The organism is Saccharopolyspora antiqui (genome assembly GCF_052246905.1).
Taxonomy (GTDB): Bacteria; Actinomycetota; Actinomycetes; order Mycobacteriales; family Pseudonocardiaceae; genus Saccharopolyspora.
Genome location: NZ_JBQQBO010000027.1, coordinates 55,920 through 107,809, shown reverse-complemented (window position 1 = coordinate 107,809; position 51,890 = coordinate 55,920). Strand labels below are relative to the sequence as shown.

The window sequence follows — 51,890 nt, the reverse complement described above, 5'->3', positions numbered from 1 at the left end:
AGGTTCGCGGCGTTCGCCGCGAACGTCGGCGTGCCAGCGGCGGTGCTGCAGGCCGCCATGCGCAAGGTCGGTGACCGCTACGGCACGGATTCGATGGCGCCGCTGGACACCCCGCTGACCACCGAAGAAGACTGGGCCCGGCAAGTAACCGACGCGGTGCGCGAGGACACCGGTGCCGTCATCGATCTATCCCGGTTCGGCGAACGCTGGTTCGCCGGCCGACCGCCCAACAGCTCGTGGGTTCGCGCGTTGCGGGACTTGCGGGAGCGCGGTGCCTTCGTCGGATTGTTGTCGAACATGCCGCCGAGCTGGGACGAGCAGTGGCGGCGCATGGTGTCTGCGGAACTGTTCGACGATGTCGTGCTGTCCTTCCAAGTCGGCTGCCGGAAGCCGGATGCCGAGATCTTCGCGCTGGCCGCCGACCGCTGCGGCATTCCCGCAGCGGATTGCGTGCTCGTTGACGACCTCGCGACGAACTGCGCGGGAGCGCGTGCGGCCGGTTGGCACGCCGTCCACTTCACCGACTCGGCTGCCGCGGCCGCGGAACTCGACCGGCAAGGAGTGTGCGCATGACGCGATCAGTCCTGATCACCGGCGGAAATCGAGGTATCGGGCGAGAGATCGCGCGGGCCTTCGCTGCGGCCGGTGACCGGGTTGCGATCACCTGCCGGTCCGAGGAGCCAGTGGACGATTTCCTGGCGGTGCGCGCCGATGTCACCGTGCCCGAGGACGTGGAGGAGCTGTTCCGGCGGGTGGAAGCCGAGCAGGGTCCGGTGGAAGTGCTGGTGTCCAACGCTGGCATCACCCGCGACAACGTGCTGCCCAGGCTCAGCGACGCGGACTTCGACGACGTCGTGAACACCAACCTGACCGGTGCGTTCCGCGTCGCGCGGCGTGCCTCGCGGCGGATGCTCGCCGCCAAGTGGGGACGCATCGTCTTCGTCTCGTCGATGATCGGCTTCCTCGGCGCGCCGGGGCAGAGCAACTACAGCGCCTCGAAATCCGGGCTGCTCGGGCTCACCCGCTCCCTCGCCTGGGAGTTCGGCGGCCGGGGCATCACCGCGAACCTGGTTGCGCCCGGGCTGATCGACACCGATATGTCGGCCCGGCTGCCCGAAGCCCGGCGCGAGGACCTGCTGCGGATGACCGCGATGCGGCGGGCTGGCACTGCGACCGAAGTGGCCGCAGTCGTCGCGTTCCTCGCCAGCGACGCGGCGTCCTACGTGACCGGCGCGACCGTCCCCGTCAGCGGCGGCTTCGCCATGGGCTACTGACCGGAACCAACCCGAAGGGAACCTTCCTGCCGATCGTTGACAGGAAGGTTCCCTTCCGCACGTCAAGGCCCCCTGCGAAGGCCTCCGGGTGACAGGAAGGTTCCCTTGCTCACCCACCCAGGCTCGCGCGTGACAGGAAGGTTCCCTTCCACACGTCAACCGCCCGCACCGCCACAGCTGCGGAGTCGGTGACGGGTAGCTCTCACCGCCCACTTTGATGGTCGGCGTTGGCGGGGCGGCGCCAGGAAGGTTCCCTTGCTCTGGTCACGGCCGCTCCCCAAATCGAAGGTCGACGCAGAAATGCGTTTGGCCGCCGCACCGGCGGTGCGGCGGCCAAACGCCAGCGGACTAGCGGACTCCCGCCGGGACTTCCACCTCCGTGGAGTGGTGCGCTGGGCTCGCTTCGCTGATTCCGAATCGCGCGTGGATTCGCTTCAGCGGCGCGGGCGCCCACCAGTTGGCGTTGCCCGCGAGTCGCATGAACGCGGGCACCAGCACGGCGCGGATCAAGGTGGCGTCAACCAACACGGCCAACGCCAGACCGATGCCGAGCATCTTCAGGAACACCACACCCGAGGCCGCATACGTCGCGAAAGACACCGCGAGGATGGCGGCGGCGGCAGTGATCAGCGGCGCGCTGCGTTCGATGGCCACCGCGACCGCTGCTTCGTTGTCGCCGGTCCGGTCGTACTCCTCCTTGATTCGGGACATCATGAACACCTCGTAGTCCATGGACAGCCCGTAAGCGATGCAGAACATCAGGATCGGGATGCTGGTCTCAAGTGTCCCGGTGGCGGTGAACCCGAAGACGTCCGACAAATTCCCCTGCTGGAACACCCAGACCAGGGCGCCGAACATGACCGACAGGCTCAGCAGGTTCAGCACGGTCGCCTTCAACGGCAACACCAGGCTGCCGGTCATCAGGAACAGAATGATGAACGTGATCCCGAAGATGACCAGCAACGCCAGTGGCAGCCGGTCGAGCAGCGCTGCCCGGAAATCCGACAGTTCAGCGGGATAGCCGCCCACCTGCACCGCGAAGGGCGGCGGCACATCGCGGATGTTCTGCACGAAGCCCAACGGGTCGGTCTCCAGGATCGCTGTGCTGGGCACGACCGACAGCCACGTCCCGGCGTCGCTGGTGAACCGGTCGAATTCGGCTGGGACACCGGCCGCCCGTTGGCCGTCGACGAACCTGCCGGCCATCGAGTCGACCTGCGCCACACCCTCCACCTGGGACAGTGCGGCCGCATAGCCTTCGACCCCGGACCGCAGCTGGTTCGGGTCCCCGGCGTCGGAGGCGACGAGGTGTACCGCGTCGGATTCTTCGACGCCGAAGTTGGCTCTGACTTCTTCGGACACCTGCCGACTGGATGCGCTCGGTGGCAGGATCCGGTCGTCGGGCAGCCCGAACTGCAGACTGAGGATCGGTGATCCGAGCACCAGCAGGATGGCGATCACCGCGCCGCCGAAGGTCGCTGGTCGGCGCATCACGGTGAGCGCAGTGCGGTGCCAGAACCCACCATCTGTGTTCGGTTTGAGATTGCGGCGGCGCAGCAGACCGCCGCCGACGGCGCGCCCGAGGAAGGCCAGCGCGGCTGGAAGGGTGAAGAGCACTCCGATGACGCTGAACAGCACGACGAAGAAACCCGCATAGGCGAACGAGCGGAGGAATGGGAACGGGAACAGCAACAGCCCCAGCAGCGATATCGCCACTGTCAGACCGCTGAACAGCACGGTGCGTCCGGCGGTTTGAACACTGTGGATGATCGCGTCCTCTTGGGTGTCGCCGTTGCGGAGTCGCTCCCGGAATCTGTTGATGACGAACAGGCAGTAGTCGACGCCCAGCCCCAATCCCATCGCAAGGGTGATGTTGAGCGCGAAAGAGGAAACCTCGGTGACCGCGGTGGTCAACCGCAGTGCCGCCATGGTGCCGACCATCGCGAATATCCCGATGCCCAGCGTCAGCAGCGCGGCGACGAATCCGCGGAACACGAGCACCAGCAGCACGAACACCAGCGGGAAGATCAGCATCTCGGCTCGGATGAAGTCTTGTCCGGCCTGCCCGCCGACCTGGCGGAAGACCTCCTCTCGGCCGCCGACCTCGACGGTGACCACGCCGGTGTCCCTGGTGAACTGCGGGGAGAGGTCGCGGAGGATGCCGCGGGTCTGCGTCGCATCTCCCGGAATGCGCGCGAGGACCAGGGCTTGCCTGCCGTCGGTGCTGCGCAGCGCCGGGTTTTCCCCGCGTGACCAGTAGGAGCCGGCCTCGGCGACTTCCGGACGACCGCTCAGCTCGTCGGTCAGGGCGCGCCCGGCCGCGACCACTGCCGGGTCGTCCACGGTTCCGTTCTTCGCGGTGACCAGCAGCAACACGTTCGGTCCGCCGGTGCCGAACTCGCGGTCGAGCACCTCGGCGGCCTCCAGCGATTCGCTGCCCGGAGATTCGAAGCGGGACAGCGAAAGCGAGCTCAGCGCGCCGGATGCACCGACCAACGTCACTGCGAACAGGACCAGGCTGGCCGCGAGGGTCCACCATCGGCGCCGGATCGTGAACCGACCGAGGCGCGCCAACGCGGGTTCTGGGGGCGGACTGTTGCCCGAATCATGCATCGCGAAGAGTCCCTCTCTTGGCTGTTGGCGTTGCTGTCGCCAACCCGACGGAAGATACGAGCAGATACTCACATTGGAACCGAGTACGAGTAAACACTCACAAAAGTAAAGAGGAGTTGAAATCGACCGATCGGCCGAGAAACCCGCACCAGTCGCCCAGCGCGCCACGCCTGCGGGAGCAAGGGAACCTTCCTGTCATCGCCACCCACCGGCAACGCAGCGGATGCGAGGACGGTTCGCGTACCACGCCGGACACGACTGCGGCGGTTCGCACGACGACAGCAGCCTTCCCGGCGTCGCCGACGGTGGGGCTGTCGTTGCCGATGACGTGAGGAAGGGAACCTTCCTGTCACGCTCAGGCCCGACCAAAGGGAGGAAGGGAACCTTCCTGTCGTCGAGGTGACAGGAAGGTTCCCTTCCTCGCACGGCCCGGCCACGCGAAGCGGCGCGGCCTGGGACGGGGTCAGTTGGTGATGCCGAAGTTCTGGTTGCGCAGCCAGGTCGACAGGCCTTCGACTGCCATCGGGCCGTTGCGGTCGAGGTCGAAGTAGTGGCCGCCGCCCGGAACGACGAGCATCTCGGTGCTCTCCGCACCGGTGAACAGGGCGCGGTGTTCCTCGCCGCCGACGACGCGGGCGTCGTTCTCGCCGTACATGAAGTACACCGGGACCGTGATCTCCGGGATCCGCTTGATGTCGATCATCACGCCACCCAGCTGCGACAGCATGTCCTGGCAGGGGTGCCGGTTCTGCAGCGGTGCCGCCGCGTCGAGCACGGCCTGTTCGGCGTCGTTGAAGTTGCCGGGCAGGAACTCCTCGGTGCCGTTGTCGTAGTAGATGTAGCCACTCGGATCGCCGGGCGCCTCGGATGGTTCGCCGCCGGGCAGGCACTTCTGGGTGGCCGCCGAGAACCTCTCGAACGCCTGCGGGGTGAGGCCCAGGTCGGTCCACGCCATGATGATCACGGCGTCGACGTCCTGGAAGGAATACGCGGTGATCTGCGCGACCTGCCCGCCGTTGGAGTGCCCGGCGACCGCGATCCGGTCGAACGTCGGCGGGCGCAGCTGGTCGCTTTCCACGGCGTACCTGCCGGAACGCAACTGCTGGATGATCTGGTGCGTCATGTCGGCTTGGGCGCCGATGCAGGTCAGGATGCCGTCCGGCTTGTCGCTGCTGTCGTAGCCGATGCGGTTGATGGTCAGCGACGCTTGGCCGCGTTCGGCCATCTCCTGCACGTGGTTGTAGCCGTCGACGGGCAGCCGCCAGTACCACTCGCCGGAGGCGATGCCGTGCTGGTAGAGGGTGATCGAACGGTCACGGGCGGCCAGCGCCTGGCGCGGCGCGGTCAGGTGGCCGCGGATCGTGTAGGTCTTGCCGTCGGTCGGGCATCCCACCGCGGACCGGTTGATGTTGCGGACCTGGAAGCTGACCGGCACGTCGACGATGTCTTGAGCGGCAACGGTCGGCGCCGCCGAGGGGCTTGCCTGCGCGCCGGGCACTACGGCCACGCCGAGTGCGAGCATCAGCCCCACAGCGACGTTTCTCGGACGAAACAGCATTCAGACTCTCCTCAGTCCACGAGAATGCGATCGGGGTGCACATCGGCGGCCATCACGCGCTCGGCACTCGGAAGCATCACGGTTGTCCACCGTGGACTTGGTTGTCGCGCACGGGCGCGATCCGCGACTGCCGTTGGCTGCCAGACCCGATTGTGGTGCGGGGAGAATCCGCGGCCAATACTCCTTAGGAAACATGCGGGGCTGACGATCGACTCGTCAGCCCCGCATCGTCGAAGACCTCGATCAGTCGCGCAACAAGGTTTCGACTCGCTGGCCGCTGATGGACGCGTCGAGCACCTGCACGGTGTGCGCCATCGCGAGCCGCTCGCCGCGGCGCTGAAGCGCGGTGCGGATCTGCATCGAGCATCCGGGGTTGGCGGTCACCAGGAGTTTCGCCCCGGTGGCGAGGACGTTCTCGGCCTTGCGGTCGCCGAGTTCGCGCGCGGCCTCCGGTTGGAGCAGGTTGTAGACCCCGGCGGAACCGCAGCAGAGCTCGCCGCGGTTGATCTCCTTGATCTCAAGTTCGGGGATCGCCCGCAGCAGTTCTCGCGGCTGCGACCGGATGCCCTGCCCGTGCGCCAAGTGGCAAGCGTCGTGGTAGGCGATCTGCACGGGCAGCGGGTGGCGCTGCGCAACAGGTCCGAGTTCGACGAGCAGTTCGGCGATGTCGCGCACGCGAGCCGAGAACCGTTCGGCGCGCTCGGCGTATTCGGGATCGTCCTGGAGCAGACGCGGATACTCCTTCAGCGTGGATCCGCAGCCCGCCGAGTTGATGACGACGTAGTCCACACCGGACTGTTCGAAGGTGTCCAGCAGGTCGCGGGCGAACTTGATCGCTTCGGTTTCTCGTCCGGAGTGCTCGCTGAGCGCACCACAGCATCCTTGCGCCGGGGGGATCACGACGTCGCAGCCTTCGGCGGCGAGGATGCGCGCCGTTGCCGCGTTGACGTCGGGGAAGAAGGCGCTCTGCACGCAGCCGGTGATCATTCCGACGACCGCGCGCCGCTTGCCACTAGCGGGTACTCGGTGTCCCAGCTTCGGTGCCCGGTTGATCGGCGGTGCCAGGGACTCCATCACCTGCAGTCCGTCCGGCAGCTTGGCGAGCAGCCCGGTCCGCTTGAGCAGCTTGCCGACGCCGAGTCGCTGGTAGAGCGCGAGCGGCCCGCGCATCGCCTTGAGCCGTCGCGGATACGGGAACATCGTGAAGATCGCGGCGCGCAGGAGGCGTTCCCAGCGTCCGCGCTCATGGCGCCGTTCGACCTGGGCACGCGTCTCGGTGATCAGCGTGCCGTACTGCACACCGGACGGGCAGGCGGTCACGCAAGCCATGCAGCCGAGGCAGGCGTCGAAGTGCCCGACCATGGTGTCGGTCATGGGCTCGCCTTCGAGGCCTTCTTTCATCAGGTAGATGCGGCCGCGCGGCGAGTCCATTTCCTCGCCCCACAGGTCGTAGGTGGGGCAGCTGGGCAGGCAGAATCCACAGTGCACGCAGTCGTCGACGAGTTCGCGCTGCGGTGGGTGCAGCGCGTCGAAAGCGCCTGGACGGGCCGGTGTCTCGGTCATCAGATTCCTCCCACGAACCGACCTGGTGCGAGCCGGTGGTCCGGATCGAACTGGTCCTTGGTCCGACGCATCAGGGTCAACAAACCTGGCGAGGTCGGCCCCCACGGATCGATCGCGTCGCGGACGCGCTGCGGCGCCCGGACGAGCACCGCGTAGTGGCTGCGGGCACGCAGTGCCGCGACGAGTTCGGTGACGGCGGCCGGATCGGCGTCGCCGGGCAATCCGGCGTGCAGCACGCCGAGACCGGCCGCGCCACGCAGTGCCAGCGGCAGACCGCTGTTCGAGGCGGCTTCTCGCACGGCGGCCAGCAGGCGGGGCAGCGCGGCGGGCTCGACGCCCACGCGCAGGCCGATGCCGGTGCCCGGATCGAACGGGTAGCGGCCCCACCACTGGGGAGCCTGTTGCAGCACTGCGGCGCCGTGCCCGACGGCAGCGGTCAACTCGACCGCACGTGCGTGCGTGGCAGTCGGTCTGCCTTCCAGTTGCGCGCAGATCGTGATCGATCCGCTGGGCTCGGCTTGATCGAGTTCGATGGCGGTGGGCATCGCTTGGGAATGCCGGATGGTGTCGGCGGCAGCCGCGGCCGTCGCTGGGTCCTCGGCTTCGAGGGTGATCCAGCGGTGCTCAGCGGCGACCGGGTGCAGCCGGAAGACCGCCTCGGTGATCACGCCGAGCGTGCCGAAGGAGCCGGTGTAGAGCTTGCCCAGGTCGTAGCCCGCGACGTTCTTGACGACCTTGCCGCCCGCGGTGGTCACGGTGCCGTCGGCCCGCACGACCGTGATGCCGATGAGCAGGTCGCGCACCCCGCCGAAGAGGTGGCGGCACGGCCCCGAGGTGCCGGTGGCGATGATTCCGCCGATCGTCGCGGTCGGCAGCGGCTGGTCGATCGCAAGCTGCTGTCCCGCACCGCGCACCACGCTGCTGACCTCGGCGATCGGTGTTCCGGCCAGGGCGTGCACGACCAAGTCGCCCGCCGCGTGTTCGATGACGCCGTTGGCGGCCGACAAGTCGAGCAGCAGATCGACCGCGTCCGGTGCGTTGCCCCAGTCGAGTTTGCTGCCGGATCCCTTGGGCACCACCCGCAGGTCGTGTTCGGCGGCGATCTTCATGGCGATCGAGGCGCGTTCTGTTCCGTCCACAGTGGCCACCCACTGTGGACGGACGTCGGATACGGCATCAGCCGGTGTCGCGTCCCGCACGCATTCGGCGCCGAGGGCGGCCGCCAGGGCATCGCGTGCGGCATCCTTGGTTTTCGTGGGCATCAGAACTGCTCCGCCAATCCCGCCTCGGTGAGTGGGTGCACGCCGCGCCTCGGTCCGGGCACCTCACCGCAAAGTCTCGGCGTCGGGAAGACCTTGCCCGGGTTGCAGATTCCGACCGGGTCGAAGGCGCAGCGCACGCGCTGCATGGTGTCCAGGTCGTCGGCGGTGAACATCCGGCCCATGTACTTGACCTTGTCGGCGCCGACCCCGTGCTCGCCGGTGATCGAACCACCGTGCTCGATGCACAGGTCGAGGATCGCGCCGGAGACCGCCTCGGCGCGTTCGTTGGCGCCGGGCTCGGCGTCGTCGAAGAGCACCAGCGGGTGCAGGTTGCCGTCTCCGGCGTGGAAGACGTTCGCGACCCGCACACCGGACTCGGCGGACAGCCGGGCGATCCGGCCGAGCACCTCGGGCAGCGCGGTGCGCGGAATCACCCCGTCCTGCACGATGTAGTCGGGGCTGATGCGGCCCACCGCGGCGAAGGCGGATTTGCGGCCCTTCCAGATCATCGCCCGCTCTTGGTCGTCGGCGGCCACCCGGATCTCGAACGCGCCGTGCGCCTCGCAGTGCCGCTTCACCTCGGCGAAGGTGTGCGCGACCTCGGCTGCCGGACCGTCCAATTCGACGACCAGCACCGCGCCCGCGCCTTCCGGATAGCCGCACTGCACGGCTTGCTCGGCGGCTTCGATGGCCAGCGCGTCCATCATCTCGATCGCCGCCGGTGTGACTCCGTCGGCGATGATCTCCGACACCGCCGCGCCCGCCTCGTCGGTCGACGGGAATCCGGCGAGCAGGGTCTCAACCGCCTCGGGTTTGCGCAGCAGGCGCACGGTGATCTTGGTGACCACGCCGAGTGTGCCCTCGCTGCCGATGAACGCGCCGAGCAGGTCGTAGCCGGGGGTTTCCCGCGCGCTGCCGCCGAGTTCGACGATGTCGCCGTCCGGGGTGACCACTTCGAGGGCGAGGATGTGGTTGGTGGTGAATCCGTACTTCAAGCAGTGCGCGCCACCGGAGTTCTCGGCGACGTTGCCCCCCACCGAGCACACCTGCTGGCTGGAGGGGTCTGGCGCGAAGTAGTAGCCCTGCCCGGCGACGGCCTTGGTGACATCCAGGTTGATCACACCCGGCTCCACCACGGCGCGCTCGTTGGCGAGGTCGATCTCCACGATCCGCCGCATCTTCGAGGTCACCACCAGCACGCCGGACGCGTGCGGCAGCGCGCCGCCGGAAAGCCCGGTGCCGGAGCCGCGGGCGACGAACGGGACCTGGTGCTCAGCGCAGATCCGGACGATCTGGCGGACCTGTTCGGCGGTCTCGGGCAGCACCACCACGGCGGGCACGACCCGGTAGCTCGCCAGCCCGTCGCACTCGTAGGTGCGCAGCCGCTGCGGATCGGTGATCACCGCGTTCGGTGGAAGTGCCGTCTCGAACCGTTGCACGACTTGATCGAGCGCGGAGTGATCGAGCGCGACTCGTTCAGCCTCGACGCTGGTCGACTGCATGTTCAGCCTCCCGAGAGGAATTCCGATTAACGGAAGAGCCGTTCCGGTCATCGAGAACCATAGGTTGTTCACAACATAGATACAAGAGGTGGACAAGATGTCCCCACTATGACGATTGTGCCCCGCCCCACACCCAGGATCGACCGCCACACCGATCCTGACCAGAGCAAGGGAACCTTCCTGTCACCGCACCGCAAAACCGCCGCTGCCGCCGACCGGCGGGACCCACCCACGCTCGGCAGGGCAGCCGACGCCGGACCCGGAAACGATCGGGACCGCCTACGACGACTGGTGTCGGCTGGGCGACGGCCCGTGAGCAGTTCGAGCGCACCGTCAACAGCAACGCCACGCGCACCGCGTGGCGAGCCGACACCGGTTGCGCCTTGAACGTCACCCAGGTCGGTCTGGCGAGTGATGGCGACGCGAAGGTCGGCGACCGCGAGACGGCTCGCCAGCCAACCCGGCGAGCCGTCGAAGCAACGGTTCGGGGACGTTCAGCGGAAGGCTGCGGCGTTCTCCGATGCCCATCGCTGGAACGACCGGCCCGCGAAGTCGGTGACCCGCGCTACCGCATCGCGCACGCGGAGGAGCTCGTCGTTGACGTCGCCGCCCATCAGATCGAGCACCGCGGCCGCGGTCTGGTCTCCCCGGAGAGCGGCCATTTACCGGTGGGCTTCTTCCCGGCTGATCTCGTCGATGGACACTTCCTGACCCAGGGCTGCCGCGATGGCCCGACCTGCTCCCGGGCCGTGATGCGAGCTGGCCCGGTGAGCGCATACGTCCGCTCTCGGTGGTGTGGCCCGGTCGGCGCTGCTCGGGCCACCGCCGCGACCCGCGCCTCCCTGGCGTGATCCACAGCGCCCAACAGCGGGCCCCGGCCTTGAGCAGCGCCAACGCGACGGGCCGTGACAGGAAGGTTCCCATGCTCGCAGTCCGTCCCTAGCGCTCAAAGGTGGGCGAGGGTTTGGATCGACGGCAGCGCCGTGTGGCCCAGGCGCTGCACCGCGCGCAGGACGTGGTCGCTCGGATAGCGGTAACGCACCCGATCCGGGACCGCCAAACCGAAGGCGCGGAAGCCGTGCAGTCCGGCTGCGACGACCGGCGCCAGGTATGCGGGGCGGCCGTGCAGCCTGCGGGCCCAACCCGGCAGCGCCGAATACGCCAGGTGGCCGAGCGGCAGGTAGCCGAGGTTCACCGGCTGCAGCCACCACGGCGCGAACGGCCGGTGCAGGAACCGGTAGACCAGATCGGAGTCGGCTGTTCGCCGCAGCTCAGGCTGCACGCGCGTGAAGTACTCCGCCATCTCGCGGCTCGACCCGGGCACCTCGGCCGGGTCGAGGCCGACCAGTTCGGCGGCCCGGCGCTGTTCGTCGAAGTACCGGTCCAGTTGTGCATCGGTCAGCGGGAATCCGGCTCGCCGCACCACGCTGGCAAACGATGCGACCTCGGCGCAGTGCACCCACGTGAGCAGATCTGGTTCGTCTAGGCGGATCTCGGTGCCGGTTCGCCGGTCGACCGCCCGGAGCACGCGGTGCACCCGGCGGACCCGTTCGGCAGCGGATTCGGCTTCGGTCGTCGTGCCATACGTCGTGGTGGCGACGAAGTTCCCGGTGCGCATCAGCCGTCCCAGCGGATCGTCCTGGAACCGGGAGTTCTGCACGACCGCTGCTACCGCACGAGGATGCAGCGCCTGCAAGTACAGGCTGCACACCCCGGCGAGCCACATCGTCGGATCGGCGTGCAGCTGCCAAGTCACGGTTTGCGGTCCGAACAACCCTTCATCGCGCATCCACTCACCCACCCAACATCAACACCGGCACCAGCTGCTCGGCAGAGGTCAGCGACCCGTGGTGTCCGCGAAGCGCGGACTCCCCCGGCTCGACCACCGACCGGATCACCCCGGAATCACGCATGATCGCCAGCACGTCGCCGATGCGTTCGCGCACCGGATCGGCGACCACGGGCCCGAACCAGCCCTCGCCGATCACCTGCTCGCCGGTGAGCACCGCGCCGCGGTCCCCGATGATCTCCCGCCACGCGGCGTGCACGTCGGCCAGTGCACCGGGTTCGACGTAGATGTGCCGGGCGCGGGGTTCGCCGCCGAGCAGCCGGACGCCCGCCTGCAACGCCGGATCCGTGTCGGCATCGAGCGCCTCAGACGGGTCGACCGAGACCATGCCGTGGTCAGCTATGACGGCCAGCGTCGCAGCGGGAGGCAGTCGCTCCGCCAACGTCATCACGAGGCGGTCGAGCTGGGTCAGTTGCAGACGCCACGGCAACGAGCCGGGACCGTGCACGTGCCCGAGCAGATCGAGGTGACCGTGGTAGCCGTAGCACAACACCGGGGCATCGGCGCCGAGCGCGGCGAGCAACTGGGCGGCCAGTTCGCCGAGCGCGTGCAGGCCGTGGAACTCGCCACCTCGAAACGCCGCCCTGGTCAGGCCGGTGCCTTTGAATTCGGCAGGCACCGCGGTCCGGACGTCGACGCCTGCTGCGGCGGCTCGTTCCAGCATCGTCGGTGTTGGCTGGACCTGCTCCGGTGGCCAGCTGTCCAGCAGGCTGCGACGATTCCCGGCCGAATCTCGCACCGTGCCGTGCGTTCCCCAGCTCAGCGGATGCAGCAGGCCGCCGGAGGGCTCGGCGAAGGTGTAGCCGACAAGCCCGTGCTCGCCAGCGCACCGACCGGTGCCCAGCGATGTGATGCTGGTGACCGTCGTGGTCGGGAAGCCCGCCTTCAACGGCGGGGACGTCAGCAGACTCGCCATGAACGGTGCATCCGCGGCGTGCTCGCGCAGCAGGTCTCGACCGAGCCCGTCGATCAGCAGCACCGCGGCGTTTCGGCAGGTCGGGAATCCGATGGTGTCGGCGAATCCCGGCACGCTCATCGCACCGAGCAGCGACGGCAGGACATCGGACAGCGCGCGTCCGTCATCATCGGGAGAGACGATCCAGTCCATGGCGCACTGCCTCCCTCCAGGGTCAGAATCCCATTGAACGCCCGATGATCTCTTTCATGATTTCGGTGGTGCCGCCGTAGATCGTCTGGATCCGGGAATCCAGGTAGGCCTTGGCGACCGGGTATTCCGCCATGTAGCCGTAGCCGCCGTGCAGTTGCAGGCAGCGGTCCACGACCCGCTTGTTCAGTTCGCTGAGCCACCACTTGGCCATCGCGGCGTGCTCGGCATCCAGTTCACCGCGAACGTGGTCCTGGATGCAACGATCGGCGAACACCCGGCCGATCTCGACCTCGGTGGCCATCTCGGCCAACTCGAAGCGAATGTGCTGGAACTTGCCGATCGGACGGCCGAACGCGGTGCGGTCCCGGCAGTAGTCCTTGGTGATCTCCAGGATCTTCCCGGCGGAGGCGGCCGAGGCCACCGCGATCGACAGCCGCTCCTGCGGCAGGTTCTGCATCAGGTGGATGAAGCCCTTGCCTTCCGCGCCGAGCAGGTTGCGCGCTGGCACCCGCACGTCGTTGAAGAACAGCTCTGCGGTGTCCTGGGCTTTCTGGCCGATCTTGTCGAGGTTGCGGCCGCGTTCGAAACCCGGCATGCCGCGCTCCACGACCAGCAGGCTGATGCCCTGGTGCCCGGCGTCCGGGTCGGTGCGGGCCACCACGATCACCAGGTCGGCGAGGATGCCGTTGCTGATGAACGTCTTCTGCCCGTTGACGACGAAGTCGTCGCCGTCGCGCACCGCGGTCGTGCGGATGCCCTGCAGGTCGCTGCCCGCGCCCGGCTCGGTCATGGCGATCGCGGTGATGATCTCGCCCCGGCAGAATCCGGGCAGCCAGCGCTGTTTCTGCTCGTCGTTGGCCAGCTTGATCAGGTATGGCGCGATGATGTCGTTGTGCAGCGGGGAGCCGAAACCGGAAATGCCCGCGTTGACGAGTTCCTCGTCGAACACCGCGTTGAACCGGAAGTCGTCGACGCCACCGCCGCCGTGGCGCTCGTCGACGGCGAAGCCGAGCAGCCCCTGCGCCCCGGCCGCCAGCCAGGCCTCGCGGCTGACCATCCCAGCGGCCTCCCATTCCTCGACGTGCGGCACGAGCTCCTTGTTGATGAAGGTGCGGACCGTCTCGCGGAACGCCTCGTGCTCGGGCTCGAACAACTCCCTGCGCATCGGTTCACGCTTCCTTTCGATGTCCGTGCTGGTCCTGCGAGCAAGGGAACCTTCCTGTCACCGCAGCACCGGCACGACCGCAGCATGGGAACCTTTCTGTCACATCCCGGCCAAGCGCAGCCATGGTCGGCGAGCCCGGCACCGGCAGCGGGTGGGTGTGAGGAAGGGAACCTTCCTGCCACCGCACCGCCGGTCGGCGATCGCTGGCGGAATCGGCGGTCATGGCTTCCTCGGGTGGAACGCGCCGGAATCGAGCAGCTCAGACGTGATCTCCCAGTCCCGCAGCACCGCGTCGGTGTCGGCGCCGGGCTCGGCCACCGGTCCCGGCGGCGGGTTGGAGGTGCGGCTGAACCGCGGCGCGGGCGCCGGTTGCAGGGCTCCGTCGCGGCGCACCAGGGTCTCGCGGGCCGCGAGGTGCGGGTGGGTTTCGGCTTCGGTCATGGATAGCACCGGGGCGACGCACGCGTCGGAGTCGGCGAACACCTCGGTCCACTCCTGGCGGGTGCGTTGCCGGAAGGTCGTCGCGAACCGTTCCCGGAGGTGCGGCCAGTTCGCCGGATCGTCGCGGTCGGGCACCTCGCCCACCAGCCCCAGCCGGTCCAGCAACTCGGTGTAGAACTGCGGCTCCAGCGCGCCGACCGCGACGTATTCGCCGTCGGCGGTTTCGTAGACGTCGTAGTACGGCGCACCGGTGTCGAGCAGGTTCGTGCCGCGCTCGGTGCGCCAACCACCGGTTGCCAGCATGCTGAACAGCATGGCGCCCAGGTGCGCAGCTCCGTCCACAATGGCCGCGTCGACGACCTGGCCGCGACCGCTGGTGCGGGCCTCCAGCAATGCGGCGAGCACACCGACCGCCAGGTACATCGCGCCGCCACCGAAGTCGCCGAGCAGGTTCGCCGGGACCTGCGGCGGGCCGTCCGCGCGGCCGATGGCGTGCAGCATGCCGGTGAGCGCGATGTAGTCGATGTCGTGCCCGGCGGTGGTGGCCAGCGGCCCCTGCTGGCCCCAGCCGGTCATCCGCCCGTAGACCAGCTTCGGGTTGACCGCCCAGCACTGCTGCGGACCCACCCCCAGCCGCTCGGTGACCCCGGGGCGCAGCCCTTCCAGCAGCACGTCCGCGCGTTCGACGAGCGCGAGCACCGCCGCCGCGCCGCGCTCGTGCTTGAGATCGATCTGCACCGAGCGCTTGCCCCGGTTGAGCAGGTCGTGATCGCCGTCCGGTGCGGTCGGCCGGTCCACCCGCACCACGTCGGCGCCGAGGTCGGCCAGCAGCATCGCGCAGAAGGGCGCCGGGCCGATACCGGCCAGTTCCACGACTCTGACCCCGGCCAGCGGTCCGCCTGTTCCCGTCACGCCACACCTCTCCGCAGCCTGTGTCGCGCACCCCAAGAATCTCGACGCAGTCAGTGTTACACCGCTGTTGTCACAGACGTCAAGGTCGTGACCTGCCCGAAAGCACCCACATTTGGGGCAGATTTGGGGCAGACATGCTTCACGAGACATCAGGCAGGCACCCGATTGCCTGCATGGTCCTCTCCTTCATAGCAGCGTTCGTTCTGTTCCCGGCGAGCGTCCTCGTTGCTCGCGACCAGCACGCAGAGCTCCCGCCACTGCCTGCCAAAGCCGCCGGGACCGCGTCGGCCACCTGCGCGGTGGCGCGTCGCCCCTCGACGCGCCACCGCCCGAGCCCGGCGCCGGTGTCGTGAACCCCGAACCGGCACCAGCGCCGCGTCCGGCCGGTGACCGTGGCCCCCGACGCGGTCACCGGTCGGGCATCCAAGCCGGACCGGCGGCAGGAGCTTGTCGCCGGTTCATCGACTGGAAGGTGCCCAGTACCCGTGGGCATCTTCCAGTCAGCTCGGTCTGGCGCGCGGCGGTCGCCGCGGGCTGGTTGTGCGGACTGGGACACCGAAGGATGATTACCGACAGGGAGAGGATCACTACGATGCTGTACACCTGCCCCACGTGCGACGGGTCGGGGCAGCTCACTGGGCCGCCAGCCCAGGAGGTAGCGATGTCCGATACCAGCGGCGAGGGATCGGTCTGCCGGGGCTGCAAGGGCACTGGCAAGGTGCGTGTGCCTCGCCAGTTCATGTCCTTGCAGACGGGCGAGGTTTCAACTGTGATGGCCGCAGCGCGTTGCCCGCACTGCCGTGAGACTCCCGGCCAACAACGGGGCTACGGCCCTCCCGCGTGAGGATCGAAACCATGGCGGACCAGCACGACGACAGCAACGACACCGGTATCGACGCGCACGGCCCAAACGCGCTGTGCTTCACCTGCGGCGGGCTTCGCAAGATCAGCGAACCACGGCTCTACGTCGTGCAGGCCACCGAGGACTTGCAAACCGGGATGACCATGGCCGAATGGCGAACGTGCCCGCAGTGCGAAGGAAAGGGCTACCTGCCGGGCTTGCACCCGCCCGTGTGATAACGGGAACGACGAAGGCACCCCGCACCCGGTCAAGGCCGGTCAAGGATGCGGGGTGCTTTCGCGTCGTGTGGACACCCCGCTGGCAGTGCAGCAGGGCACAACGTCCCGCCGTGCCGATCGCGCTACATCCGCAGTTCGGTGTTGACCGCGCTCGCGCTCGACCAGCGAGCCGGATCACGGCATGGGGCGCTTGCGTGAAGGCTGGTCCTTGCGGGCGGCTCCGGCTGAATGTTGTCGAACACGAGTTCAAGTATGGGGGTTGCGTGCCCCGAACGCACGCAACCGGTTGGGCCGGGTAGGGGAATCCCAATCCGGTTGTCAATTACCCGGTGTTCGACGGCCTGGATCTGATCTGGTTTCTTTCATCTCCAATTGGGCGTCCCGTTAGCGGGTCGCCCAGTTGGAGGTGCTACGCGGGCACTTCTCGTGTCGGTCTGGTTCTGGCGATGAGTACAGCTGCGCCGAGCAGTGGGAGGACGCCGAGGAGTATTGGTGCGTGGATGCCTGCGGTTGCGGCCAGGACGCCCCCGGTGAGCGCGCCGATGGCGGCGGCACTGCGGCCGACCGTGAGGTAGGTGCTGTTGACGCGGCCCAGCATGCTGGCCGGGGAACGGCGCTGGCGCACGCTCATCGAGGTGACGTTGAAGGCGGCGAATGCGCCACTGATGCAGACGAGCGTGACCCCGGTGACGAACACGCTGCTGGTCAGCCCGAGCACAAGCTGCGCGGCGGCCATGGTGATCATCGTCGTGGTCAACACGCGAGTGGTGCCTATTCGAGAGGTCAGCCAGGCGCAGCTGGCGCCGGCAATGATGCCGCCGACGGCACCCAGACCGAGTAGAAGACCGTAGACGGCAGCGCTTTGGTCCAGGACCTGCGTCACATACAGCACCAGGATGGCCAGATATGCCCCGTCTGCTGCGGCGACAAGGGCCACCGCAATCACCAGGTTTCGTATGGGGCGGTCACGGCGTAGCCAAGCCAGTCCCTCACGCAGATCACGCACGGCTGACCGCAGCGGACCTGTGGACTCCGGCGGTCGCCGAGGAGCGGCGAAGACGCTTGGCAGAGTCAGCAGGAGCAGAATTGAGAGACCGAGACCGCTCGCGTTGAACGCGAACGGTACTGCAGCAGCGACACCGAAAAGCCAGCCACCAACCGCTGGGCCGGCGAGTTCGTCCCCGACCAACCTACCGGCCACTAGGCGGCCATTGGCGCGTTCAAGCTCCGCTTTGGTGACCAGCCTGGGCACAGCGGTCGCCGCCGCGGTGTCGCGCACCAAAGCACCCACTCCGGTGACAAAAGCGGTCAGGTAGATCAAGGGCAGGCTCAGGGCGCCCATGGCCACCGCGAGTGCCAGCGCGGCGATTACTATCGCGCGGGTCACGTCGACCACCACCATGGTCGCCCGCAGGTCACGGCGGTCCACTATGGCGCCAGCACCCAAACCGATCAGTATCCAGGGCAGGCCCTGAACCGCCGTAACGGCGGCCACAGCGGCCGGCGAGTTCGTCACCTGAAGCGCCAGCAACGGAAATGCCGCAAGCCGAACGCCATCACCGAAATCGGCGAGAAAGGCCGACAGCCAATACCGCGAGAACGGAGCCCGCGCCCACTCGGCGGCACTCATAGGCACCGATCGATCATCACACGAACCTGCCTTCCCGCGCGCCCCGAGACGTTGCCAAGAAAGCCTAACGGCCTCGCCGGCGCGTTGTCTGCGTGCGCACGGGGGACCAGACGCGGGACGTTACGCAGTGAGCCGAGGAGCCTTCGTTGCCCCGCATCGTCACCCAAACGGGAGGAACTGAGGCCGCTACGCCCGTGGTCGGGTCGCTCAATTGCAAGAACGCATCTCTTACGCTGGTACTTGATACAGGCGGTTGTCTCGCACGAGGGCCCACAGGACGTTGAGGCGCCGTCGGGCAAGCGCCAGCACGGCTTGGGTGTGACGTTTCCCCTCGGCGCGTTTACGGTCGTAATACGTTTTCGAGGCAGCGCAGTGCTGGATGCTGAGCTGTGCGGAGAGGTGGAAGATCCGCAGGAGACGACGACTGTAGCGTTGTGGACGGTGCAGGTTTCCGGTGATGCGGCCTGAATCGCGCGGTGCAGGAACAAGCCCAGAAACACCAGCGAGACGGTCTGCAGTGCCGAAGGAGATCACATCGCCGCCGTCGCGGCGATGAATTCGGCGCCCAGTAGCGAGCCAAATCCAGGCAGGCTCGTGATCACTGCGGCTTGATGGTGTGCCCGAAAGCGGCCTTCAATGAGCGAATCGAGCTCGGCGAGCTCGCTGTTGAGGGTCTTCAACGCCCTGACAATCCGCAGAACCATATCGGCCGCCACCTTTTCACCGGAGACGGTGGTGTGCTGGGACTCGGCTGCCTCGACTGCTTTCGTGGCGATACGTCGCGCGCTGCGGACGTCGTGAACTTCCAGCCACGACACAAGGCAACTCATACCGATCTCGCGCAACGCCGCAGGCGTTCGAAAACCCGTGAGCAATGTCAGGGCCCCTTTGGATTTACTGAAGTCGAACACGCGCTCCAACGCGGGGAAGTACTGCAGCAACTGGGCGCGCAGCCGGTTGATCGTCCGAGTGCGGTCCGCAGCCACGTCAGCGCGGCGCGCAGGCAGAAGTGCCCAAGCCATACCCGGCGTCCCTGGGGTTGACGGGACCCTACGACCGGCCCCTGTTCGACCCGCGATCAAGGTAAGGAAGTGCCCGGAACGGCCATAAGCGCCCCGCGCCGCGACCCGAAGAGGTCCACGGCGCGGGGCGCTTGCTGCTCGATTGGCTGTGTCTGCTTTCGGAGCAATGGGTTGATCGTCGCGAAACGCCCTCACCGGCTGAGGTTGTGCTGGCACCGTAGGGTCATGATCGATCGTCGTCGTCCTCGGGGTGTGTCGCGTCAGCGTGCGGTCAAATCGGCGCGTCCGTTGGGGTTACACCATCCTGCGGGCACCAAGAATCGCCGTAGGCCACGCTCGTCCTCGGCCGGTGAAGCCCGGACATGGCGCCGTCTCGACCTGACCCAGATCCTGACGCTGGGGGCAGTGCTGGCCACGTTGGCGTTGGCCGTTCCGCAGTTCGTCGCCTCACAGGCCACGCTGGAATCGACTCGCAGCCAAAGTTTGAACACCCAGCAGCAGCAGATCACCGAGCGGTTCGGCAGAGCCGTTGAGCAGTTGGGCACTCCCGACAACCTCGAAGTCCGCATTGGCGGTATCTACGCCCTGGAACGCATCGCCCGCGACTCCCAGCCCGACCACCCCACCGTGGTCAACGTGCTGACCACGTTCGTACGCGAAAACACCAAAGCACTCCGTGATGCACAAGGCAACTGCCCGGATCAGGCAGTGTCCGCTGATGTGCAGACCGCACTGACCGTCCTGGCCCGCCGCAACTCCGCCTGGGACACCCCGGAAAGCCGTGTCGACTTCACTAATGCCTGCTTGCAGGACGCCAAGCTTCCTCATTTTGTGGCGCCCCGCGCCGACCTCAGAGGCGCCGACCTCAGCGACGCCGACCTCGGCAGCGCCGACCTCAGCGACACCAACCTCAGCAGCGCCAACCTCATCGGCGCCGACCTCAGCGGCGCCAGGCTCAGCGGCACCAACCTCAGCAGCGCCAACCTCAGCAGCGCCAACCTCATCGGCGCCAAGCTCAGCGGCACCAGGCTCATCAACGCCGACCTCAGCGACGCCCACCTCAGCGACGCCGACCTCAGCAACGCCAACCTCAGCGGCGCCAAGCTCAGCGACGCCTACCTCGGCGGCGCCAACCTCGCCGTGGTGACAGGGCTTACGCGTGAGCAAGTGGCCCGAATCTTCCCCGGAGTTACCGACGTTAGAGGGATTCCTCCAGAGTGGCTGCCACAGTGAAGCGCCGTGCGCAGCCCACATCCCGATAGGGCGCAAACGGTTGCCGAGATAGAGAAAGTGCCGCGGGAACAACCAAAACACCCCCGCTCCGGTCCGATGAACCGGACGGGAGCGGGGGCGGTTGCTTGAGCCCGACCCTAGTAACGGCAGAGTTCCGGCATGACGGAGAGGTGGAAGTGCTTCGCTTGCGGCGCCGCAACGGTCATGGCGGCCGCAGTGTTGGCGATCGGGCAAGAACACGACAGCCGAAACGACGCTTCTGCCGTGGAGGCGACGCCAATCAGCGCGACTCCCGAAAAACCGCAGGTCACTGCGTTGATGAGACACCGCTGTTGTCATAGCGGTCAAGGTCCTGGCCGGGCGTTGGCCCGCACGTTCGGTGCAGTTGCGCATCACTGGGACATCCGGTGGACGCACGATCATCCGCACTGGCCTATCACGCCGACCTTGGAATTGCGGCCGCCGGGCGAAGACAGCGTCTTAAAATCGATTGCCGCGATGGCGGGCAACGAGTTTCCTAGGCGCCTATGACGTCACTCAACGCACTTCGCCGCCCGGACCGCTACCCGCGTTCGGCGGCTTATGACCCGCAGTGGGTCGTGGACAACTGCATGGGGCCGAACCCGCTGTGGCTGCTGGAGGACCTTGGTAGGGATTGCGTTCTCCGGCCCGGAATGAAAGTCCTGGATCTTGGTTGCGGGCTCGGGATGACGTCGATTTTCCTGGCGCGTGAATACGACGTCGAGGTATGGGCGGCAGATCTCTGGATCGCGCCCGAGGACAACAGGACCCGGTTCAGAACTGCCGGAGTCGCCGACCGGGCCCACCCCGTCGCAGCGGATGCTCGCGAACTTCCCTTCGACGAAGGAAAGTTCGACGCGATCGTCGGTGTGGGCAGCTACCACTACTTCGGCACAGATGACCTCTACATCGGCTACATCACCAAGTTCCTGGCACCTGGCGGTCAATTGGCCGTCGCGGTGCCATCCGTGCGGCGAGAACTACGCGATGTTGGTGGCATCCCGGATCATCTCCGCACCGGTATCGGATGGGAGGTGCTGTCGTTCCACACGCCGAACTGGTGGCGGTTCCACTGGGAACAAACCCACCTGGTCGAAGTAACCGCGGCCCGCATGCAACACGAGGGTTGGGCCGATTGGAAGTTGTGGTGCGAAGTCTGCGCCGAGCACTCGTCCGACGAAACTGTTCGCCGCGGATCGGTGAGAGACCTGCGCATGCTTGACGCGGACCGGGGAGAACACCTGACGTTCGCCCTGATCACCGCCCGCGCCCCGGCCTGAGCCAGGCTGGGCCCGCACTCCGAGGCCGGTTTCGGGCCCCGGACTGGTCATGCGGTGCAACCGCAGCAGTTCCTCAGCGGCAAGCCTGAAGCCGTCGGCCACCGGAGCGCCGAAGTTGACCAGTCCGGCATGAGGTGATCTCACGACCAGTTCCGCGTTGTGGACAACTGTTGTTGCGGACGAATTCAGTTCTCGATGGTTATTGGCGCCGGGCCCAGAACAGCGTGTGTCCGCTCGTTCCTTCGGGAATGAATTCGCTGGAGACGATGTCAAAGCCAGCCGTCGAAATCCAAGAACGATAGGTGGCGGTATCGGCGTGGCTCCACCACATGGTGGCGCCGCTCCCGAGCCAGTCGGCCTCGGATCCCCGCCAGGCTCCGTGACCGGTCGTGGTGAGCAGCCACCCTCCCGGCCTCAGCCACTCGGCGATCCGCGCGAAAAGCGGCGGCTGCTCGTCGAGTGGCAAGTGAATGAACATGTAGAGGCAGACGACCGCATCGAAGGACGCTGCGGGGAACGCCGCTGCTGTCGCGTCTGCCTGGATGAACTTCGCTCCCGGGACGAGGCGCCGGGCTCGCTGGATCTGCACCGCGCTGAAATCCACACCGGTGACCGCGTGTCCCGCGCTGGCCAAGGAACGGGCGACGGGGACGCCGCATCCGCAGCCGAGGTCGAGGATCTCGGCGCGAGCGGGGACGCGGCCGCTGAGTCGGGAGATCCAGGGAGCGTACTGGTCTTCATCCGCGTCATCCCGGCGGTAGTGGTAGGAGACGGCGTCGTAGCCGCGACGAACAGCGTCTTTCAGATGAAGACCGTCCATCCATCGGAGAATATGCGGCGAGTCCGTTGAAGGACCAGCGTTTTCCGATGGCGACCCGGCTTCTCGGCGGTGTCCGGTCCGGCAACAAACTGATCCTCTTTCGACGCGACCTCAAGACGCTCGCGCTCGACGAACTGCCCCCGACAGGCCAATGGCAGCCGTCGGCACGCGACCGGCCTGGCACAGCGGATGACACCGTTGTCCGCCGCGAGGCAGGGCTCGCCAGCGATGAGCCGCCATGCTGCCCCTTCCAGCCGTGTCGCTGACCGGGTGAGCCCCGGTCAGCGACGCACCGGCGCGAACTACGACCTGCGCAGCAGCAAATGACCTCGGCGGAATCGCTCGTCGACACCGGGCTCGCGCAACATCCGGCCGAGCTCGACGAACTCGGCCTCGCCCGCCAGCGCAGCCAGGTCGTCGATCGGCCACCGGAAAGCCGTCGCGACCTTGTGGTCGAAAGGCGCCACCGTGCCGCCCTCGGACTCGAAGAACGCGAGCGCGAGGTGACCGCCTGGCGCCAGCACCCGGCGGAACTCCCTGAAGTACGCAGGCAATTCCTGTGGCGGCGTGTGGATGACGGAGTACCAGGACACAATGCCGCTCAGCTCGCCGTCAGCCAGCTCCAGCGCGTCCATCGAACCGACCTCGAAGCGCAGATCCGGGTAAGCCTCGCGGGCAAGATCGATCATCACCGGCGAGAGGTCGATTCCGAAGGTGGCCAGTCCCAGGTCCCGCAGGTGCGCCGTGAGGTAGCCAGGGCCGCAGCCGAGCTCGGCGACCGGCCCGCCGGTAGAGGTCCGCACGAAGTCAGCGAATGCGGCGAGCACCGCGCGATCCAGCGGCAGGTTGTCGAGACTGTCTCGGGCCAACTCCTGGTATTGGACGGCTACGACGTCATAGGCTTCCGCTGTCGCGCTTAGATAAGAGGCTGTTTCGGTCACAGCCAACGACACTAGTCTCCGGCTGTCGCCGAACCCGCGCCAGACACCGGTGGTCGAGTGGACCGGGAACCGGTTGTGCCGGGCTTCGTAGCTTCGGATCACCAACCGGGCGTTGATCGTCTCGCCGTTACCATCCGGTCATGGACGCCAAGGAATGGGAGTGGGACGAGACGCTGTTCTCCGGGAGCGCCGCCCACTACGGCATCGGCCGCATGCCCTACCCGTCCAGCCTCGCCGACGCCATTCGCGATGAACTCGACCTCGACGGCACCGGGCGGCTGCTGGACGTCGGCTGCGGGCCCGGGTCGCTGACCGTGCTGCTGGCACCCCTGTTCGCCTCCGCAACAGGTGTCGACGCCGACCCCGACATGATCGCCGAAGCACAGCACCGGGCCAGCGAGGCGGGGGCCGTCAACATCGAATGGCGGCACCTGCGTGCCGAAGACCTGCCAGCCGACCTGGGCACCTTCCAGATCGCAACGTTCGCCCAGTCGTTTCACTGGATGGACCAGCCCCTGATCGCCCGCCGCGGACGCGACATGCTCAGCCCAGACGGGGCCTGGATCCACGTCAGCGCCACCACGCACCGGGGCGTGGCCGCTGAGCACCCGCTGCCGCACCCGACCCCGCCGTGGGAACGGATCGAGGACCTGGTCTCTCGATATCTCGGACCGGTCCGCCGGGCCGGACAAGGCCAGCTGCCACACGGTACCCGCGCAGGCGAAGAGACAACCATGCAGCAAGCCGGATTCAACGGCCCTACCCGGATCACCCTCGACGAGGGACGCATCGCAGACCGCGGTATCGATGAGATCATCTCGGCCGTGTTCTCCCTGTCCAGCTCTGCACCACACTTGTTCGGCGATCAACTCGGTGCTTTCGAATCCGATCTGCGCCACCTCTTGCAGGAAGCGGCCCCAAACGGCCGCTTCGCCGAACGCACCAAAGCGATCGAGGTCGTCATCTGGCGCCCCTGACGCTGTCGGCACCAACCACGCGCAATGCTCAACCGACTAGTTTCGGATCAATATGCAACTTCCGCTGCATCAGCGCGTCACACATCACCTCGGACACCGGGATCAGCCGCGAGACTCCCCCGGCCACTGCCGAGATCACACGCGCCTGATCGGCGGCCACGACGGCAGGTCGAAGCTGGTTCCAATGTGACACTGTTGGTGTTACAGCGGTTGGGGAGTAACGTTGCGGCATGCTCCGAACTGCGGACGAAGAGCTCACCATCGACGAACTGGCCGCCCGCGCCGGAGTCACCGTGCGCACCGTCCGGTTCTACTCCTCGCGCGGCCTGCTCCCGCCACCTCGACTGCGCGGCCGACTCGGCCTCTACGGTGGCGATCACCTGGCACGGCTCGATCTGATCCGCGAACTGCAGGCGCTCGGCTTCACCCTGTCCGCGATCGAACGCCACCTGGAGCGAATCCCCGCGGACGCTTCCCCGGACGAACTCGCGTTGCAGCGCGCGCTGATCGCACCCTGGACCGACGACCGCTCCGAAGACCTGGACCGCCACGAGCTCGACCGCCGTGCCGGTCGGCACCTCGACGACCGGCTGGTCGGTCAGCTCATCGAACTCGGGATCCTGCAACGGATCGCGGACTCGCCACGGCTGCGACTGCCCAGCCCCGCGATGCTCGGCGTCGGGCTGCAGATCCTCGAACTCGACCTGCCGCTGGAAATGCTGGTGCAGGCCAAGGAAATCGTCGAACAGCACACCGCGCAGATCGCTGCCGAGCTGCGCGAACTGTTCGCCGCGAACGTGCTGCGCCCGTATGTCGAGCGCGGTCGACCGGACGACGAACGCGAGCGGGTTCGAGCCGCAACCGACCAGCTTCGACCGTTGACCATCCAGGTGTTGGTCAACGGCTTCCAGCGCGCCGTCAACGACGTGATCCGCGACCACGTCTGATTCGCCCGGATCCGGTCCGCGAACGCCTGCGATTCCAGCTTTCGGCGCTGGCAAACGATGCCTCGGATGAGGTTTCATCGCGTCGTGATGCGTGTCACTCCCAATCACGCGATGAGGGGAGACCGGCTGCGATGAGCGCTGCAGAACCGTGGGCCACCGCCGCGCTGGAAACGACCATCCCGCAACTGTTCTCGCGCAATGCCGCGGACTTCCCGCGGCATCCGGCGCTGACCGACAACAGCCGCGAACCGCGCACCTGGACCTGGGCCGAGGCGCACCGCGAGGTGCACACGCTGGCCGCCGGGCTCGCGGCACTGGGCCTGCAGCCCGGTCAAACAATGCTGATCATGATGGCCAACCGTGCCGAACACTGGCTGATCGATGTCGCGGCCACCCATCTCGGCGCGGTGTCCAGCACCCTGTATCCCACGCTCAGCCAAGACCAGGTGCACTACATCGCCCAGCACAGCCGAGCCAGGATCGTCGTGCTCGACGGCGCCGACCAGCTGCGCCGCTGGTCCAAGGTCCTTCGCAACATTTCCACCGTCGAGCACATCATCGTGCTCGACGATGCGGCGATGGTTGCTGCCGATCACCGTTTCCGCACCTGGGAGCGCCTGCGGCTGCTCGGCGAACAGCGCTTGCGGGACGATCCCGAGCTGGTGCGGCGGGCCTGGACCGCGATCACGCCGAACCACCCGGCCGCGATCCTCTACACCTCCGGCACCACCGGCGAGCAGAAAGGCGTGGTGCTCACCCACCGCAACATCTGCTTCGCGGCCGCCACCCTGCACCAGGTCACGCGACCCGAGCCGCACGTGCCCCGGCTGTGCTACCTGCCGCTGGCGCACATCGCGGAGCGCATGGTCGGGCTGTACGCCGCCATCCACGACGTCGCCCACGTGCATTTCTGCGCCGATCAAGGCCAGATCCTCGCCGCGCTGACCCGTGCCCGACCAACGCTGTTCTTCGCCGTGCCCAGGGTTTGGGAGAAACTCGCCGCCGCGCTCCGGGCCGCCGTGACCGAGAACGCCACCCCGCACGCACTGCGCCAACTGCGAACCCGGATCGGGCTGGACCGCGCGGTGTGGCCCTCCAGCGGTGCCGCCCCGATCGACGCCGGCATCTTGGAGTTCTTCAGCAGCGTCGGAGTGGACATCTTCGAACTCTGGGGCATGACCGAGACGACCGGCTGCGTCACCACCAACCACGCCGACGCCCACCGCCCCGGCACCGTCGGCCGCGCCGTGCCCGGTGTGGAGGTGCGCATCGCGCCGGATGGGGAAATTCTGGTGCGCGGGCCGCTGGTGTGCGCGGGCTACCTGGAGGCCGACGGTGCGATCCAGCCAGCCGCCGATGCGGACGGTTGGCTGCGCACCGGCGACATCGGGGTGCTGGACGCGGACGGCTTCCTGACCATCACCGACCGCAAGAAGGAATTGATCATCTCGGCTGGCGGCAAGAACATCGCACCCACCGCGGTGGAGAACGCGCTCAAGAGGCACCCGCTGATCGGGCATGCGCTGGCGTTCGGTGACCGGCGTCCGTATCTGGTGGCGCTGTTGGTGCTCGACGAGGACACCGCGCCGAAATGGGCTCGCGACCGAGGCATCGCGTTCCAAGACCTCACCGAGCTGGCCGGGCATCCCGCCGTGCGGTCCGAAGTGGAGGCCGCGGTGCAAGCCGCGAACGAACGGCTGAACCGGCCCGAGCAGGTCAAGCGCTACCGGATCCTCAGCCAGTCGTGGGGTGTCGAGGGAGGCGAACTGACCCCGACGCTGAAACTCAAGCGCCGCGTGATCCACGAGAAGTACGCCGACATCATCGACCAGCTCTACAGCCCCTGAGGCGAACACCGCGAGCAAGGGAACCTTCATGTCACCGCAGCCCCGGCAAGACCACAGCATGGGAACCTTCCTGTCACCAACCGCGCTTCGGGTTGGGCGAGCAAGGGAACCTTTCTGCCGGGGTTCGGCCGGTTCAATGTCTCCAGAGCCCGTCGCGGTGAAGTCCGTCGCGGTATGGCGCTGCCACACTGCGCTTCGTGTCAGGGCTGATGGGTCCGATGCTTGTGAGTGATCGTCTTGATACTGCCGAGCCTCAACCGCGCGCCTTCTCGGGTACGAGCAGATTTCGGTACGACGGAACCAGAGAGCTTTTCGCATCCGAGGATGCAGGCGGTACCGGCCGGTCAGGGTTTTCGGCCCCAGCCGGTGATCATGCCCAGGGACAGGTCCCACGTACCTGGTGTGGTGAGGTAGCCCAGCGTTTGGTCGATGGCCGCATCGTCCACTTCGCCGGTTGCGATGATCTCTGGTCGGCATTGATCGAGGGTCAGTCGCATGAATTCGGCCATCGGGGACCCGGCGGCCATTGCGGGCAGATGTACGACTGCATCCGTGTCGACCAGCCCGCAGTCGTCCAGGGCCATGGGATAGCGGCGACCGAACTCGATGTCAGTGCCGATGTTGATGGCCAGTGCGTGCCACAGCGCAGTGATCACCCGCCGGAACGTCTCGTTCGGCGATGACGCGATGCCCAATTCGATGCCGTCGCTGAGGACCAGCCAACCGCCGGGCCGGACCCACGCGACCAGGCGGTGCAGCAACCGGTCCCGCTCGCGCAGGTGCATGAGGGTGAATCGGGAGTGGACGAGGTCGAACAGGCCGGGATCGAAGTTCTCGTCAAGCAGATCAGCTTCCACCGCCCGCACGCCGGGAGCACCGACCCGGTCGAGAAACCGAGTGTTGCGGTCGGCTGCGACAACATCGCAGCCCTTCTCGGCGAGCCAACCTGACACGGTTCCTGGCCCGGCCCCGACATCGAGGCATCGCCAACCGGGCTCGACGCCGAGGGCAGACAGGTGCCTCCGGCTGGCGGGGTCGAGTGCCCCGGCCAGGGCGAGCAGACGGTCCAGCTCATGGTCTTGCCCAGCGTGGAAAAGGCGATCACCGTAGCGCTCTGGTCCAGCAGACGAATCCATGTTTTGCTCCTCGCTGATGGGTGGAAACAAGGCCGGATCGCCGCAATTTCCAGGTGAACGCTTCCGCGATGATCATGAATTGTCGATCGGGCGATAGAGTGGCACGGCCCGTGTCGCAGACGCTGCTGCGCGCCCGGCAGGTAGGGCCACAAGGTACGGATAAGGCGCCTGGTGCATGGTCGCCGGTCCTTCGTATTACCCGCACCTCCACACGGCGAATGCGTTGAGCGCTGGGATTCTCTGCGGCGAAGCAGGACGTCGATGGTCTGCACCACGTTCCGTCGAGAAGCACAAGGGTGTTAGGCCCCGGAATGACCAACTGCAATTCGGCCGCGAAACGACGGAATCGGGAAAGCCGTTCAACACCTGTGGCCGTGCGATGATCCGCTTACTCGATTCCAACGTTGGCAGCTGACCACCTGGGCTGGTAGGTGCAGCCGCTGAACAAGACCACGCCACAGCGGGCAACACATGCCCCTTCACCAGGAAAAACGAAGTCTGCGCGGCTCAAATCGCCCGGACGCCGCATCAGCGGAACCTTCCTGCCACCGCCCGCAAGACCGCAGCAAGGGAACCTTCCTGCCAACCGAGTGCCTGATACGAGCAAGGGAACCTTGCTGTCATCAGCGCGGCGGGTTGGGCGAGGAAGGGAACCTTTCTGTCATCAGCACGGCGTCGGTGCGAGGAAGGGAACCTTTCTGCCAAATGACAGGAAGGTTCCCTTCCTCCAGCTCTGTGAGCGGCTGGGACCGATCGCGTGGCCGGTTTCATGGCAGGCAGAGGCCAGGCGGTAAGCGGTGTTCCGTCGCTCACGCCGTCGCGGGCTCGACTTCATCCGCGCGTGCCCAGCGGGTCGGTTCACCGGTGATGGCCAGGCAGGTGACCGTGATCAGGGCACCGATCACCAGGTAGGCCGCGATTGGCCAGGACTGCCCGCCTGAGGTGGTGAGTAGCGCGGTCGCCACGACCGGCGAGAGCCCACCGCCCAGTACCGAACCGCTCTGGTAGCCAAGCGATACCCCGGTGTAGCGAACCTTCGTGGCGAACAGTTCGGCGCAGAACGCCGCCATCGGCCCGAAAACGGCCGCCGAGCCCGCGTACCCCAGCGTCATCGCCAGGATGATCAGCGCCGGGCTCGCGGTGTCCAGCAGCCAGAACATCGGAAACGCGTACACCGCGAGGAAAATCCCGCCGCCCAGCATCACCCGGGTGCGGCCGAGCCGGTCCGAGAGGTGCGAGAACAGCAGGATTCCGGCGATCTGCGCCGCCGACCCGCACAGGCTGCCGAGCAGCATGACATCGCGGCTCACGTCGAGCTGCTCGGTGCCGTAGGTCAGCAGGAACGTGGTCAGGATGAAAATGAAGGTGCTGAAGCCCAGGTTCACACCCGCCGACAGGAGAATCTGTCGCCACGAACGGGAAAACGCCTCCGCCACCGGTAGCCGGGCTCGCTCGCCGCGCTGCCGGATCTTCGCGAACTCGGGGCTTTCAGCCAGTCGCAGGCGCACGTACAGGCCCACTCCCACCAGTGCCAAGCTCACCAGGAACGGCACCCGCCAACCCCAGGTGAGGAAGGCGTCTCCGGAGATCGCGGTGGCGCTGGCGAACGCGCCGGTGGCCAGGAACATGCCGCTGGGCGAGCCAAGGAAGGTCCACCCGCCGTACCAGCCGTGCCGGTGCGGGGGCGCGTGTTCGACGGCCATCAGCACTGCGCCGCCTTGTTCCCCGCCGAGGAAGAAGCCCTGCACCAGCCGCAGCGCGACGAGCATGATCGGCGCCCACACCCCGACCTGCTGGTAGGTCGGCAGCAGCCCGATCGCCGCGGTGCACACACCGGTCACGCTAAGGGTGATGACCAGCATCAGCTTGCGGCCGATCACGTCACCGAAGTGCCCGATGACCCCGGCCCCCAGTGGCCGCGCCAGGAACCCGGCGCCGAACGTGGCGAACGCGAGCAGCGCCCCCACCCACGGATCACCGGCGGGGAAGAACAGCTTGTTGAACACCACGGCCGCGGCGGTGCCGTAGATCAGGAAGTCGTAGAGCTCGATGGTGTTGCCCACTGCGCTGGCGAACGCCGCCTTGCGCACCGTGGCGCCTTCCGGCGCCGTGGGTTCCGTCGCCATCCGGCCTCCTGTCGCTTGCGGGCGCACCGCGCCCGAGTGGTCTTGCGGAGCCTCAGCACCGGATCGGGGGAACCTCAAGCACGCCGCCCGGTGTCGCGTGGTCCCGCACAACAATGACCAGCGATCCGCGAAAGGTCCACCACCTTATTGCGCAACACCCCGCTTATGGGCGACTTCCAACGCCGTCACCCAACCTGATTCCGTGACGATTCGTGCAGGAAACCGGTTCGAGCGAACCACGTTTCAGTGATCTGCGGGCGCTAAGTGCCGCAGGTGGAGCAGCCCCGGCGATAAAGGGAGGCGAACGGTCCGCTCAACCCATTCAGGAGGATCGACAAGATGGCTGCAACACGGCTGATCTCCCGCACTTTCCTCGCTTCGGCAATGCTGGCAGGCATGGCGCTCGTCCCGGCACTGGCCAACGCGGAAACCGCAGGGACCGGCAGCATGATGAATCTCACGGCTCGCGGTGAGACGCGCGGTGACGCGTTCCGCGCCGCACTGCTGACCTGCGAACCAGCAGGTGGTTCACACCCGCACGCGAGCGCCGCATGCCAGACCCTGGATGCCGTCAACGGAGATTTCAACCTGCTCAGCGGCGGTCACTCCATGTGTCCGCTGGTCTACAAGCCGGTGAAGCTCACTGCGAAGGGCAACTGGCACGGTCGACCAGTCACCTTCGAGAAGACGTTCTCGAACGATTGTGTGGCCGAGGCCGCGACCGGCAAGGTGTTCGCGTTCTGATGCGCTGTCGGGCCCCGCGGTGCGCGGGGCCCGACACTGCTGCGACCAGCGAGCACGGGTCGTTGGTCGATGATTCGGGGGAGTTACGGTGAACTCATGGCACCCGAGCGAGAAGACTGCGATTCACGCTGGCCGCAGCGGCTGTACCGGGATGGCACCGAACCCGACCCCAGGTTCACCCTCGCCAACGAACGCACCTTCCTGGCCTGGATCCGCACCGCGTTGGCCCTGATGGCTGCCGGGGTGGGCGTTGAGGCCCTGAACGCGGTCTCTGTTCAGCCGAATCCACTCCGGACCGCGTTGGCGGTCCTACTGCTGCTCTCCGGAGTGCTTTGCAGCGCAACGGCTTTCACTCGATGGATGATTACCGAACGTGCCCTGCGATGCGGTCGACCGCTACCCGCACCGCGGCTGGCACCGGTACTCGGCTACGGGCTGGGCGCGATCGGTATCGCCACGTGCGTCCTGCTGTTCGTCACCGGGTTGTGACGTGACGGAGCGGCCCAGCAGCCCCTGGGATCCGGGGCTGCAGATCGAACGAACCACCTTGGCGTGGCTTCGAACCACACTCGCCTTCGTCGTGGGCATGTTGGTGCTACTGCGGCTCATCGGCCACGTGAGCACCGTCGCAGCGGCGATTTGCGCGGTGCTCACGTTGCCGCTCGGGATCACTGTCAGTTGGCTGGTGTGGCGACGCCACCTGCACAGCGAGCGCAAGCTGCGCACGCGGCAGCCGTTGCCCGGTGGTGCACTGCCAGCGGCGGTGGCCGCTCTGTCGGTGCTCGCTGGTTGTTCGGGCCTGATCTACGTGCTGTTCGCCTGAGAGGGCGCGCAGATTGCGTGCGTGGCGCCTGGGACTCGTGAGTGGTTGTTCCGGTAAGAACCGGGATTTTCACTCCCGAGCACGTACTGCCGAGCCTCAATCTGCGCGCCTTCCAGGTCAGGCCACCTTCAGCTCGATGTTGACGTTGCCGCGGATCGCATTCGAGTACGGGCACACCTTGTCCGCCGAAGCGGTGAGTTCCTGCGCCTGCTCTCGCGGCACGCGGGGCAGGTCGACGACGAGGGTGACGTCTAGGCCGAATCCGCCCTCGTCGTTGCGGCCGATACCGACCTGCGCGGTCACCGAGGAGTCGGAGATGGTCGCCTTGGCGCGGCGCGCCACCAGCTGCAATGCGCTGTGGAAGCACGCCGCGTACCCGGCCGCGAACAGCTGCTCCGGGTTGGTGGCCGCGCCGCCGGGGCCGCCCATCTCCTTCGGCACCGCGAGGTCGAGGGCGAGGACTCCGTCCGAGGACCGCGTCTGCCCGTCCCGACCCGCACCGGTCGCGGTCGCTTCTGCCGTGTACAGCACCGTCATCGTCCTGCCTCCTGCTTCTCGTTCATCTGCTGCTGCGCGGCCGCATCCAGCGCGGCCGTCAGCCGATCCAATGTGGACCGCAGCTCGACCAGTTCGTCGATCTCCAGTCCGGTTGCGGCCACTATCCGGTCGGGAATGCCCCCGGCTCGTGCCCGCAGGTCCCGCCCCTCAACTGTCAATGCGACAGCGACGGACCGCTCGTCGGCCGCACTTCGGTGCCGCGTGATCAGACCGTGCGCCTCCAGCCGCTTCAACAGCGGCGACAAGGTGCCCGAGTCCAACCGGAGCGCGGCGCCCAGTTCTTTCACCGTGACCGACTCGCGCTCCCACAGCACCAACAGCACCAGGTACTGCGGATAGGTCAGCCCGAGCTCGTCCAGGAGTGGCCGGTACAGGCTGGTGAACGCCCGCGAGGCGCTGTAGAGCGCGAAGCACACCTGCCGATCCAAGGTCAACCGCGAATCAGTCACGAGAACCAAGGTAGCGCAAAACTAAGTTGTGCGCAATCTAATTTGGCCCAACCCGATGGCTTCCTGCGAGCAAGGGAACCTTCCTGTCATCCAAGCCCCAGACCTTGATCGGGATCGCCGGATCCAAGATCGCCGACATCTGGCCACCGCCACGGGCCCCGCCCCGCCTGCCGCGTGACAGGAAGGTTCCCTTGCTCACGTCACCGCGCCGCGCTCGGTGCGGCGGGTGACAGAAAGGTTCCCTTGCTACCGGCCGCTTGGCCGGATCGGTAGTCGGTGGCGTTGCTGGGGGCTCAGGAATCGGCGTTCGTACGGCGTCGCGCGTAGTGGCGGGCGGCCCGAACCCGGTCGCCGCATCCGGTCGAACACCACCGCCGGGCGGCGTGGGTGCGCACGAAAAGCCGGATGCAGCCGTGCGCCCCGCAGGCCGTCAGCGATCGCGCGTAGGGGCCGGTCAGTAGGTCCACCGCGTTCGCCGCGAGCGCGGCCAGCGCGGCGTCCAGCGGATCATCGGTCGACCGCTGCGCGCGGCGCGGCCCGTCGACGTCCCACACCAGTACGGGTGCGTGCAGGCATTCGTTCACCGCCGCGAGATCTTCCCGAGATGGTGTGGAATCCGACGCTCGCGCATCGAGGAGTGCGCGGACGGACTCGCGGAACGTTCTCAGCAGCTCCGCTCGGCGAGCGTCGAAGGAGGCACCGCTGGCCAGCAGCCCGTGCTCGACCAGCCACGCCCGCGCGGCGGGGGTGTCGGCCAGCTCGTCGAACGGACCGTTTGATCGGTTGATGCGGGTGTTGACCAGAGCAAGCGCGCAGAAGCGCTCTTCCCCCGGGATCACTAGATCACGGCCACCCACAACTCTCATGTTAAACATTGCGATATTCCATTAGGAAGAGCTACCGTCGCCCAACGAAGGAGTTCTGATTTCCGTGAGAGGTTCGGCATGGTCGGCAGCCCGCACGCCTCATCCACCAGCGCGCTGACCATCCGCGCCGTGGGCGGCCCGACCGCTGTCCTGGAACTCGGCGGCCTGCGCATGGTCACCGATCCGACGTTCGACGAGCCGGGCGAATACCGGAGCCCGTCAGGTGCGCTGCTCACCAAAACGGCTCCGGCAGCGCTGGCCCCTGCCGACCTCGGCCAGGTGGACGCCGTGCTCCTGTCGCACGACCAGCACCAGGACAACCTCGACAACTCCGGAAGGGCGTTCCTGCAACGCGTGCCGCTCACGGTGACCACTCCCAGCGGCGCGGCCCGACTCTCCGGTGCCGCCCACTCCCTGGCGCCCTGGGCATATCTCGACCTCCCCCGCCCCAGCGGAGGGAACCTGCGCATCACCGCCTTGCCAGCCCAGCATGGCCCGGAAGGCTGCGAGGCCGTGACCGGCGAGGTTGCCGGTTTCATGCTGACGGCGGCCGACCTACCCACTGTTTACGTCAGCGGCGACAACGCTTCGCTCGACGTGGTCCGGCACATCGCCGACCGGTTCGCCCCGGTGGACACGGCGGTGCTGTTCGCCGGTGCCGCCCGAACCAGGTTCTTCGATGGCGCACTGCTCACATTGGACAGTGCGGGGGCGGTCGAGGCCGCGAAGCTCCTGCGGGCGAGGCGCATCGTGCCGGTCCACTTCAACAGCTGGCAGCACTTCACCGAAGGCGGCGACGCACTGCGCGAGGCGTTCGAGCGGGCCGGGCTCGCCGACCGGCTCGTACTGCTCCAGCCCGGGGAATCCGCCACACCCTGAGCCACGCACAGCGCGGCAGGGTCGGCACTGATGACGGCTCCCCGGTCCGATTCAGGAACCCGTGTTCGCAGGTAGGACCACAAGTGGCGCTGCGCAATGCCCAGTTCCACCAGTGAGTCGTTGATGTGCCCAACGACGGCTTGGTTGGCCGCCCCGGTCCAGTACCCCATCGGATGGGTCGCGTCGGTGAATTCCATCTCCGGCCCCTTCCTCCGAGATCCCGCTGATGAAACCACCTAAAACCTCAACTCAAGTTGAGAGCAAACCCCCATTCTCGACCACGACGCGAACGCCCCGGGGCGCAGATTCTCGCGGCTCAGGGGCGGTTTTCTCAGCACTCGATGACGTTGACGGCCAGTCCGCCGCGGGCGGTCTCCTTGTACTTGACCTTCATGTCCCGGCCGGTTTCCCGCATGGTCTTGATCACCTTGTCAAGCGAGACGAAATGGCTGCCGTCGCCGCGCATCGCCATCCGCGCGGCCGTGATGGCCTTCACCGAAGCGACCGCGTTGCGCTCGATGCACGGGATCTGCACCAGGCCGCCGATCGGATCGCAGGTGAGCCCGAGGTTGTGCTCCATCGCGATCTCGGCGGCGTTCTCCACCTGGTTCGGGGTTCCGCCGAGGACCTCGGCGAGCCCGGCGGCGGCCATCGAACACGCGGAGCCGACCTCGCCCTGACAGCCGACCTCGGCCCCGGAGATCGACGCGTTCTCCTTGAACAGCACACCGACCGCAGCGGCCGCGAGCAGGAACCGAACCACCCCGTTGTCGTCGGCACCAGGCACGAAACGCACGTAGTAGTGCAGCACCGCGGGCACGATGCCAGCCGCTCCGTTGGTCGGCGCGGTCACCACGCGACCGCCGGCCGCGTTCTCCTCGTTCACCGCGAGCGCGAAGAGGGTGACCCACTCCAGCGGATCGTCCCGCTCGGTCAGCGAAGCGGCCAATTCCGCCGCCCGACGCCGGACTTTGAGGCCGCCGGGCAGTTCTCCGGTGTTGCGGCACCCGTTGTCCACGCATTCGCGCATGACTTGCCAGATGTCCAGCAGTTCCCGGCGCACGGTGTCCTCGTCGCGCCAGGACAACTCGTTGGCCAGCATGATGTCGCTGATCGACAGCCCGGACTCGGCGGTTCGGGCGAGCAGTTCCGCACCGGTGCGGAACGGGAACTTCAACACCGTCTCGTCGGGTTTGATCCGATCGGCACCAGTGGCGTCCTCGTCGACGACGAAACCACCGCCCACCGAATAGAACACCGCGGTGTCCAACTCGGCGTCGTCGGCGCCGAACGCGGTGAACCGCATCCCGTTGGGGTGCAAGGGCAGTGACCTGCGGCGGTGCATCACCAGATCCCGGTCCACCACGAACCTGATCTCCTGCACTTCGTCGACCAGCAACCGCCCGGTCTCCCGGATTTCCGCCACCCGGCCCTCAACCGCGGCCGGGTCGACGCTTTCCGGGCTGTGGCCCTCCAGACCGAGCAGCACCGCCTTCGGGCTGCCGTGCCCGTGCCCGGTCGCTCCCAGCGAACCGAACAGTTCCGCCTTGATCCGCTTCACCTGCGGCAACCGGCCCGCGTCGCGCAGCCGCTGCGCGAACCGCTTCGCAGCGCGCATCGGGCCAACGGTGTGCGAGCTGGACGGCCCGATGCCCACCGAGAACAGGTCGAAGACGCTGATCGCCATTGGCGCTCTCCTCCGTCGCCCGACCCGGCTACTGCGCGATCAGTTCCGCGTACTGCTCGGCGGTGAGCACCGCACCGGTGTCGGTGGCGCGCACCTCAAGCAGCCAACCCCCACCGAAGGGCTCGGTGTTGACCAGCGCGGGATCGTCCACAACGGACTCGTTGATCGCCACGACCTCGCCGCTCACCGGCGCGAACAGGTCGCTGACGGACTTGGTGGACTCCAGTTCACCGCAGGACTGACCGGCCTCGATCTGGTCTCCGACCGCGGGCAACTGGACGTAGACGATGTCGCCGAGGGCGTCGGCGGCATGTTGGGTGATGCCGATCCGGACCAGTTCGCCGCGGTCGGCAAGCCACTCGTGTTCTTCGGTGTAGCGCAGGTTCTCGGGCATGGACATGCGGGGAGGCTCCATAGCTGTCGGGGGGCACGCATGCCCGGGGTTGCTGGGCCTCCCCCTCTGTTGCGGAACCTGAGAGCTTCACCGCGGCAGTCGCGGCTTGCACCGTGGGTGGAGCGTCATCGATGACGCACGCTTTCCAGAGTTGCCTCGCCCGAACGGTCATGGGTGCCTGAGAGTTTGTGGGGAGTCTTGCTCCTTCGGCGCCCTGGCGGCTCGACGTGAGCTCGCAGGGTCTCTCCCGCACGGGGTCTAGGGCCGGTATGCGATTGTCGAGGTGCTCAGCAACGATAAACGGGCCAGCCCTGGTGTCAACGCCCTCCCCGCCCACCGGAGGCGGCCCGAGGTTCTCAGGAGGCCGGTGATGCTGGACATCCGGGCACTGGTCGAGAGAGTCGGACCGACGCTGCTGCGCGCCGTGGTCATCCCGGAGCCGACCGTCTGCGTCGGGGACGTCGTCATCGCCGAGCTTGATCAACCACCGACCGCGGCCGGCGGTGACCTCGTTCTGGGGGTGGCCGTCACGGACCGCGAACATGCGGTGGCGCTGACGCGGGTGTGCGGCGCACAGGATGCCGCGGCAGTGCTGCTCAAGCCGCCGATTTCCGCTGATGACGCCGTCGTCGCGGCTGCCGAGCAGAGCGGGGTGGCGCTGGTCGAGGTTCGGCCTGGTACCGCCTGGGCGCAGCTGGTCTGGCTGATCCGTGCCGCGTTGGCCGGAACCGGCATCGAGGAGGCCGATGCGCGCGGCGCCGGTGTGGGTGATCTGTTCCGGCTCGCCGATGCGGTGGCCGACGTGGTGGACGCGCCCGTCACGATTGAGGACGCGCACTCCCAGGTGCTGGCGTATTCCGCGCGGCAGGATCTCACCGATCCCGCGCGGGTGTCGACGATCATGGGGCGCAAGCAGCCCGACGACGTGCTCGCCAAGTTCCGGGCTCGCGGCACGTTCCGGCAGCTCAGCAAGGGCAGTTCGGCGATCTTCGTGCCCGCCCAGCAGGACGGAACCCTGCCCCGGTTGGTCGTGCCGATCCGGATGGGCGGTGAGCTGCTGGGGTCGATGTGGGCGGTGGTTCCCGGCGAGGTGTCCGAGGAGCGTTCTACCGCCTTCGCGGACACCGCACCGCTGGTCGCGCTGCAACTGCTGCGGTGGCGCGCGGTGGCGGATTCGGAGCGGCGCCGATCCGCCGAACAGGTGCGGCTGCTGTTGGAAGGCGGTGAAGGCTGGCGGGCCGCCGCCAACGACCTGGCGGTGCCCAACGAGCCGCATCGAGTCGTCGCCATCGAAGTGCCATCGTCGGCCGGCCCCGCGGAGGGGCATCGGTTGGCGATGTGGGAGTGGATCACGCGCGGGATCGGGCGGCGCCCGCTGGTCACCGAGATCGGCACCCTGCTGTATGCGCTGGTTCCCGACCGCGCCCGCCCCGGCGGCTGGCCGGACTTGCGGGAAGCCCTCGCATCCCACGACGTGTCGCCCCGTCCGCTCATCGCGGTGGGCACCGCGGTGGCTGTTGCCGAGCTGGCCCAGTCGCGGACGCAAGCCGAGGAGCTGATCGGCCTGCTGCGGACCGGCCTGTTGACGCAGCGGGTGGCGGTGTACGAGGACAACTGGCATCTGCTGGTGCTCAGCCGCATGGCGGGCGCGGCGACGGATGCCGGAATCGGCGCGCTCGGGCCGATACCGGTGCTGCGCGACCACGACCGCACGCAGGGCACCGACTACCTGGCCACCCTGCACGCGGCGCTGCGGCACCCCGGCGATCCCCGGCAGGCGAGCCGCGAGCTGCGCGTGCACCCCAACACCTTCCGCTATCGGATGAAGCGACTCACCCAACTCGTGAACGTCGACCTCGAAGACCCCGACGTCCGATCCGCGCTGCTCGTGCAACTACTCGCCGAGCACTGGGCGCAGCACGGCTGAAAGCAAGGGAACCTTCCTGCCACTCCCACCACACCGAACCGCCCGGCGCCAGATGGGAGCAAGGGAACCTTCCTGTCACCCGCCACTCGACCGCGGGCGACGGTGCTGTGCGAGGAAGGGAACCTTCCTGTCATCAGTGGGCCCGCGGCAACCCGCGTGACGTGCAGCAAGGGAACCTTTCTGTCATCCGTGGCCGGAAAGTGCTGCTGCGGGCCTGGTCGGTGCCTTTGTGAGGAAGGGAACCTTGCTGTCGCGGACCCGGCAGCTTCGGGTTTCGGGCAGGAAATCCGAACCCATTGGTGTAGCGCTGCGGTGCGCCGGGCGCGTTGTGCTGCGAGCACAAAGCGGTCGGGTCAATCTCATCCGGCGGGAATGATGCGCCCCTGGCAACGGCGGCGGATCGTTGGGCCCAACAGCGACGAAAGGAAGCCGCCGTGAAGATCTCAGTGCCGCGCGAGATCAAGAACAACGAGTATCGGGTCGCGATCACACCTGCGGGTGTGCACGAACTCACCTCCCGTGGCCACGACGTTTTCGTCGAGACGAGCGCGGGCGCGGGATCATCGATTCCCGACGAGGACTACCTGGCGGCGGGTGCGAAGGTGTTGCCCAGTGCCGATGAGGTGTGGGCCGAGGGACAGCTGGTCCTCAAGGTGAAGGAACCGATCGCCGAGGAGTACCCGCGCATGCGCCGGGACCAGGTGTTGTTCACCTACCTGCATCTGGCTGCTTCCGCCGAGCTGACCGACGCGATGCTGGCGTCCGGGGTCACCGGGATCGCCTACGAAACCGTGCAGACCGGCGACGGCAGGCTGCCGCTGTTGGCACCGATGAGCGAGGTCGCCGGGCGCCTCGCCCCGCAGGTGGGGGCCTACTCCCTGATGCGTCCCTGCGGTGGGCGCGGTGTGCTGCCGGGCGGTGTTCCCGGTGTGCACCCGGCGCGCGTCGTTGTGATCGGTGGCGGTGTCGCGGGCCTCAACGCGGCCCGCGTCGCGTTGGGCATGGGTGCCGACGTCGAGCTTCTCGACACCAATGTCGACAAGCTCCGCGAAATCGACCGCGACTTCCACGGCCAGATCCGCACGGTCACTTCCAACCGGTACACGGTCGAGCAGGCGGTGCGGGCCGCCGACCTCGTCATCGGTGCCGTGCTGATCCCGGGCGCTAAAGCGCCGACGCTGGTGTCCAACCACCTGGTGTCCGAGATGAAGCCGGGCAGCGTGCTGGTGGACATCGCGATCGACCAGGGCGGCTGCTTCGCAGACTCCCGTCCGACCACGCACGACGAGCCGACCTACCGGGTGCACAACTCGGTCTTCTACTGCGTGGCGAACATGCCGGGTGCGGTTCCGAACACGTCGACGCACGCGCTCACCAACGTCACGTTGCCGTACGTGGTGCGCATCGCTGACCAGGGTTGGCTGCAGGCTTGCCGAGCGGACGCCGCGCTCGCAGCGGGTCTCAACACCCACGACGGCAAGCTGGTCAACGAACCGGTCGCCGAGGCGCACGGCCGCGCCAACACCCCGGTGAGCAGCATCCTGTCCTGATCAGTCCACCGAATCGCGAGGAAGGGAACCTTCCTGTCAGATCTGCCAGGAAGGTTCCCTTCCTCGCATCCGCGTGACGGGATGCTGGACGTTGTGGGAGAACCAGGTCCGCGAGTGGCAGGAAGGTTCCCTTCTGCTCGTCAACGGGCCGCATCAAGCTGCCACCAACCGGTTCAGCCGGGTCTTGGCCAGCGGTTCAGGGAGAAGAAAAGCCGCGCCGAGCGGGTTTGCAGTCAGGCTGGAAAAGGTTTCCACTCGGGCGAAAACTTCGTGCGCGCGGCCTGCGGAATGATCAAAAAACAGAATGCAGCCGGACAAAACGGGCTCAAACAGCCGGACGGGGCGGCCCGCTCAACCAGCCTGGGGGTCACCGGGAGCAGGCCGCCACTTTCAAGTGTAGGACACGATCGCCCGTTTGCCGACGACGTGAGCCGCAGCACAGCGGGGATTTTCAAGCCGAATCGATAACCACTCGATGGGGTGAGCATTGCGGGGTGCCGGTGCAGGCGTGCCTCCCCACTGCCGATGTCACCCGATGGAGTCAGCGCCGGGGTGGTTCGTCACACGATCTCTGCGCGCAACACCGACGCACTCGAAACACTCGACGACGGTGGGAGACGACATGATGCACGTGGCGCTGCGAAAGGCCGTCCTCGACCGACTCGACAGGTTGGATCAGGTCACCGCGGACAACGCACCCGAGGTGCTCCTGCCAGTTGCCCGGTCCGAGCTCTACCGACTCACCGAGGGCCTGCGCGCCCTGCTCGACGAGCACAATCCCGGCGAGGACGGCCGATGCCCGTCCTGCCAGGGCACACTGCGGGCCCGCCCCTGGCCGTGCACGGTGTGGCTGACCGCGCACCGGCAGCTCATCAGCGACCATTCCGGACGACCCGTGCCCAACCGCGGCACCCTCCTGGAGTCACTGCACCGGAGGTTACGACCGAGGTCTGCGGAGGCAACGTCGGCCGTTGCGGTCATCCCGCGGCCGATCGTCTCCTCCGTCGGCCGCGGACCGAGCGACTGGGACACCAACGAGTTCACCCGTCCCGATCTGACTGTTCCCCCCACCCCGCCGCCCATGGGTGGTCACCTCGAAACCGACCACAGCAAGATCTATCGAGCGTCGGTGATCGACCGGTCCGTTCGCTGGCCGTAGCCCGGCGCCGCTGAGAACCCGCTTGGAAAACCACGACTCCGCACCTGAACACGGGTAGTTGTCCGGCAGGATGGGCACCGACGAGTGAACAGGTGACGATGGAGGGCGTGTGCACGACGGCAGTGGCCGGATCATTGTGCAGGGTCTCAGCAAGAGCTTCGGGCCGGTCAACGCAGTGCAGGACCTCAGTTTCACGGTTCGGCCGGGGACGGTGACCGGGTTCCTCGGCCCCAACGGGTCGGGCAAGACGACAACGCTGCGGATGCTGCTCGGCCTGGTCACCCCGACCTCGGGCACGGCAACGATCAACGGTTTGCCGTTTCGCCAACTGCAAAATCCGGCGACGGTGATCGGCGCCGTGCTGGACGCGCAGAGCTTCCACCCCGGCCGCACTGCCCGCCATCACCTGCGGTGCTATGCCGCCGCGATGAACGTCCCAGATGCGCAGGTCGATCGTGCTCTTGAGCTCGTCGGTTTGGCCGCTGCCGGGCGACGAAAGACCGGCTCGTTCTCGCTGGGGATGCGTCAGCGCCTGGCGCTGGCCACCGCATTGCTCGGCGACCCGCAGTTGCTGGTGCTCGACGAACCCGCCAACGGGCTGGATCCGGAGGGCATCGCCTGGCTGCGGAACTTCCTGAAGGCCTTCGCCGCGAGCGGCCGAACCGTGCTGATGTCCAGTCACTTCCTCAGGGAGATCGAGCACACCGTGGACCAGTTGGTCATCATCAGCCACGGACGCTGCGTCTACGACGGCCATCTCGATCAGCTTCGCGCCGCACAGCGTTCCCGCGCGCTGGTGCAGGCCGCCGATCCCGACAAGCTCGTCGACAAGTTGCAGGAGGCCGGTTTCGGCATCGAATACCTCACGGACGGCAGGCTGGCGGTGACCGGTGCCGACTCCCGTGCCGTCGCGGACCTGGCGTTGGACGCCGGGGTAGCGCTGTACGGGATGCAGGATGAACGAATCGGCCTGGAGCAGTTGTTCTTCCAGCTCACCAGCGGTCAGTACACCGGTGTTCTGCAGCCTGGAGCCGAGCAGTGGTCCGCACCGAGCGGTCGTGAACCCTCCGGCGGAGGCCACGGGTTCGGGGGGAATGCCTGATGGGCGGGCTGGTCAAAGCGGAGTTCCGCAAGATCTTCACGACGAGCCTGTGGTGGGCGCTGCTCATCCCGGTGGCGTTGCTCGGCTTCGGCGCGGGCTGGTTGGGCACTGCGATCGTCGGGATCATCAACACGGTCGAGGAGTTTGACCGGTCGGTGCCTCTCGGGCTGCTCTCGGTGTCCATGTCGACGAACTTCAGCACCGTCTTCGCGATGCTCTTCGGCGCCATGGCGTTCGCCGGTGAGCACCGGAACAAGAGCATCACCACGACGTACCTCACCGGTAATCCGCGTGGTGCCGTGCTGGTGGCGAAGCTCGCCGCCTACGCGGCTGTCGGTCTGCTCTACGGTCTCGCGAACGTCCTGTTCGCAAGCCTCGGGGGCCTGCTCGGTGCCGGTCAGGATTTCGGCAATTTCGGCGGCCTGACCGACTGGCTCAGCGTCGGTGGGGTCGGTGTGCTCGCGATGGTGCTGTGGACGCTGCTCGGGGTTGGTTTCGGCGCGCTGGTCGCGAACGCCGTGCTCGCGATCATCGTTGCGCTGGTCTACAAGTTCGTGGTCGAGTTCATCCTGTCGTTGAGCCTGATCGATTCCGCTGCTGCCGGTATCGGTCCCTACCTACCGGGTGCTGCTGGCAACGGGATCGTCGCGAACCTGGCGGTGCCGCTGTTCGTCGCGGCCGTGGCCGGGCCTGACGAGCCGAACACCCCGCGTGCGGCGTTCGAGTTCTTGCACCTGTTCTTCGGCGGCAGTTACGGCCACCCCTGGTGGGCGAGTCTGCTGACCTTCGTCGGCTACACCGCCGTGTTCATCACCGGTGGATGGCTCATCAGCCGACGCCGCGACATCACCTGACGCGCACCCTGAATCCGTTCCAACACTGGCTCCCTCCGTGGGGCCATGCCGTCGCCACCCGCCGTGGGAGCGGTGCAAGGGAACCTTCCTGTCACCTGCCCCAGCGCGCCCATCGATGCGAGGAAGGGAACCTTCCTGTCACTTCACGCGCTGGTCGTCGCCTCGGGGGTGACAGGAAGGTTCCCTTGCTCTCGCCACCCCGGGGGGTTGGTGGGGGTCACAACGATGGTCGGGATGGTCTGCGTGGTCGGTGAGTCGTCATAACCTGGCGGGGTGAGCGACTCCGGTAATCCCCGCCCTCCAGTCCGCGGTTGGATCCGTCGCCTCTTCACCGCCTGCCGACGGCATCCGATCGCCTTGACCTTGGCGATGGGTGCCTCCGTAACGGCGGTCGGGCTGGAGGCGCTGGTTCCGCTGCTGACCAAGCTGGCGGTCGACGATTCCGTCGCAGGCACCACCAACCGCTTGTGGTGGATCGTGTTCGCGCTGGTCGCGCTGGGTGTGTTCCGCTTCGCCGCGGCGTTCGTCCGCCGCTACAGCGCCGGGCGGCTGGCCCTCGACGTGCAGCACGACCTGCGTCGGGCGGTGTTCGCCGCGATGCAACGGCTGGACGGCGGAAAGCAGGACGCGCTGCGCACCGGCCAGGTGGTGTCCCGATCCATCAGCGATCTGCAAATGGTGAACTCGCTGCTGTCGATGCTGCCGTTGGCAGCCGGGACCGTGGTGCTCGCGCTGTTCGCGATTGCGGCAATGCTGTGGTTGTCGCCGCTGCTCACAGTGGTGTCGTTGATCGTCGCGCCGCTGATCGCGGTGGTTTCGGCGCGCAGCAAGAAAACCCTGTTCCCGGCTACCTGGTCGGCTCAGCAGCGGGCCGCCGACATCGCGCAGCACGTCGAGGAAACCGTCACCGGTGTACGGGTCGTGAAGGGCTTCGGCCAGGAGGAGCGGGAGGTTGGGCGGCTGCAGACCCGTGCGCGGCGGCTTTTCGCTGAGCGGCTGCGCGCCGCGCGGATGACGTCGACACCGGCGGCGAGCCTGGCCGCGCTGCCTGCCGCTGGGCAGGTCGGTGTGCTGGGTCTTGGCGGCTGGATGGCGCTGCAGGGGCAGGTCAGCCTGGGCACCTTCGTCGCGTTCGCCGGTTATGTGGCGATGCTGGCCGGTCCGGCGCGGATGTTGTCGAGCGTCATGATCCAGGCGCAGCTCGCCCGCGCCGGGGTGGAACGCATTCACGAGCTGATCGATTCGCAGCCGGAAGTGCAGGAGAAAACCGAGGCCGCGGCGCTGCCGGAAGGCCCGCTGGAGGTTCGGCTCGACGACGTGAGCTTCGGCTACACCCGTGATCAACCGGTGCTCCGCAACACCTCGCTTCGCGTCCGCCCCGGCGAGACGGTGGCTCTGGTCGGCCCGGCGGGGTCTGGCAAATCGACGGTGTCGCTGCTGTTGCCGCGCTTCTACGACGTGCATTCGGGAAGCATCACGATCGGCCCGGCCGAAGACCTGGCGAGCGCCTTCGACATCCGCGACCTGCGCTTGAGCTCGCTTCGGACGGCTGTCGGGGTGGTGTTCGAGGAGGCCTTCCTGTTCTCCGACACCATTCGCGGCAACATCGCCTACGGGCGTCCGGATGCTTCGGAGGCGGATGTGATCGCGGCGGCGAGAGCGGCCGAAGCGCACGATTTCATCACCGCGCTCCCGGACGGTTATGGAACGACGGTCGGGGAACGCGGCCTGACGCTGTCCGGTGGGCAACGTCAACGGGTGGCATTGGCGCGGGCGTTGCTTTCGAATCCGCGCATCCTGGTGCTCGACGACGCCACTTCGGCTGTCGACCCGGCGACCGAGGCCGCGATCCACGACACCCTCCGATCGGTGACTGCGCAGCGCACCACTCTGCTCATCGCGCACCGGCGGTCAACGCTGGCGCTGGCCGACCGGATCGCGGTGCTCGACGAAGGGCGGGTCGTCGACATCGGCACCGAGGAGGAACTGTTCCAGCGATGCGAACTGTTCCAGTCGCTGCTGGCCGGTCCTGGGGAATCGATCGACAACCGCAGCGACGGCCAGGTCGTGCCGAGCGCGGAAGGCACCACACCGGAACTGTGGCCGACGCCGGACGACGACGAACTGGCGGACGCCAACCGCGCCGCGCCGATGGCCGGTTCGCACGGCATGGGCGGCATGTCGATACCCCCGACGCAGGAACTGATCGACGGCATCCGAAAGCTGCCGGTGGCGACCGACCAGCCGGATCTGCGCGGCGAAGATCCCACCGCGGCCGACCCCGATTTCAAGCTGTCCCGGCTGGTGCGGCCGATCCGCTGGGGACTGCTGCTGACCGTTGCGCTGGTGGCCGGGGACGCCCTGACGTCGATCGCGCTGCCGTCGTTGGTCCGCCAGGGCATCGACGGCGGGGTAGGGGCTGAGAACCTGGACGTGCTGTGGGTGGTGACGGGGCTGGGCGTCGTGGTGGTCGCTGCCGCGTGGCTGGTGGTCAAGCTGCAGACCGTCATCACCGCGAGGACCGGTGAGACCCTGCTCTACCTGTTGCGGTTGCGCAGTTTCGCGCATCTGCAGCGGCTCGGGCTGGACTACTACGAGCGTGAGCTCGCGGGGCGGATCATGACCCGGATGACCACGGACGTCGACGCGTTGTCGACGTTCCTGCAGACCGGGCTGGCGACCTTCGTGGTCAGCGTGTTGACCCTGGTCGGCATCGCGGGTGCACTGCTGATCACCGATGTTTCACTGGCCGTGGTGGCGATGGCGGTGCTGCCGATCCTGCTGGTCGCGACGATGATCTTCCGCAGGGTGTCGGCGACCGCCTACGCCGAGGCGCGCGAGCGGGTGAGCACGGTCAACGCCGATCTGCAGGAGAACGTCTCCGGGATGCGGGTCGCGCAGGCGCACCGTCGCGAAGGGCACGCTGCGAAGGTGTTCGCGCAGCGCAGCGACGCCTACCGGCGGTCTCGGCTGCGCGCCCAGCGCTACATCGCCACGTACTTCCCGTTCGTCGCTCTGCTGTCGGAGATCGCGCAGGCGGCAGTGCTGGGTGTTGGTGCGGCGCGCGTCGCGTCGGATGACCTGACGGCCGGGGTGCTGGTGGCGTTCATGCTCTACCTCGGTTTGTTCTTCTCCCCTGTGCAGCAGTTGTCCGGGGTTTTCGACGGCTACCAGCAGGCCAGGGTGGGGTTGCAGCGGATCGGCGACTTGCTGCGCACCTCGACTTCGGTGCCCGCCCCCACCGATCCCACCGCGGTGCCGGAGCGGTTCGAGGGCGGGGTGGAGTTGCGGTCCGTGTCGTTCCGCTACCCCGGCACCGAGCAGTTCGCGCTGCGCGACATCGCGCTGCGGGTGCGGCCTGGCGAGACGGTGGCGCTGGTGGGCGCGACCGGTGCCGGCAAGTCGACGCTGATCAAGTTGATCGCCCGGTTCTACGACGCGACCGATGGCGCGGTCCTGGTCGACGGGGTGGACATCCGGCGCTACGACCTGGCGGCGTTCCACGGTCGGCTCGCCGTGGTGCCGCAGGAAGGTCACTTGTTCACCGGCGACATCGCCACCAACATCGCCTACGCGCGGCCGGAAGCCGACCCGACCGAGGTCGAGGCCGCTGCGCGGGCGGTAGGTGCGCTGCCGGGCATCGCCATGCTGCCGCACGGGTTTCGCCAGCAGGTCGGCGAGCGCGGACGCGGCTTGTCGGCGGGCCAGCGGCAGCTCGTCGCGCTGGCGCGTGCCGAGCTGGTCGACCCCGACATCCTGCTGCTCGACGAGGCGACCGCCGCGCTTGATCCGGCGACCGAATCGATGGTCGTCGCGGCCAGCGACCGGGTGGCCGCGCAGCGCACCACGTTCATCGTGGCGCACCGGCTGGCCACGGCGGCCCGCGCCGACCGCATCATCGTCATCAACGGCGGCCGGATCGTCGAACAGGGCAGCCACACCGAACTGCTCGCGGACAACGGCCACTACGCCCGTCTGTGGCGAGCAGCGGACGCAACACCCGGCGAGGAGCCACCAGAGGTCGACGCGAGCAACATCGCCTGACCAGAGGGGAGCAAGGGAACCTTCCTGTCACATCCGGCGCCGTTGGCCCGTGCGAGGCGTGGGGAAGGGAACCTTCCTGTCACCGCGACGCCCGCGAGACCCCCGGTGACGTGAGCAAGGGAACCTTCCTGTCACCAGACGGCTGCGGGGCGGGTGTGGGATGCACGGACGGAAACCTTCTCGTCACTCTTCGCGACCGGGGATTGGCGCTGCTCACACTGCGCTGGGGCGTGTGGTACAGGAGTGCCGTTGGCGTTCGTGACGTGGGAAAGGTCGGTCACGGGGCAGGAACACAGCGTGTCCGTGAAACGTCATACTAGAGGTGGGCGACAACCCAGACGGAGTAGTACCAAGCGACGCCAACCTCAAGCGAGGCATGCTAGGTGCGGTCGATGATCGTTTGCGTGAGCCGAACGGGGAGTCTTACCCGCAAGCTGGGCTTTCCTGATCGATTTTGTGACCGACCTCGTCGACCGAACGGCCGTACTGTGTGTCAACCTCGCGAATCGGACCGCTAGCCTGGTACCCGAGTGTGTCTGTACATCACGAGCATATGGATCGAGGCGAACGCCAGCCGTGTCCAGCAGCCCTGCGTCACAGTTCGGCCCCAACGAGTGGTTGATCGAGGAGATGTACGAGCGGTTCCTCCAAGATCCCGCTTCAGTAGACTCGGCGTGGCACGAATTCTTCGCCGACTACAAGCCGGGCCAGGCAGCCACCGAGAACACCGCTGCTGCGGCTGGCGCTGCAGCGGCCCCGACGACCACGGCCACCGCGACGCGCACCAGTGAGGCCAATGGTCAGGTCCCGCCCGCCGCCGCTGCGACCGCGCCCCCGGCGAGCAAGCCCGCCGCTGCACCGAAGCCGTCCCCGCAGCAGGCCGCCAAGGCTGCTCCGGTGAAGGAGCCGTCGGCTGGTGGAGACGTCAAGACGCTGCGCGGTGCCGCTGCCGCTATCGCCAAGAACATGGACCAGTCGCTGACCGTGCCGACCGCCACCAGCGTGCGCGCGGTCCCGGCCAAGCTGGTGTTCGACAACCGCATCGTCATCAACAACCACTTGAAGCGGAACAAAGGCGGCAAGGTCTCCTTCACGCACCTGATCGGCTATGCGCTAGTCCGGGCGGTGCGGGACTTCCCGAACATGAACCGCCACTACGGCGAGGACGCCAAGGGCAAGCCCGCGGCCGTCACACCGGAGCACATCAACCTCGGTCTGGCCATCGACCTGCCGGGCAGGGACGGGTCGCGCAACCTCGTGGTCGCTTCCATCAAGGCCTGCGAGGACATGACCTTCTACCAGTTCTGGCAGGCCTACGAAGACATCATCCGCAAGGCTCGCAGCAACGCGCTCACCACCGAAGACTTCGCTGGCACCACGATTTCGCTGACCAACCCGGGCCCGTCCGGCACCAACCACTCGGTGCCGCGGTTGACCAAGGGGCAGAGCGCGATCATCGGTGTCGGCGCGATGGACTACCCCGCCGAGTTCCAGGGCGCCAGTGAGAAGACGCTGGTCGACATGGGCATCAGCAAGATCGTGACGCTGACGTCCACCTACGACCACCGCGTCATCCAGGGCGCGGAGTCCGGTGACTTCCTGCGCAAGGTCCACCAACTGCTGCTGGGCGGCGACGGGTTCTTCGACGACATCTTCGCTTCGCTGCGCATCCCGTACGAGCCGGTGCGCTGGACGCAGGACATCCCCGAGGGCGCGGTGGACAAGACCGCCCGCGTGCTCGAACTGATCGACGCCTACCGCACCCGCGGCCACCTGATGGCCGACATCGACCCGCTGAACTACCGGCAGCGGCGCCACGAGGACCTCGACGTGCTGTCGCACAGCCTCACGCTGTGGGACCTGGACCGGGAGTTCGCCGTCGGTGGTTTCGCGGGCAAGGAGCGCATGAAGCTCCGCGACGTGCTGGGCGTGCTGCGCGACTCCTACTGCCGCACGGTCGGCGTCGAGTACATGCACATCCTCGAACCCGACGAGCGCGAGTGGCTGCAGCAGCGGGTCGAGAAGCCGCACACCAAGCCCGAGCCGTCCGAGCAGAAGTACATCCTGTCGAAGCTCAACGCGGCCGAGGCGTTCGAGACGTTCCTGCAGACCAAGTACGTCGGGCAGAAGCGGTTCTCGCTGGAAGGCGCCGAAACCGTGGTGCCGCTGCTGGATGCGGTGCTGGACACCTCGGCGGCGCACGAGCTCGACGAGGTCGTCATCGGCATGCCGCACCGCGGTCGGCTCAACGTGCTGGCCAACATCGTCGGCAAGCCGATCTCGCAGATCTTCCGCGAGTTCGAGGGCAACCTGGACCCGGGCCAGGCGCACGGCTCCGGCGACGTCAAGTACCACCTCGGCGCCGAGGGCAAGTACTTCCGGATGTTCGGTGACGGCGAGACCAAGGTTTCGCTGACGTCCAACCCGTCGCACCTGGAAGCCGTCGACCCGGTGCTGGAGGGCATCGTCCGCGCCAAGCAGGACATCCTGGACAAGGGTCAGGAGGGCTTCACGGTCCTGCCGGTGCTGCTGCACGGCGACGCCGCTTTCGCCGGTCAGGGTGTGGTCGCCGAGACGCTGAACCTTTCGCTGCTGCGCGGCTACCGCACCGGCGGCACGGTCCACGTGATCGTAAACAACCAGGTCGGCTACACCACGGCTCCGGAGCACTCGCGGTCCAGCAAGTACTGCACCGATGTGGCGAAGATGATCGGTGCCCCGGTGTTCCACGTCAACGGCGACGACCCCGAGGCCTGCGTGTGGGTCGCCAAGCTGGCCGTGGCGTACCGCCAAGCGTTCGGCAAGGACGTCGTGATCGACATGGTCTGCTACCGCCGCCGCGGGCACAACGAGGGCGATGACCCGTCGATGACGCAGCCGAAGATGTACGACGCGATCGACAAGATGCGCAGCGTCCGCAAGGTCTACACCGAGGCGCTGATCGGCCGCGGCGACATCACCGTCGAAGAAGCCGAGAAGGCGCTGAAGGACTACGCGTCTCAGCTGGAGCACGTGTTCAACGAGGTGCGGGAGCTGGAGAAGCACCCGCCGTCGCCGAGCCCGTCGGTGGAGTCCGAGCAGCTGGTGCCGCGTGGGCTGGCCACCGCGATCTCGCGGGAGACCGTGGAGCGCATCTCCGAGTCGCAGATCAACCTGCCGGAGGGCTTCAGCCCGCACCCGCGCGTCAAGCCGGTGCTGGAGCGGCGCGCCAAGATGGGCCGCGAAGGCGGCATCGACTGGGCGTTCGGCGAGCTGCTCGCGTTCGGTTCGCTGGTCATGGAGGGCCGCCAGGTCCGCCTGACCGGTCAGGACAGCCGTCGCGGGACCTTCGGTCAGCGGCACTCGGTGCTCATCGACCGCAAGGACAACGCCGAATACACCCCGCTGCAGAACCTGTCGGACGATCAGGCGAAGTTCCTGGTCTACGACTCGGCGCTGTCGGAGTTCGCGGCGCTGGGCTTCGAGTACGGCTACTCGGTGGGCAACCCGGAAGCGCTGGTGCTGTGGGAAGCGCAGTTCGGTGACTTCTTCAACGGCGCGCAGTCGATCATCGACGAGTTCATCTCGTCGGGTGAGGCCAAGTGGGGTCAGCGGTCCGACGTGGTCATGCTGCTGCCGCACGGGCACGAGGGCCAGGGCCCGGACCACACCTCCGGGCGCATCGAGCGTTGGTTGCAGCTGTGCGCCGAGGGGTCGATGACGGTTGCGTTGCCGTCGACTCCGGCGAACTACTTCCACCTGCTGCGGCGGCACGCGCTGGATGGCATCCACCGTCCGCTGGTGGTGTTCACGCCGAAGTCGATGCTGCGGTTGAAGGCCGCGAGCAGCCCGGTCGAGGACTTCACCGAAGGCAAGTTCGTCTCGGTGATCGACGACCCGGCGCAGCCCGACCCCGCGGCGGTGCGCAATGTGGTGCTGTGCGCCGGAAAGCTCTACTACGAGTTGGCCGCGTACCGGGACAAGCAGGGCATCACCGACACCGCGATCGTCCGGCTGGAGCAGCTATACCCGCTGCCGCACCGGAAGTTGGGTGCGCTGTTCGAGCGGTACCCCAACGCCACCTCGATCCGGTGGACGCAGGAGGAGCCAGCCAACCAGGGTCCGTGGCCGTTCCTGGGCTTGGCCCTGCCGGAACAGTTCCCGGAGCTGGTCGGCAAGCTTGAGCGGGTTTCGCGCCGTCCGATGGCCGCACCGGCCACTGGTATGGCCAAGGTTCACGAGGTCGAGCAGGCCGAGGTCGTGCACGAGGCCTTCGCCTGATTTGCGGCTGACGCGGGCCGCCGGTTCCCACCAGGAACTGGCGGCCCGCTTTTTCGTGCCGCGGCCCGGCAAGGGGCGCCGCCGGGTGGTTCGGTGACAGGAAGGTTCCCATCCTCACGTCCGGCTGCTGGAAGCACAGGATGGCGTAGCGGCGAACCCGACCGAAACGCGACGCTTGGGCATCGGGCTGGTGCGGCGGTTCATACGGGGTTTTTCAGGTCCGTAGCGTTCGACAGGTCCTACTGCCGGGGGCGCCGATGCGTGGCTTCCGTAGGACGTTGATCACC

42 protein-coding genes and 2 riboswitches are annotated in these 51,890 nt (G+C 67.3%); of the genes, 20 read left to right on the top strand and 22 right to left on the bottom strand.

Features of this window, described 5'->3' with window-relative positions:
• Together ACTWQN_RS31680 and fabG are read left to right on the top strand one after the other, a co-directional pair.
• The coding region (locus ACTWQN_RS31680) for an HAD family hydrolase (RefSeq protein ID WP_443207295.1) at nt 1-573 on the top strand (573 nt) is incomplete at its 5' end.
• On the top strand, nt 570-1,274 hold the full coding sequence (gene fabG / locus ACTWQN_RS31675) for a 3-oxoacyl-ACP reductase FabG (protein ID WP_443207294.1): 705 nt from the start codon (nt 570-572) through the stop codon (nt 1,272-1,274). The genes ACTWQN_RS31680 and fabG, both read left to right, overlap by 4 nt.
• Before the next feature lie 348 nt (nt 1,275-1,622).
• Here fabG and ACTWQN_RS31670 read toward each other — a convergent pair whose 3' ends face one another.
• The 10 genes from ACTWQN_RS31670 to ACTWQN_RS31625 form a co-directional block, all read right to left on the bottom strand.
• Nucleotides 1,623-4,055 carry an MMPL family transporter gene (locus ACTWQN_RS31670; RefSeq protein ID WP_443207293.1) on the bottom strand — a complete coding sequence of 811 codons (2,433 nt, stop codon included), beginning with the start codon at nt 4,053-4,055 and terminating at the stop codon, nt 1,623-1,625.
• A gap of 295 nt (nt 4,056-4,350) precedes the next feature.
• Nucleotides 4,351-5,445, bottom strand: a complete 1,095-nt coding sequence (locus tag ACTWQN_RS31665) for an alpha/beta hydrolase (protein WP_443207292.1) — start codon at nt 5,443-5,445, stop codon at nt 4,351-4,353.
• A 243-nt stretch (nt 5,446-5,688) separates the two neighbouring features.
• A complete protein-coding gene (locus tag ACTWQN_RS31660) occupies nt 5,689-7,008 on the bottom strand; it encodes a (Fe-S)-binding protein (protein WP_443207291.1) in 1,320 nt (439 codons plus the stop codon).
• On the bottom strand, nt 7,008-8,270 hold the full coding sequence (locus tag ACTWQN_RS31655) for an FAD-binding oxidoreductase (protein ID WP_443207290.1): 1,263 nt from the start codon (nt 8,268-8,270) through the stop codon (nt 7,008-7,010). The genes ACTWQN_RS31660 and ACTWQN_RS31655 overlap by 1 nt, the downstream gene beginning before the upstream one ends.
• Nucleotides 8,270-9,772: an FAD-linked oxidase C-terminal domain-containing protein gene (locus tag ACTWQN_RS31650; protein WP_443207289.1), complete on the bottom strand. Its 1,503-nt coding sequence runs from the start codon at nt 9,770-9,772 to the stop codon at nt 8,270-8,272. The genes ACTWQN_RS31655 and ACTWQN_RS31650 overlap by 1 nt, the downstream gene beginning before the upstream one ends.
• Before the next feature lie 494 nt (nt 9,773-10,266).
• Nucleotides 10,267-10,434 carry a hypothetical protein gene (locus ACTWQN_RS31645; RefSeq protein ID WP_443207288.1) on the bottom strand — a complete coding sequence of 56 codons (168 nt, stop codon included), beginning with the start codon at nt 10,432-10,434 and terminating at the stop codon, nt 10,267-10,269.
• A gap of 284 nt (nt 10,435-10,718) precedes the next feature.
• Entirely contained in the window at nt 10,719-11,561 is an 843-nt protein-coding gene (locus tag ACTWQN_RS31640) for an oxygenase MpaB family protein (RefSeq protein ID WP_443207287.1), read from the bottom strand.
• Nucleotides 11,562-11,565: 4 nt separating this feature from the next.
• Nucleotides 11,566-12,729 carry an alkaline phosphatase family protein gene (locus ACTWQN_RS31635; protein WP_443207286.1) on the bottom strand — a complete coding sequence of 388 codons (1,164 nt, stop codon included), beginning with the start codon at nt 12,727-12,729 and terminating at the stop codon, nt 11,566-11,568.
• Between the two features lie 22 nt (nt 12,730-12,751).
• A complete protein-coding gene (locus ACTWQN_RS31630) occupies nt 12,752-13,894 on the bottom strand; it encodes an acyl-CoA dehydrogenase family protein (protein WP_443207285.1) in 1,143 nt (380 codons plus the stop codon).
• A gap of 219 nt (nt 13,895-14,113) precedes the next feature.
• Nucleotides 14,114-15,247 carry a CaiB/BaiF CoA transferase family protein gene (locus ACTWQN_RS31625; RefSeq protein WP_443207284.1) on the bottom strand — a complete coding sequence of 378 codons (1,134 nt, stop codon included), beginning with the start codon at nt 15,245-15,247 and terminating at the stop codon, nt 14,114-14,116.
• Between the two features lie 855 nt (nt 15,248-16,102).
• Between ACTWQN_RS31625 and ACTWQN_RS31620 the strand changes: the two genes are divergently transcribed.
• Nucleotides 16,103-16,324 carry a hypothetical protein gene (locus ACTWQN_RS31620; RefSeq protein WP_443207283.1) on the top strand — a complete coding sequence of 74 codons (222 nt, stop codon included), beginning with the start codon at nt 16,103-16,105 and terminating at the stop codon, nt 16,322-16,324.
• A gap of 412 nt (nt 16,325-16,736) precedes the next feature.
• Here the strand turns inward: ACTWQN_RS31620 and ACTWQN_RS31615 are convergent, their stop codons facing one another.
• From ACTWQN_RS31615 to ACTWQN_RS31605, 3 genes are all read right to left on the bottom strand, one after another.
• Nucleotides 16,737-17,957 (bottom strand): MFS transporter, encoded by a 1,221-nt coding sequence (locus ACTWQN_RS31615; RefSeq protein WP_443207282.1) that lies wholly within the window; start codon nt 17,955-17,957, stop codon nt 16,737-16,739.
• Nucleotides 17,958-18,185: 228 nt separating this feature from the next.
• Nucleotides 18,186-18,491 (bottom strand): transposase, encoded by a 306-nt coding sequence (locus ACTWQN_RS31610; protein WP_443207281.1) that lies wholly within the window; start codon nt 18,489-18,491, stop codon nt 18,186-18,188.
• Nucleotides 18,488-18,979, bottom strand: coding sequence for a hypothetical protein (locus ACTWQN_RS31605; RefSeq protein WP_443207280.1), 492 nt, complete (start codon nt 18,977-18,979; stop codon nt 18,488-18,490). Before ACTWQN_RS31605 ends, ACTWQN_RS31610 begins: the two co-directional genes overlap by 4 nt.
• 225 nt (nt 18,980-19,204) lie before the next feature.
• Here ACTWQN_RS31605 and ACTWQN_RS31600 point away from each other — a divergent pair, with 225 nt between their 5' ends.
• Both ACTWQN_RS31600 and ACTWQN_RS31595 read left to right on the top strand, forming a co-directional pair.
• The gene (locus ACTWQN_RS31600) at nt 19,205-20,212 is read left to right on the top strand and encodes a pentapeptide repeat-containing protein (protein WP_443207279.1); all 1,008 of its coding nucleotides are present in this window, start codon (nt 19,205-19,207) and stop codon (nt 20,210-20,212) included.
• Nucleotides 20,213-20,739: 527 nt separating this feature from the next.
• Nucleotides 20,740-21,513, top strand: a complete 774-nt coding sequence (locus ACTWQN_RS31595; RefSeq protein WP_443207278.1) for an SAM-dependent methyltransferase — start codon at nt 20,740-20,742, stop codon at nt 21,511-21,513.
• Nucleotides 21,514-21,712: 199 nt separating this feature from the next.
• Here the strand turns inward: ACTWQN_RS31595 and ACTWQN_RS31590 are convergent, their stop codons facing one another.
• Entirely contained in the window at nt 21,713-22,333 is a 621-nt protein-coding gene (locus tag ACTWQN_RS31590) for a class I SAM-dependent methyltransferase (RefSeq protein WP_443207277.1), read from the bottom strand.
• A gap of 47 nt (nt 22,334-22,380) precedes the next feature.
• Here ACTWQN_RS31590 and ACTWQN_RS31585 point away from each other — a divergent pair, with 47 nt between their 5' ends.
• Nucleotides 22,381-22,599 carry a hypothetical protein gene (locus ACTWQN_RS31585; protein ID WP_443207276.1) on the top strand — a complete coding sequence of 73 codons (219 nt, stop codon included), beginning with the start codon at nt 22,381-22,383 and terminating at the stop codon, nt 22,597-22,599.
• Nucleotides 22,600-22,635: 36 nt separating this feature from the next.
• On the opposite strand, the gene ACTWQN_RS31580 is transcribed toward ACTWQN_RS31585, so the two are convergent.
• On the bottom strand, nt 22,636-23,274 hold the full coding sequence (locus ACTWQN_RS31580; protein WP_443207298.1) for a class I SAM-dependent methyltransferase: 639 nt from the start codon (nt 23,272-23,274) through the stop codon (nt 22,636-22,638).
• A 140-nt stretch (nt 23,275-23,414) separates the two neighbouring features.
• Between ACTWQN_RS31580 and ACTWQN_RS31575 the strand changes: the two genes are divergently transcribed.
• From ACTWQN_RS31575 to ACTWQN_RS31565, 3 genes are all read left to right on the top strand, one after another.
• Complete coding sequence (locus ACTWQN_RS31575) at nt 23,415-24,251, top strand: class I SAM-dependent methyltransferase (RefSeq protein ID WP_443207275.1); 837 nt, start codon at nt 23,415-23,417, stop codon at nt 24,249-24,251.
• A gap of 230 nt (nt 24,252-24,481) precedes the next feature.
• Complete coding sequence (locus ACTWQN_RS31570; RefSeq protein WP_443207274.1) at nt 24,482-25,198, top strand: MerR family transcriptional regulator; 717 nt, start codon at nt 24,482-24,484, stop codon at nt 25,196-25,198.
• Nucleotides 25,199-25,329: 131 nt separating this feature from the next.
• The gene (locus tag ACTWQN_RS31565) at nt 25,330-27,045 is read left to right on the top strand and encodes an AMP-dependent synthetase/ligase (protein WP_443207273.1); all 1,716 of its coding nucleotides are present in this window, start codon (nt 25,330-25,332) and stop codon (nt 27,043-27,045) included.
• Nucleotides 27,046-27,389: 344 nt separating this feature from the next.
• Here ACTWQN_RS31565 and ACTWQN_RS31560 read toward each other — a convergent pair whose 3' ends face one another.
• Together ACTWQN_RS31560 and ACTWQN_RS31555 are read right to left on the bottom strand one after the other, a co-directional pair.
• Complete coding sequence (locus tag ACTWQN_RS31560) at nt 27,390-28,181, bottom strand: class I SAM-dependent methyltransferase (RefSeq protein ID WP_443207272.1); 792 nt, start codon at nt 28,179-28,181, stop codon at nt 27,390-27,392.
• Nucleotides 28,182-28,990: 809 nt separating this feature from the next.
• Nucleotides 28,991-30,307 (bottom strand): MFS transporter, encoded by a 1,317-nt coding sequence (locus ACTWQN_RS31555; RefSeq protein WP_443207271.1) that lies wholly within the window; start codon nt 30,305-30,307, stop codon nt 28,991-28,993.
• Between the two features lie 396 nt (nt 30,308-30,703).
• On the opposite strand from ACTWQN_RS31555, the gene ACTWQN_RS31550 reads away from it, so the two are divergent.
• The 3 genes from ACTWQN_RS31550 to ACTWQN_RS31540 all read left to right on the top strand — a co-directional run bounded on the left by ACTWQN_RS31550 (nt 30,704) and on the right by ACTWQN_RS31540 (nt 31,874).
• Nucleotides 30,704-31,051: an SSI family serine proteinase inhibitor gene (locus ACTWQN_RS31550; RefSeq protein ID WP_443207270.1), complete on the top strand. Its 348-nt coding sequence runs from the start codon at nt 30,704-30,706 to the stop codon at nt 31,049-31,051.
• Between the two features lie 96 nt (nt 31,052-31,147).
• Nucleotides 31,148-31,540, top strand: a complete 393-nt coding sequence (locus ACTWQN_RS31545; RefSeq protein ID WP_443207269.1) for a YidH family protein — start codon at nt 31,148-31,150, stop codon at nt 31,538-31,540.
• A 1-nt stretch (nt 31,541) separates the two neighbouring features.
• A complete protein-coding gene (locus tag ACTWQN_RS31540) occupies nt 31,542-31,874 on the top strand; it encodes a DUF202 domain-containing protein (RefSeq protein WP_443207268.1) in 333 nt (110 codons plus the stop codon).
• Nucleotides 31,875-31,991: 117 nt separating this feature from the next.
• Here the strand turns inward: ACTWQN_RS31540 and ACTWQN_RS31535 are convergent, their stop codons facing one another.
• From ACTWQN_RS31535 to ACTWQN_RS31525, 3 genes are all read right to left on the bottom strand, one after another.
• Nucleotides 31,992-32,411, bottom strand: a complete 420-nt coding sequence (locus ACTWQN_RS31535) for an organic hydroperoxide resistance protein (RefSeq protein ID WP_443207267.1) — start codon at nt 32,409-32,411, stop codon at nt 31,992-31,994.
• Nucleotides 32,408-32,881 (bottom strand): MarR family winged helix-turn-helix transcriptional regulator, encoded by a 474-nt coding sequence (locus tag ACTWQN_RS31530; RefSeq protein WP_443207266.1) that lies wholly within the window; start codon nt 32,879-32,881, stop codon nt 32,408-32,410. Before ACTWQN_RS31530 ends, ACTWQN_RS31535 begins: the two co-directional genes overlap by 4 nt.
• 293 nt (nt 32,882-33,174) lie before the next feature.
• A complete protein-coding gene (locus tag ACTWQN_RS31525; RefSeq protein WP_443207265.1) occupies nt 33,175-33,738 on the bottom strand; it encodes a CGNR zinc finger domain-containing protein in 564 nt (187 codons plus the stop codon).
• 87 nt (nt 33,739-33,825) lie between these two features.
• Between ACTWQN_RS31525 and ACTWQN_RS31520 the strand changes: the two genes are divergently transcribed.
• Nucleotides 33,826-34,626, top strand: coding sequence for an MBL fold metallo-hydrolase (locus ACTWQN_RS31520; protein WP_443207264.1), 801 nt, complete (start codon nt 33,826-33,828; stop codon nt 34,624-34,626).
• Nucleotides 34,627-34,957: 331 nt separating this feature from the next.
• Here ACTWQN_RS31520 and ACTWQN_RS31515 read toward each other — a convergent pair whose 3' ends face one another.
• Nucleotides 34,958-36,313, bottom strand: coding sequence for an L-serine ammonia-lyase (locus ACTWQN_RS31515; protein WP_443207263.1), 1,356 nt, complete (start codon nt 36,311-36,313; stop codon nt 34,958-34,960).
• Nucleotides 36,314-36,341: 28 nt separating this feature from the next.
• Nucleotides 36,342-36,713: a glycine cleavage system protein GcvH gene (gcvH, locus tag ACTWQN_RS31510; protein WP_443207262.1), complete on the bottom strand. Its 372-nt coding sequence runs from the start codon at nt 36,711-36,713 to the stop codon at nt 36,342-36,344.
• A gap of 50 nt (nt 36,714-36,763) precedes the next feature.
• A riboswitch (glycine riboswitch) is annotated at nt 36,764-36,862 on the bottom strand.
• Nucleotides 36,863-36,967: riboswitch (glycine riboswitch) on the bottom strand.
• 110 nt (nt 36,968-37,077) lie between these two features.
• Between gcvH and ACTWQN_RS31505 the strand changes: the two genes are divergently transcribed.
• The 7 genes from ACTWQN_RS31505 (at nt 37,078) to ACTWQN_RS31475 (ending at nt 51,603) form a co-directional block, all read left to right on the top strand.
• Nucleotides 37,078-38,634 (top strand): PucR family transcriptional regulator, encoded by a 1,557-nt coding sequence (locus tag ACTWQN_RS31505; RefSeq protein ID WP_443207261.1) that lies wholly within the window; start codon nt 37,078-37,080, stop codon nt 38,632-38,634.
• Between the two features lie 434 nt (nt 38,635-39,068).
• The gene (ald, locus tag ACTWQN_RS31500; protein WP_443207260.1) at nt 39,069-40,184 is read left to right on the top strand and encodes an alanine dehydrogenase; all 1,116 of its coding nucleotides are present in this window, start codon (nt 39,069-39,071) and stop codon (nt 40,182-40,184) included.
• Between the two features lie 610 nt (nt 40,185-40,794).
• Nucleotides 40,795-41,343 (top strand): hypothetical protein, encoded by a 549-nt coding sequence (locus ACTWQN_RS31495; protein ID WP_443207259.1) that lies wholly within the window; start codon nt 40,795-40,797, stop codon nt 41,341-41,343.
• Between the two features lie 109 nt (nt 41,344-41,452).
• Nucleotides 41,453-42,445, top strand: a complete 993-nt coding sequence (locus ACTWQN_RS31490) for an ABC transporter ATP-binding protein (RefSeq protein ID WP_443207258.1) — start codon at nt 41,453-41,455, stop codon at nt 42,443-42,445.
• Nucleotides 42,445-43,299, top strand: a complete 855-nt coding sequence (locus ACTWQN_RS31485; protein WP_443207257.1) for an ABC transporter permease — start codon at nt 42,445-42,447, stop codon at nt 43,297-43,299. The genes ACTWQN_RS31490 and ACTWQN_RS31485 overlap by 1 nt, the downstream gene beginning before the upstream one ends.
• Before the next feature lie 369 nt (nt 43,300-43,668).
• A complete protein-coding gene (locus tag ACTWQN_RS31480; protein ID WP_443207256.1) occupies nt 43,669-47,343 on the top strand; it encodes an ABC transporter ATP-binding protein in 3,675 nt (1,224 codons plus the stop codon).
• A 630-nt stretch (nt 47,344-47,973) separates the two neighbouring features.
• Nucleotides 47,974-51,603, top strand: coding sequence for a multifunctional oxoglutarate decarboxylase/oxoglutarate dehydrogenase thiamine pyrophosphate-binding subunit/dihydrolipoyllysine-residue succinyltransferase subunit (locus ACTWQN_RS31475; RefSeq protein WP_443207297.1), 3,630 nt, complete (start codon nt 47,974-47,976; stop codon nt 51,601-51,603).
• Nucleotides 51,604-51,890: the final 287 nt, after the last annotated feature.

Bases quoted from the DNA above. Each gene is read 5' to 3' on its own strand.
- ACTWQN_RS31575 (WP_443207275.1), top strand. From the start codon at position 23,415: ATGGACGCCAAGGAATGGGAGTGGGACGAGACGCTGTTCTCCGGGAGC.
- ACTWQN_RS31475 (WP_443207297.1), top strand. From the start codon at position 47,974: ATGTACGAGCGGTTCCTCCAAGATCCCGCTTCAGTAGACTCGGCGTGG.
- ACTWQN_RS31560 (WP_443207272.1), bottom strand. From the start codon at position 28,181: ATGGATTCGTCTGCTGGACCAGAGCGCTACGGTGATCGCCTTTTCCAC.
- ACTWQN_RS31600 (WP_443207279.1), top strand. From the start codon at position 19,205: ATGATCGATCGTCGTCGTCCTCGGGGTGTGTCGCGTCAGCGTGCGGTC.
- ACTWQN_RS31640 (WP_443207287.1), bottom strand. From the start codon at position 11,561: ATGCGCGATGAAGGGTTGTTCGGACCGCAAACCGTGACTTGGCAGCTG.
- gcvH (WP_443207262.1), bottom strand. From the start codon at position 36,713: ATGTCCATGCCCGAGAACCTGCGCTACACCGAAGAACACGAGTGGCTT.
- ACTWQN_RS31660 (WP_443207291.1), bottom strand. From the start codon at position 7,008: ATGACCGAGACACCGGCCCGTCCAGGCGCTTTCGACGCGCTGCACCCA.
- ACTWQN_RS31480 (WP_443207256.1), top strand. From the start codon at position 43,669: ATGGGTGCCTCCGTAACGGCGGTCGGGCTGGAGGCGCTGGTTCCGCTG.
- ACTWQN_RS31650 (WP_443207289.1), bottom strand. From the start codon at position 9,772: ATGCAGTCGACCAGCGTCGAGGCTGAACGAGTCGCGCTCGATCACTCC.
- ACTWQN_RS31635 (WP_443207286.1), bottom strand. From the start codon at position 12,729: ATGGACTGGATCGTCTCTCCCGATGATGACGGACGCGCGCTGTCCGAT.
- fabG (WP_443207294.1), top strand. From the start codon at position 570: ATGACGCGATCAGTCCTGATCACCGGCGGAAATCGAGGTATCGGGCGA.
- ACTWQN_RS31665 (WP_443207292.1), bottom strand. From the start codon at position 5,445: ATGCTGTTTCGTCCGAGAAACGTCGCTGTGGGGCTGATGCTCGCACTC.
- ACTWQN_RS31520 (WP_443207264.1), top strand. From the start codon at position 33,826: ATGGTCGGCAGCCCGCACGCCTCATCCACCAGCGCGCTGACCATCCGC.
- ACTWQN_RS31655 (WP_443207290.1), bottom strand. From the start codon at position 8,270: ATGCCCACGAAAACCAAGGATGCCGCACGCGATGCCCTGGCGGCCGCC.
- ACTWQN_RS31585 (WP_443207276.1), top strand. From the start codon at position 22,381: ATGGCGACCCGGCTTCTCGGCGGTGTCCGGTCCGGCAACAAACTGATC.
- ACTWQN_RS31595 (WP_443207278.1), top strand. From the start codon at position 20,740: ATGACGTCACTCAACGCACTTCGCCGCCCGGACCGCTACCCGCGTTCG.
- ACTWQN_RS31645 (WP_443207288.1), bottom strand. From the start codon at position 10,434: ATGGCCGCTCTCCGGGGAGACCAGACCGCGGCCGCGGTGCTCGATCTG.
- ACTWQN_RS31615 (WP_443207282.1), bottom strand. From the start codon at position 17,957: ATGAGTGCCGCCGAGTGGGCGCGGGCTCCGTTCTCGCGGTATTGGCTG.
- ACTWQN_RS31570 (WP_443207274.1), top strand. From the start codon at position 24,482: ATGCTCCGAACTGCGGACGAAGAGCTCACCATCGACGAACTGGCCGCC.
- ACTWQN_RS31550 (WP_443207270.1), top strand. From the start codon at position 30,704: ATGGCGCTCGTCCCGGCACTGGCCAACGCGGAAACCGCAGGGACCGGC.
- ACTWQN_RS31545 (WP_443207269.1), top strand. From the start codon at position 31,148: ATGGCACCCGAGCGAGAAGACTGCGATTCACGCTGGCCGCAGCGGCTG.
- ACTWQN_RS31565 (WP_443207273.1), top strand. From the start codon at position 25,330: ATGAGCGCTGCAGAACCGTGGGCCACCGCCGCGCTGGAAACGACCATC.
- ACTWQN_RS31605 (WP_443207280.1), bottom strand. From the start codon at position 18,979: ATGGCTTGGGCACTTCTGCCTGCGCGCCGCGCTGACGTGGCTGCGGAC.
- ACTWQN_RS31485 (WP_443207257.1), top strand. From the start codon at position 42,445: ATGGGCGGGCTGGTCAAAGCGGAGTTCCGCAAGATCTTCACGACGAGC.
- ACTWQN_RS31630 (WP_443207285.1), bottom strand. From the start codon at position 13,894: ATGCGCAGGGAGTTGTTCGAGCCCGAGCACGAGGCGTTCCGCGAGACG.
- ACTWQN_RS31535 (WP_443207267.1), bottom strand. From the start codon at position 32,411: ATGACGGTGCTGTACACGGCAGAAGCGACCGCGACCGGTGCGGGTCGG.
- ACTWQN_RS31620 (WP_443207283.1), top strand. From the start codon at position 16,103: ATGGCGGACCAGCACGACGACAGCAACGACACCGGTATCGACGCGCAC.
- ACTWQN_RS31505 (WP_443207261.1), top strand. From the start codon at position 37,078: ATGCTGGACATCCGGGCACTGGTCGAGAGAGTCGGACCGACGCTGCTG.
- ACTWQN_RS31515 (WP_443207263.1), bottom strand. From the start codon at position 36,313: ATGGCGATCAGCGTCTTCGACCTGTTCTCGGTGGGCATCGGGCCGTCC.
- ACTWQN_RS31590 (WP_443207277.1), bottom strand. From the start codon at position 22,333: ATGGACGGTCTTCATCTGAAAGACGCTGTTCGTCGCGGCTACGACGCC.
- ACTWQN_RS31555 (WP_443207271.1), bottom strand. From the start codon at position 30,307: ATGGCGACGGAACCCACGGCGCCGGAAGGCGCCACGGTGCGCAAGGCG.